General features: G+C 68.8%; 49 protein-coding genes. 23 read left to right on the top strand and 26 right to left on the bottom strand.

Annotated elements, in window-relative coordinates; all coding sequences use genetic code 11:
- Window positions 1–43 precede the first annotated feature (43 nt).
- A complete protein-coding gene (locus ACEZHJ_RS05560; protein ID WP_163139535.1) occupies window positions 44–805 on the top strand; it encodes an SDR family oxidoreductase in 762 nt (253 codons plus the stop codon).
- Window positions 806–820: 15 nt separating this feature from the next.
- On the opposite strand, the gene urtE is transcribed toward ACEZHJ_RS05560, so the two are convergent.
- The 16 genes from urtE to ACEZHJ_RS05480 form a co-directional block, all read right to left on the bottom strand.
- Window positions 821–1,510 carry an urea ABC transporter ATP-binding subunit UrtE gene (gene urtE / locus ACEZHJ_RS05555; RefSeq protein ID WP_018718038.1) on the bottom strand — a complete coding sequence of 230 codons (690 nt, stop codon included), beginning with the start codon at window positions 1,508–1,510 and terminating at the stop codon, window positions 821–823.
- A 207-nt stretch (window positions 1,511–1,717) separates the two neighbouring features.
- The gene (gene urtD, locus ACEZHJ_RS05550) at window positions 1,718–2,545 is read right to left on the bottom strand and encodes an urea ABC transporter ATP-binding protein UrtD (RefSeq protein WP_163140236.1); all 828 of its coding nucleotides are present in this window, start codon (window positions 2,543–2,545) and stop codon (window positions 1,718–1,720) included.
- A complete protein-coding gene (gene urtC, locus ACEZHJ_RS05545; RefSeq protein ID WP_018718036.1) occupies window positions 2,542–3,669 on the bottom strand; it encodes an urea ABC transporter permease subunit UrtC in 1,128 nt (375 codons plus the stop codon). The genes urtD and urtC overlap by 4 nt, the downstream gene beginning before the upstream one ends.
- Before the next feature lie 6 nt (window positions 3,670–3,675).
- The gene (gene urtB / locus ACEZHJ_RS05540; protein ID WP_240466247.1) at window positions 3,676–5,262 is read right to left on the bottom strand and encodes an urea ABC transporter permease subunit UrtB; all 1,587 of its coding nucleotides are present in this window, start codon (window positions 5,260–5,262) and stop codon (window positions 3,676–3,678) included.
- A 55-nt stretch (window positions 5,263–5,317) separates the two neighbouring features.
- Window positions 5,318–6,610: an urea ABC transporter substrate-binding protein gene (urtA, locus tag ACEZHJ_RS05535; RefSeq protein WP_026321056.1), complete on the bottom strand. Its 1,293-nt coding sequence runs from the start codon at window positions 6,608–6,610 to the stop codon at window positions 5,318–5,320.
- Window positions 6,611–6,891: 281 nt separating this feature from the next.
- Window positions 6,892–7,629, bottom strand: coding sequence for a cytochrome c biogenesis CcdA family protein (locus ACEZHJ_RS05530; protein WP_018718033.1), 738 nt, complete (start codon window positions 7,627–7,629; stop codon window positions 6,892–6,894).
- A 103-nt stretch (window positions 7,630–7,732) separates the two neighbouring features.
- Entirely contained in the window at window positions 7,733–8,260 is a 528-nt protein-coding gene (locus ACEZHJ_RS05525) for a DsbE family thiol:disulfide interchange protein (protein ID WP_018718032.1), read from the bottom strand.
- Complete coding sequence (locus ACEZHJ_RS05520; RefSeq protein WP_026321055.1) at window positions 8,257–9,294, bottom strand: YncE family protein; 1,038 nt, start codon at window positions 9,292–9,294, stop codon at window positions 8,257–8,259. Before ACEZHJ_RS05520 ends, ACEZHJ_RS05525 begins: the two co-directional genes overlap by 4 nt.
- Window positions 9,284–9,559 (bottom strand): DUF2933 domain-containing protein, encoded by a 276-nt coding sequence (locus tag ACEZHJ_RS05515; RefSeq protein ID WP_018718030.1) that lies wholly within the window; start codon window positions 9,557–9,559, stop codon window positions 9,284–9,286. Before ACEZHJ_RS05515 ends, ACEZHJ_RS05520 begins: the two co-directional genes overlap by 11 nt.
- An 88-nt stretch (window positions 9,560–9,647) precedes the next feature.
- Window positions 9,648–9,986, bottom strand: a complete 339-nt coding sequence (locus tag ACEZHJ_RS05510) for a hypothetical protein (RefSeq protein WP_018718029.1) — start codon at window positions 9,984–9,986, stop codon at window positions 9,648–9,650.
- 94 nt (window positions 9,987–10,080) lie between these two features.
- Complete coding sequence (locus tag ACEZHJ_RS05505) at window positions 10,081–10,344, bottom strand: SHOCT domain-containing protein (protein ID WP_205599814.1); 264 nt, start codon at window positions 10,342–10,344, stop codon at window positions 10,081–10,083.
- A 21-nt stretch (window positions 10,345–10,365) separates the two neighbouring features.
- A complete protein-coding gene (locus tag ACEZHJ_RS05500) occupies window positions 10,366–11,304 on the bottom strand; it encodes a DMT family transporter (protein ID WP_018718027.1) in 939 nt (312 codons plus the stop codon).
- Complete coding sequence (locus ACEZHJ_RS05495; protein WP_026321054.1) at window positions 11,301–12,236, bottom strand: cation diffusion facilitator family transporter; 936 nt, start codon at window positions 12,234–12,236, stop codon at window positions 11,301–11,303. Before ACEZHJ_RS05495 ends, ACEZHJ_RS05500 begins: the two co-directional genes overlap by 4 nt.
- 54 nt (window positions 12,237–12,290) lie before the next feature.
- Complete coding sequence (locus ACEZHJ_RS05490) at window positions 12,291–14,390, bottom strand: copper-translocating P-type ATPase (RefSeq protein WP_018718025.1); 2,100 nt, start codon at window positions 14,388–14,390, stop codon at window positions 12,291–12,293.
- 246 nt (window positions 14,391–14,636) lie between these two features.
- Window positions 14,637–15,101, bottom strand: a complete 465-nt coding sequence (locus ACEZHJ_RS05485; protein ID WP_259202347.1) for a plastocyanin/azurin family copper-binding protein — start codon at window positions 15,099–15,101, stop codon at window positions 14,637–14,639.
- A gap of 880 nt (window positions 15,102–15,981) precedes the next feature.
- On the bottom strand, window positions 15,982–16,653 hold the full coding sequence (locus tag ACEZHJ_RS05480) for an alpha/beta hydrolase (RefSeq protein WP_375036317.1): 672 nt from the start codon (window positions 16,651–16,653) through the stop codon (window positions 15,982–15,984).
- Window positions 16,654–16,784: 131 nt separating this feature from the next.
- Here ACEZHJ_RS05480 and ACEZHJ_RS05475 point away from each other — a divergent pair, with 131 nt between their 5' ends.
- The 6 genes from ACEZHJ_RS05475 (at window position 16,785) to xerC (ending at window position 20,951) form a co-directional block, all read left to right on the top strand.
- Entirely contained in the window at window positions 16,785–16,928 is a 144-nt protein-coding gene (locus ACEZHJ_RS05475; protein ID WP_018718015.1) for a lipoprotein, read from the top strand.
- 9 nt (window positions 16,929–16,937) lie between these two features.
- Window positions 16,938–18,188 (top strand): diaminopimelate decarboxylase, encoded by a 1,251-nt coding sequence (gene lysA / locus ACEZHJ_RS05470; RefSeq protein ID WP_018718014.1) that lies wholly within the window; start codon window positions 16,938–16,940, stop codon window positions 18,186–18,188.
- 103 nt (window positions 18,189–18,291) lie between these two features.
- Window positions 18,292–18,474 carry a hypothetical protein gene (locus ACEZHJ_RS05465; protein WP_018718013.1) on the top strand — a complete coding sequence of 61 codons (183 nt, stop codon included), beginning with the start codon at window positions 18,292–18,294 and terminating at the stop codon, window positions 18,472–18,474.
- Window positions 18,475–18,485: 11 nt separating this feature from the next.
- Window positions 18,486–19,343 (top strand): diaminopimelate epimerase, encoded by an 858-nt coding sequence (dapF, locus tag ACEZHJ_RS05460; RefSeq protein WP_163141086.1) that lies wholly within the window; start codon window positions 18,486–18,488, stop codon window positions 19,341–19,343.
- On the top strand, window positions 19,340–20,044 hold the full coding sequence (locus ACEZHJ_RS05455; RefSeq protein ID WP_018718011.1) for a DUF484 family protein: 705 nt from the start codon (window positions 19,340–19,342) through the stop codon (window positions 20,042–20,044). Before dapF ends, ACEZHJ_RS05455 begins: the two co-directional genes overlap by 4 nt.
- The gene (xerC, locus tag ACEZHJ_RS05450; RefSeq protein ID WP_018718010.1) at window positions 20,037–20,951 is read left to right on the top strand and encodes a tyrosine recombinase XerC; all 915 of its coding nucleotides are present in this window, start codon (window positions 20,037–20,039) and stop codon (window positions 20,949–20,951) included. The genes ACEZHJ_RS05455 and xerC overlap by 8 nt, the downstream gene beginning before the upstream one ends.
- Window positions 20,952–20,966: 15 nt before the next feature.
- Here xerC and ACEZHJ_RS05445 read toward each other — a convergent pair whose 3' ends face one another.
- The 4 genes from ACEZHJ_RS05445 to ACEZHJ_RS05430 all read right to left on the bottom strand — a co-directional run bounded on the left by ACEZHJ_RS05445 (window position 20,967) and on the right by ACEZHJ_RS05430 (window position 27,976).
- Window positions 20,967–22,205, bottom strand: a complete 1,239-nt coding sequence (locus ACEZHJ_RS05445; RefSeq protein WP_163141089.1) for a DUF3322 domain-containing protein — start codon at window positions 22,203–22,205, stop codon at window positions 20,967–20,969.
- Window positions 22,202–25,597 carry an ATP-binding protein gene (locus ACEZHJ_RS05440; protein ID WP_375036316.1) on the bottom strand — a complete coding sequence of 1,132 codons (3,396 nt, stop codon included), beginning with the start codon at window positions 25,595–25,597 and terminating at the stop codon, window positions 22,202–22,204. Before ACEZHJ_RS05440 ends, ACEZHJ_RS05445 begins: the two co-directional genes overlap by 4 nt.
- Window positions 25,597–26,241: a DUF4194 domain-containing protein gene (locus ACEZHJ_RS05435; RefSeq protein WP_375036315.1), complete on the bottom strand. Its 645-nt coding sequence runs from the start codon at window positions 26,239–26,241 to the stop codon at window positions 25,597–25,599. The genes ACEZHJ_RS05440 and ACEZHJ_RS05435 overlap by 1 nt, the downstream gene beginning before the upstream one ends.
- A 289-nt stretch (window positions 26,242–26,530) precedes the next feature.
- Window positions 26,531–27,976: a DUF3375 domain-containing protein gene (locus tag ACEZHJ_RS05430; protein WP_375036314.1), complete on the bottom strand. Its 1,446-nt coding sequence runs from the start codon at window positions 27,974–27,976 to the stop codon at window positions 26,531–26,533.
- A 670-nt stretch (window positions 27,977–28,646) separates the two neighbouring features.
- On the opposite strand from ACEZHJ_RS05430, the gene ACEZHJ_RS05425 reads away from it, so the two are divergent.
- From ACEZHJ_RS05425 to ubiB, 10 genes are all read left to right on the top strand, one after another.
- Complete coding sequence (locus ACEZHJ_RS05425; RefSeq protein WP_163142210.1) at window positions 28,647–30,818, top strand: class I SAM-dependent DNA methyltransferase; 2,172 nt, start codon at window positions 28,647–28,649, stop codon at window positions 30,816–30,818.
- Window positions 30,815–31,828: a virulence RhuM family protein gene (locus ACEZHJ_RS05420; protein ID WP_375036313.1), complete on the top strand. Its 1,014-nt coding sequence runs from the start codon at window positions 30,815–30,817 to the stop codon at window positions 31,826–31,828. Before ACEZHJ_RS05425 ends, ACEZHJ_RS05420 begins: the two co-directional genes overlap by 4 nt.
- A complete protein-coding gene (locus ACEZHJ_RS05415) occupies window positions 31,825–33,132 on the top strand; it encodes a restriction endonuclease subunit S (RefSeq protein WP_163143136.1) in 1,308 nt (435 codons plus the stop codon). Before ACEZHJ_RS05420 ends, ACEZHJ_RS05415 begins: the two co-directional genes overlap by 4 nt.
- A 13-nt stretch (window positions 33,133–33,145) precedes the next feature.
- Window positions 33,146–36,178, top strand: a complete 3,033-nt coding sequence (locus ACEZHJ_RS05410) for a type I restriction endonuclease subunit R (protein WP_375036312.1) — start codon at window positions 33,146–33,148, stop codon at window positions 36,176–36,178.
- A 325-nt stretch (window positions 36,179–36,503) separates the two neighbouring features.
- A complete protein-coding gene (hslV, locus tag ACEZHJ_RS05405) occupies window positions 36,504–37,046 on the top strand; it encodes an ATP-dependent protease subunit HslV (protein ID WP_163140442.1) in 543 nt (180 codons plus the stop codon).
- A gap of 16 nt (window positions 37,047–37,062) precedes the next feature.
- Window positions 37,063–38,385, top strand: coding sequence for an ATP-dependent protease ATPase subunit HslU (hslU, locus tag ACEZHJ_RS05400; RefSeq protein WP_259202365.1), 1,323 nt, complete (start codon window positions 37,063–37,065; stop codon window positions 38,383–38,385).
- Window positions 38,386–38,599: 214 nt separating this feature from the next.
- On the top strand, window positions 38,600–38,995 hold the full coding sequence (locus ACEZHJ_RS05395; protein ID WP_163140440.1) for a gamma-butyrobetaine hydroxylase-like domain-containing protein: 396 nt from the start codon (window positions 38,600–38,602) through the stop codon (window positions 38,993–38,995).
- A 3-nt stretch (window positions 38,996–38,998) separates the two neighbouring features.
- Window positions 38,999–39,766, top strand: a complete 768-nt coding sequence (ubiE, locus tag ACEZHJ_RS05390; RefSeq protein WP_163140438.1) for a bifunctional demethylmenaquinone methyltransferase/2-methoxy-6-polyprenyl-1,4-benzoquinol methylase UbiE — start codon at window positions 38,999–39,001, stop codon at window positions 39,764–39,766.
- A gap of 9 nt (window positions 39,767–39,775) precedes the next feature.
- Window positions 39,776–40,411, top strand: a complete 636-nt coding sequence (locus ACEZHJ_RS05385) for an SCP2 domain-containing protein (protein WP_163140436.1) — start codon at window positions 39,776–39,778, stop codon at window positions 40,409–40,411.
- Window positions 40,408–42,078 carry a ubiquinone biosynthesis regulatory protein kinase UbiB gene (gene ubiB, locus ACEZHJ_RS05380; RefSeq protein WP_018717994.1) on the top strand — a complete coding sequence of 557 codons (1,671 nt, stop codon included), beginning with the start codon at window positions 40,408–40,410 and terminating at the stop codon, window positions 42,076–42,078. Before ACEZHJ_RS05385 ends, ubiB begins: the two co-directional genes overlap by 4 nt.
- A gap of 33 nt (window positions 42,079–42,111) precedes the next feature.
- On the opposite strand, the gene ACEZHJ_RS05375 is transcribed toward ubiB, so the two are convergent.
- Window positions 42,112–42,666, bottom strand: coding sequence for a cyclodeaminase/cyclohydrolase family protein (locus ACEZHJ_RS05375; RefSeq protein WP_163140434.1), 555 nt, complete (start codon window positions 42,664–42,666; stop codon window positions 42,112–42,114).
- A complete protein-coding gene (locus ACEZHJ_RS05370; protein ID WP_018717992.1) occupies window positions 42,666–44,399 on the bottom strand; it encodes a formate--tetrahydrofolate ligase in 1,734 nt (577 codons plus the stop codon). Before ACEZHJ_RS05370 ends, ACEZHJ_RS05375 begins: the two co-directional genes overlap by 1 nt.
- Before the next feature lie 308 nt (window positions 44,400–44,707).
- Here ACEZHJ_RS05370 and ACEZHJ_RS05365 point away from each other — a divergent pair, with 308 nt between their 5' ends.
- Window positions 44,708–45,757: a GlxA family transcriptional regulator gene (locus ACEZHJ_RS05365; protein ID WP_018717991.1), complete on the top strand. Its 1,050-nt coding sequence runs from the start codon at window positions 44,708–44,710 to the stop codon at window positions 45,755–45,757.
- 337 nt (window positions 45,758–46,094) lie between these two features.
- On the opposite strand, the gene ACEZHJ_RS05360 is transcribed toward ACEZHJ_RS05365, so the two are convergent.
- A complete protein-coding gene (locus ACEZHJ_RS05360) occupies window positions 46,095–48,662 on the bottom strand; it encodes an FAD-dependent oxidoreductase (protein WP_375036311.1) in 2,568 nt (855 codons plus the stop codon).
- 313 nt (window positions 48,663–48,975) lie between these two features.
- Between ACEZHJ_RS05360 and ACEZHJ_RS05355 the strand changes: the two genes are divergently transcribed.
- Together ACEZHJ_RS05355 and ACEZHJ_RS05350 are read left to right on the top strand one after the other, a co-directional pair.
- Window positions 48,976–50,172, top strand: a complete 1,197-nt coding sequence (locus tag ACEZHJ_RS05355; RefSeq protein ID WP_163140728.1) for a glycine cleavage T C-terminal barrel domain-containing protein — start codon at window positions 48,976–48,978, stop codon at window positions 50,170–50,172.
- Between the two features lie 4 nt (window positions 50,173–50,176).
- Window positions 50,177–51,112, top strand: a complete 936-nt coding sequence (locus ACEZHJ_RS05350) for a methylenetetrahydrofolate reductase (RefSeq protein WP_163140730.1) — start codon at window positions 50,177–50,179, stop codon at window positions 51,110–51,112.
- Window positions 51,113–51,137: 25 nt separating this feature from the next.
- Here ACEZHJ_RS05350 and ACEZHJ_RS05345 read toward each other — a convergent pair whose 3' ends face one another.
- From ACEZHJ_RS05345 to ACEZHJ_RS05335, 3 genes are all read right to left on the bottom strand, one after another.
- On the bottom strand, window positions 51,138–51,905 hold the full coding sequence (locus ACEZHJ_RS05345; RefSeq protein WP_018719746.1) for a divergent polysaccharide deacetylase family protein: 768 nt from the start codon (window positions 51,903–51,905) through the stop codon (window positions 51,138–51,140).
- 152 nt (window positions 51,906–52,057) lie between these two features.
- Window positions 52,058–53,383 (bottom strand): S41 family peptidase, encoded by a 1,326-nt coding sequence (locus ACEZHJ_RS05340; RefSeq protein ID WP_018719745.1) that lies wholly within the window; start codon window positions 53,381–53,383, stop codon window positions 52,058–52,060.
- Between the two features lie 59 nt (window positions 53,384–53,442).
- Window positions 53,443–54,630: a murein hydrolase activator EnvC gene (locus ACEZHJ_RS05335; protein ID WP_205599844.1), complete on the bottom strand. Its 1,188-nt coding sequence runs from the start codon at window positions 54,628–54,630 to the stop codon at window positions 53,443–53,445.
- Between the two features lie 339 nt (window positions 54,631–54,969).
- Here ACEZHJ_RS05335 and ACEZHJ_RS05330 point away from each other — a divergent pair, with 339 nt between their 5' ends.
- Genes ACEZHJ_RS05330 through ACEZHJ_RS05320 form a run of 3 tightly spaced genes read left to right on the top strand, consistent with a single transcriptional unit; the run spans window position 54,970 to window position 56,933 of the window.
- Window positions 54,970–55,395 (top strand): rhodanese-like domain-containing protein, encoded by a 426-nt coding sequence (locus ACEZHJ_RS05330; RefSeq protein WP_018719743.1) that lies wholly within the window; start codon window positions 54,970–54,972, stop codon window positions 55,393–55,395.
- A 40-nt stretch (window positions 55,396–55,435) separates the two neighbouring features.
- A complete protein-coding gene (secB, locus tag ACEZHJ_RS05325) occupies window positions 55,436–55,912 on the top strand; it encodes a protein-export chaperone SecB (protein WP_018719742.1) in 477 nt (158 codons plus the stop codon).
- Between the two features lie 13 nt (window positions 55,913–55,925).
- Window positions 55,926–56,933, top strand: coding sequence for an NAD(P)H-dependent glycerol-3-phosphate dehydrogenase (locus ACEZHJ_RS05320; RefSeq protein ID WP_018719741.1), 1,008 nt, complete (start codon window positions 55,926–55,928; stop codon window positions 56,931–56,933).
- Window positions 56,934–57,311: the final 378 nt, after the last annotated feature.

The following is a 57,311-nucleotide window of genomic DNA, read 5'->3' as shown; positions in this document are numbered from 1 at the left end:
GGCGTGCGGCCTTTCACCAACGGAGCCACAGGAGTACTCACCCATGGAGATCAAAGGCAGGACGGTGGTGATCACCGGCGCGGGCCGCGGCCTGGGCCGGACGACGGCACAGACGCTGGCGGACCGCGGCGCCCGCCTGGCGCTGGCAGACGTCAACGACGAGGGCCTGGCCGAGACCGCGCGGCTGTGCGAGGCGGCCGGCGCGGAGACCCGGGTCTATCACCTCGACGTCTCCGACGAGGCCGCGGTCGAGGAGACCTTCGCCGCCATCGCCCGTGACTTCGGCGCGCTGGATGCGCTGATCAACAACGCTGGCATCACCCGCGACGGCCTGCTGCTGAAGGCCCGCGAAGGCCAGGTCGAGAAGAAGATGAGCCTGGAGGACTGGAACACGGTGATCAACGTGGACCTTCGCGGCGTCTTCCTCTGCACCCGCGAGGCGGCGGAGCAGATGATCGGCCTCGGCAACGGCGGCGTGATCGCCAGCATCTCGAGCATCTCCCGGGCCGGCAACTTCGGGCAGACGAACTACTCCGCGGCCAAGGCCGGGATCGCCTCGATGACCGTCACCTGGGCCAAAGAGCTGGCGCGCCACGGCATCCGCGCCGCGGCCATCGCCCCGGGCTTCACGGAGACGCCGATGGTCGCCCAGATGCCCGAGAAGGCCCTGGACCGCATTCGCGCCCAGGTCCCCCTGGGCCGCCTCGCCCGGCCCGAGGAGATCGCCCACTCGGTGGTCTACGTGCTGGAGAACGACTACTTCAACGGCCGGGTGCTGGAGGTCGACGGCGGCCTGCGGCTGTAGCCGCCGGTCCGGGCGCTAGACGGTCAGGTACTCGCGCACGAGATCGTCGTCGAGCTCGTCCATGGCCCCGGCGGCGACACGCTCGCCGCGGTCGAGGATCACGAAGTGGTCCGCGACGCGGCGGGCGAAGGGCAGCTTCTGCTCGACCAGCAGCACGGTGAGCCCGCCCTCGCGGTTGAGGTGGCGGATGACGTCGCCGATCTCGCGCACCACGTTGGGCTGGATGCCCTCGGTGGGCTCGTCGAGGATCAGCAGCCGCGGCTCCAGGCACAGCGCCCGGCCGATGGCGAGCTGCTGCTGCTGGCCGCCGGAGAGGTCGCCACCGCGGCGGTGGCGCATCTCGTGGAGCACCGGGAAGAGCTCGTGCACCCGCTCGGGGATGTCCCGCCGCCCCACGGCGGCGCGCGCGATGCGCAGGTTCTCCTCCACCGACAGCCGCGGGAAGATCTCCCGGCCCTGGGGCACGTAGCCGATACCCGCGCGGGCGCGGGCCTCGGTGGAGCGGCGCTCGATGGACTCGCCCTCCAGGGTGATCGTGCCCGAGGCGGCGGGCACCAGGCCCATGAGGGTCTTCAGCACGGTGGTCTTGCCGACGCCGTTGCGCCCCATCAGGCAGGTGCAGCCGCAGGCCGGGACCTCCAGGTCGATGTCGCGGAGGATGTGGCTCTGGCCGTAGTACTGGTTGAGGCCGATCACCGAGAGCATAGGGCTGTCCGCTCCTCCCCTGTCTGATTGATAAGGCGCGGCCGGTGCCACCGCGGGGGGCCGGATCGCTCGGGCAGACCGGTCGCAGACCGTCTACAGCCATGGAGGGCCGCGGCCGAGCGTCCCCGGAAGGATTCATGGCGCGTCCGGGATCGGCCTCCCCGGCCGGGCCCATCCCGCCACGATCCGCGACTGATACGCGTCCGACTATTCACCGAGATACACCTCGACCACCCGCGGGTCGTTCTGGACCTCGTCCATGGTGCCCTCGGCGAGCACGCTGCCCTGGTGGAGCACCGTCACCTGCCGGGCGATGGAGCGTACGAAGGCCATGTCGTGCTCGACCACGATCACCGAATGCCGGCCCGCGAGGCGCTGAAGCAGCTCACCGGTCTGCTCCATCTCCTGATGGGTCATGCCCGCCACGGGCTCGTCGACGAGCAGCACCCGCGGGTTCTGCATCAGCAGCATGCCGATCTCCAGCCACTGCTTCTGGCCGTGGGAGAGCGCACCGGCGGGCCGGCGCTCCAGTGAGGCCAGGCCGATGAGCGCGAGCACCTCGGCGAGCCGGTCGCGGTCGGCACTGTCCATGTGCGCGAACAGCGTCGGCCACACGCGCTTGTCCGCGGCCATCGCCAGCTCCAGGTTCTCCATCACGCTGTGGTGCTCGAACACCGTCGGGGTCTGGAACTTGCGGCCTATACCGCCGCGGGCGATGGCCGTCTCCGAGGCCCGACGCAGGTCGATACGGCTGCCGAACCACACGCTGCCGCTGTCCGGGCGCGTGCGCCCGGTGAGCACGTCCATCATGGTGGTCTTGCCGGCGCCGTTCGGCCCGATGATGCAGCGCAGCTCGCCGTCGTCGACGTACAGGCTGAGCCGGTCGAGGGCGCGGAAGCCATCGAAGGCCACGGTCACGTCCTCGACGTAAAGGATCGGGCCGTGGCGGGTGTCCAGCCCGCCGGCGAAGTCCGGCTCGGGCAGGACGAAGTCGAACACCCGGTCCCGACGCAGGACCTCCGCGAGTACCGTCATGCCGCCTCCTCGCCGCGCCGGCGGCGCAGCAGCCCCACGATGCCCCGGGGCAGGAACACCGTGACCACCACGAACAGCGCCCCGAGGGCGAACAGCCAGCCCTCCGGCCAGACCCCGGTGAACACCGTCTTGCCGTAGTTCACCGCCAGCGCACCGACCACGGCACCGATGAGGGTGCCGCGCCCGCCAACCGCCACCCAGACCACGATCTCGATGGAGTTCAGCGGCGAGAACTCGCCCGGATTGATGATCCCCACCTGGGGCACGTACAGCGCCCCGGCGACGCCCGCGAGCATCGCCGAGACCGTGAACAGCCAGACCTTGTAGTGGTCCACCCGGTAACCGACGGTGCGCACCCGTGCCTCGGCGTCGCGCACCGCGGTCACCACCCGCCCGAGCTTGCTCGAGACGATGAACCGGCATATCGCGTAGCCGCCGGCGAGCGCCAGTGCGGAGGCGGCGAACAGTGCCGCCCGGGTGGTGTCCGCCTGGATATCGAAACCGAGGATGTCCTTGAAGTCGGTAAGGCCGTTGTTGCCGCCGAAGCCCATCTCGTTGCGGAAGAACGCGAGCATCAGCGCATAGGTCAGCGCCTGGCTCATGATCGAGAGATAGACGCCGGTGACCCGGGAGCGGAACGCCAGCCAGCCGAACACGAAGGCCACCACCGCCGGCACCAGCACGATGGCCACCAGCGCCACCGGGAACTGGTCGAAGCCGTACCAGTACCAGGGCAGCCGGTCCCAGTTGAGGAAGACCATGAAGTCCGGCAGCACCGGATCGCCGTAGACGCCGCGGGTACCGATCTGGCGCATCAGGTACATGCCCATGGCGTAGCCGCCCAGGGCGAAAAACGCCCCGTGGCCGAGACTGAGGATGCCGCAGTAGCCCCAGATCAAGTCCACCGAGAGCGCCAGCAGGGCGTAGCACAGGTACTTGCCGAGCAGCGTCACCGTGTAGCTCGACAGGTGCAGCAGCGAGCCCTCGGGGGCCAGAAGGTTGGCGGCGGGCACCGCCACGGCCGCCGCCAGGAGTAGCGCGATGAGCACCCGCCCGGCGATGTCGCCGGTGAGCAGCCCGCCACGGTAGCCGAGCCGGGGCAGGGACTTGGCGTCAGCGGTCATAGGGGGTCAGGCCTCCGCCGCGCGGCCGCGCTGGGGGAAGAGTCCCTTCGGCCGCTTCTGGATGAACAGGATGATGAACACCAGCACCAGGATCTTGGCGAGCACCGCACCCGTCGCCGGCTCCAGGAACTTGTTGAGCACGCCCAGCGTCATCGCCCCGACCAGCGTGCCCAGCAGGTTGCCTGCGCCGCCGAAGACCACCACCAGGAACGAGTCGATGATGTAGGACTGGCCCATGTTCGGACCGACGTTGGTGAGCTGGGACAGCGCCACGCCGGCGATCCCCGCCACCCCGGCACCGAGGCCGAAGGTTGCCGCATCGACCCAGTCGCTGCGCACGCCGACGGCCCGGGCCATGGCACGATTCTGCGAAACCGCCCGTACCTTCAGGCCCAGGGAGGTGCGGTTGAGCACGAGCACCAGCAGGGTGAACACGGCCAGGGCGAAGGCGATGATCACCAGGCGGTTGACGGTGAGCGAGAGCACCGGGTTGAGCACGACCGAGCCGCTCAGCCACTCCGGCGCGCTCACCGAGCGGTTGAGGGGCGAGAACACCGTGCGCACGAGCTGCTGGAGAATGAGGCTGATGCCGAAGGTAGCGAGCAGGGTCTCCAGCGGCCGGCCGTAGAGGTGCCGGATCACCCCGCGCTCGATGACCACGCCGAAGGCCCCGGCGACCAGGAAGGCCGCGGGCACCGACAGCACCAGGGCCAGGCCGATATGGCCGGGCATGAGCTGCTGGAGCACGAAGGTGGTGTAGGCGCCGAGCATGATCAGCTCGCCGTGGGCCATGTTGATCACGCCCATCACGCCGAAGGTGATGGCGAGTCCCACCGCGGCGAGCAGCAGCACCGAGCCCAGGGACAGGCCGAAGAAGATCTGCTCGACGCGGTCGTAGAAGCTCACCCAGGTCTGGGTGCGCGCCAGTGCCGAGGCGGCCACCTCGCGCACCGGCCCGGGCAGCGCCCCGTCCGCCGCCGCCTGGCGCAGGGCATTGCGCGCCTCCGGCGCGAGATTGCCGCCGAGCTCATCGATGGCGGCCATGCGCTCGCCGCGGCTGCCCTCGCGCAGGTCGTAGAGCGCGAGACCGACGGCGAGCGCCGCGGCCACCCGCGGGTCGTCCTCGGCGTCGCGGCGCTCGCGCAGCAGCGCCACGGTGTTCTCGTCGAGGTCGCCGAAGAGCCCACGCACGGCCTTCAGGCGCATCTGCGGCGCAGGCGCGTTGAGGCGCAGCCGCGACAGGGCGCCCTCGATGCGGCGGCGCATGAGGATGTTCGCGATCACCCGGTCGAGTCCGCCGTGGGAGGCCACGGGCTCGCCGGTCGCCGCGTCGGTCACCGGTCCGTCGTCATGCCGGATGACCACGCGGCCGCTGGCGTCGTCGACGTAGAGATCCCCCGCCGACAGGGCGGTGAGCACGGCCGCCGCCCGGGGATGGCCGGAGCCGGCGATCTGTTCGGTCACCGTCATCTTCTCGCGGAAGTTACGGGTGTCCAGGCCCTGGAGCAGGGTGGCGAAGTCCGCGGCCACCGCCGCGGCACTCAGCGCCAGCGACAGCCCGATCACGAGCGCGGTGCGCAGCATTGGGCTCATCGTCCGTCCTCCGTGGGGTGGGGGCGGTGCCGGCGGCACCGCCCCGCAGCGACGATCAGTACTCCTGGCCGGAGCACTCGCCGGTGGTGACGTCGTAGTTGCCGCAGGCGAGCGGCTCGCGCCAGTCGGAGATGATCTTGCTGCTCTCCGGCAGGAAATCCGACCAGGCATCACCCGCGACCATGCCCGGGGTCTGCCAGACGGCAGCGAACTGGCCGTTGTCCTGGATCTCGCCGATGAACACCGGCTTGGTGATGTGGTGGTTGGGCATCATCGCCGCCACGCCGCCGGTGAGGTTCGGCGCGGTGACGCCGATCATCGCGTCGACCACGGCCTCCGGGTCGGCGGTACCGGCCTTCTCCACGGCCTTCACCCACATGTTGAAGCCGATGTAGTGGGCCTCCATGGGATCGTTGGTCACGCGGGAGTCGTCACCGATGTACTCGTGCCAGCGCTCGATGAAGGCCTCGTTGGCCGGGGTATCGATGCTCTGGAAGTAGTTCCAGGCGGACATATGCCCGACCAGCGGCGCGGTGTCGATGCCCGAGAGCTCCTGCTCGCCCACCGAGAAGGCGATGACCGGGATGTCCGCGGCGGACACGCCCTGGTTGGCCAGCTCCTTGTAGAAGGGCACGTTGGCATCACCGTTGATGGTGGACACCACGGCCGTGGGCTTGCCCTGGGAACCGAACTCCTTGATCCGCGCGACCTCGCTCTGCCAGTCGGAGAAGCCGAACGGCGTGTAGTTGACCAGGATGTCCTCCTCGGCCACGCCGCGGTCCATCAGGTAGCGCTTGAGGATCTTGTTGGTCGTGCGCGGATAGACGTAGTCGGTGCCCTCGAGCACGAAGCGCTCGATGCCGAGCATGTTGCGCAGGTAGTTGACCGCCGGGATCGCCTGCTGGTTCGGCGCCGCACCGGTGTAGAACACGTACTTCGAGGACTCCTCGCCCTCATACTGCACCGGATAGAACAGCGGCACCTTGAGCTCCTCGACCACCGGTAGCACGGACTTCCGCGACACCGACGTCCAGGCGCCGAAGATCACGTCCACGCCCTCCTGGGTGATGAGCTGGCGGGCCTTCTCGGCGAACAGCGGCCAGTCGGAGGCGGGGTCGACCACCACCGGCTCCAGCTTGCGGCCGAGTACGCCGCCCTTGGCGTTCTGCTCCTCGATGAGCATGAGCATGGTGTCCTTCAGCGTGCTCTCGCTGATGGCCATGGTGCCGGACAGCGAGTGGAGGACACCGACCTTGATGGGCTCCTCGGCGGCGTGGGCGCCGCCCACCGAACCGGCGAGCGCCAGGCCCGCGACGACTCCGGCCAGACGTTTACGAATTGTTCTCATGGCTGCCCCTTCCTCGATCGTTGCTTGATTTGGCACCGCCGCCCGGCGGCATCGGAAAGGGGCATTACAGGGATCGTGCCAATAGGCCCAAGACACTGTCTTAAAAGGTTATTCACGGAATACCGGCAAACCCGGAAACGTAACCGGTGGTCGACACGCACCCCGGCGTGGTGCACTGCACCGGCGCCAATGCATCATGGCGGTGCAGCGCTTCCGGCGGGGTGGCGAGGTGGCCCACGGGCCTCGTACCCACCGTCACGGACGCCTGCCGACCGGGGGCACTAACCGATACGGCCGAGCCAGGGGAAAACGTCGAGGAGCCAGTAGCTGAACCGCGCGAGCTGTCCGGTCACCATCGCCACGCCGACCACGATCATGACCACGCCACCGATGATGTGCAGCGGCCGCCCCCAGGCACGCAGGCGGGCACGGTTGTCGAGAAAGCGGTTGATGAACAGCGCGGTTGCGAGGAAGGGCACACCGAGCCCGAGCGAGTAGACGCCGAGCAAGGCGACACCGCTCCCCGCCCCGGAGGCACTCACGGTCAGGATGCTGCCGAGAACGGGGCCGATGCACGGGGTCCACCCGAACGCGAAGGCCACGCCGAGGAGATAGCTCAGCCAGGGGGTTCCCCCCTGTTCGAGGCGGTGGATCCACCGCGTGTCGCCATGGAGCCACCGCAGCCGTAGCGCTCCGCTCATGAAAAGGCCGAAGACGATCACGAACGTGCCGCCGACGATGTTGGCCGTCTCCTTGTAGGCCAGCATCACACGGCCTATGGCGGTGGCACTCGCGCCCAGGAGCATGAAGACCGTGGCGAACCCGAGCACGAACGACAGACTCATGCCGACGACCGCCAGGCGCTCGCGGTAGCCCGACAGCGTCTGCAGCTCCTCCACGGAGCGCCCGGCGACGAAGGAGACGTACCCGGGCACCAGCGGCAGCACACAGGGCGAGAGGAAGGAGATGATGCCCGCGGCGAACGCGGTCAGCAGACCGATACCGGCGATTTCAGGCACGCCTACCTCCCCTTCGATCGATAACGAACCCGAATGGCGCGTTCGTGGCAGCGACAGGGGCCGGGCATTGTCCGCACCGGCACAATGGCGTGCGCTACGGCCATCATGCCGATTCCCCGAGCAGCCGCGAGACCAGCGGCAGGATTTCCTCGTTCAGGCCGCGGGCATCTATCGCACCGATGTGCTTGTGCCGGATGACGCCGTCGGCGTCTAGGATATAGGTCTCCGGCACCCCGTACACACCCCACTCCAGTCCGACCCGCCCCTTCGGATCGAAGGCCACCGCGCGATAGGCGTTACCGTAGCGGGCGAGCCACGCGCGGGCGTCGCCGCGCGTGTCCTTGTAGTTCAGCCCATACACCGGGATCCGCTCCGCCAGTGCGGCAACGAAGGGGTGCTCCTCCCGGCAGGCGGTACACCAGCTCGCGAACACGTTGACGGCGACGACCTGCCCCTGCAGATCGCCCTCCGTGACCGTCTCCGCCGGCCGGAACAGACGCGGTGCCGAGAAGGCGGGGGCCGCCTTCCCCAGAAGGGGAGACGGCACCCGGGAGGGATCCAGCCAAAGGCCGACGCCGAGCAGCACCGCGGCGGCGAGAAATATGGCCAGTGGGAGGATCGTCCGCCTCACTGCCCCGCCTCCGCGGACATCGCCATCTGGTGGACGACCGCGGACGTCTGGATCGACGCCGATACACCCAGATCGCGGCCGTCCACCACCCAGACGCGGGATTCGCCGCGGCTGGAGACGTAGAGCCGGCCGTTACCGGGAACCCTCGCGAGGTGGTAGGGCATCGGCGCCAGCACGCGGCTGGTGCGGGAACCGTCGCGCAGATCGATGGCCAGGAGCCGGTCCTCGCCGGTCAGGGCCACGAACAGCCGGCGCCCGGAGCGACCGAGCGCGATGCCGTGGGGATCACGCCCCGTCTCGAGGCTACGCACAACCCGGCCCTCCGGGAGGGCCACCACCGTAACGGCCCCGGCACCTGCGGCGTTCACGTACAGCCGTTCCCCGTCCCCGGACAGCACCATGTGCTCGGGGCCGGCGTCGACGGTCACGCTGTCGCGAACGCGGCCCGTGACCACGTCGACGACGCTCACCGTCGCGCTGCCCGAATTGCTCACGTACACGGTCCGGCTGTCCGCGGCCGGCACGGCATAGTTAGGCGCGACCCCGGTGGGAACCACCCTGGCGAGGCGTCGTTCACGCAGGTCGATGACCGCGACGCCACCGTCACGCATCAGCGTCGCCACGGCATAACGCCCGTCCGGCGTGATTGCCACGTGATGGCTCGGCCCGGGGATCGCGATCCGCGCCACCACCGCCCCGGTAGCGGCCCGGATCAGGGTGACGACACCACCGCCGCCGGATTCACGCGCAGCGGCCTTTCCGCCGTGATGGGCCGCGTGCTCCGGTTCCCCGGCCTCCATGGTGGCCCCGGCGGCCAGGCTCGCCGCCACCAGCAGCCCACCGTCCGGACTCAGGGCCAGGCCGTGCCCGGAGGGTACCCCCGGCAGATGGCCGACCACGGCATCGCGCTGTGTATCGACCACCGCGATACCCCGCGCCTGTCCCATTGGGAGATAGGCCTGTCCCGCCGAGACCTCGGCGGAGGCGGCAGCGACGAACCCGGCGAATAGCAGCGAAAACAGCCTAGCCCTCATTCTCGCCCCCTCCCTTGTGGTCCCCGGATGCGCCCGAGTGGCGCCCCCGATGCATGAACAGGTGCATGAGCGGACAGGCGAGCAGCACCAGGTAGAAGAGCATCCCCAGGGACGCTCCCGTCTGCGAGACGCCGAATACCGCGACAACGGTTCCCAGCGCCAGTAACGGCAGCATGTATTTGGACCGCGCCCCGGAGACGCTACGTGTGGCTTCGCCCGGACGGCGATGCGGCCGTGCGGGCACGGATCGGTCGTCGATCGACATGGACGTTCTCCTTGAAGTCCGGATTCTCACCCCCGGGCCCGGGATACACCGTGGCGCGGGGGAACAAGGCAATCAGGGATGAAGAACGTCAGGTCCGGGGCGGGCGGAAAGGCGGCACCGCATAGCCCGGCGCCGCGCCTTTCGCCGTCACGACGGCGACGGACGGCGCACAGGGATCGAGTGAAACGAGGCTGGCGCGCACCATACCGTGGGTCTGGGCACAGTGCAGATCGGCATCGGTGAGTTCGATGCCGGACGAGCCGAGTCCCGGCGCAGGAAGCCGCGCTTCGGCCGTCACGGCATAGACCCGCACCTCGTCATCACCCACTCGCAACGTGACGCCGGCGCCACGATCGGCGAGGACGGGCAGGGCAATGCCGCAGATGATCAGCATCAGCAGCAGCCGTCGCCAGACTGCGGGATTCATGCGCGATCCCCCGTCACACATGCGTGGCCGTGGCCCCGTTCACGATGTAGCGTCAGGCTCGTCATGATATGGCGGTAGAATGACCTGTCTGCCGTTAATGGATGGATCGTTTCAGATGCGATAGCCGCCGCTGATACTCCTCCTCGTCGATCTCGCCCTTGGCGTAACGTTCGGCGAGGATCGTGTGCGCGACCGGGCTGCCGCGCCGCCTGCCCGCTGTCACGTCGGAGAGCGCCTTCACCAACAGCACCGCTGCCGCGATGAGAACCCCCCAGAAAAGCACCATATGAATCGCGCCGGGAAGAAACCATTCCCAGCCCGAGGCGTTCATGTGCCACCCCATGCCGTCCCACATCATCTTGGCCTCCTTGTGCTGCCATCAACCGCTAACGGACGGGGCAGTGCACTGGCAGGGATGCACCGCCCTGTTACCCGAATCCCGGGACATCTCCCGGGTCAACCAGAAACCCGCGCCCAGCAGCAGGGCGCCGCCGTAGACCATCCCCTCGCCCGGCACCTCGGAAAAAACCAGGAACCCCAGAAACGAAGCGACCACCGGTGAGACAATGATGTCCACCAGCGCATAGACATTCGCACTGATCGACTTGAGCACGATCGCTATCCCGAAGTAGGGAACACCCGTCGAGACAACGCCCAGCCCGGCAGCCCAGAGCAATACGGGGACCTCCAGACCACCTGAGCCGAATGTCGTTGACGCGGTCACCTCGCCGGGGCCGGCGACAAACAGCGACGGTGAAAGCACCAGTGCGGCCACGAGCATGGACCACGCGATGTCACTGCCGGTTTCGGTTTTCCCCTCGTGGCGCAGGTAGGTGACCATCGCCGCGTAGATCGCGCCGGTCGACAGCGCCACGGCATTGCCAAGCGCATACCCGCCGCTGAAGGGCCTCGCCATCACCACGCCAGCAAGCGCGACGGCGAATATGAGGATGTAGCTACGCCGTGCCGGCTCACGGAGAAACAGGGCGGAAAAGATGAAGACGAAAAACGGCGCGATGCTCCAGAAGATCACCGCATTGGCGATGGGCACGAGCGACATGGCGAAATTGAATGCAGCACCCTGGGCGGCGATCAGGACACCGATAACCGCCGTATCCCGGACATTGCCGCGGGGAAACCGCGGCCAGCGCCGCTCCACTGCCGCCCGGGCCAGGACCAGGAACACGGCCGCGAACCCCATCGCGTAGAACGTCAGCGTCTGTACCGGTATCGCGCCACCGGTGAGCTTGACGAACACGCCGATCGTGGCCTCGCCAAGCGTGATCAGCGTCAGCAGCCCGATGGCTCGCGGATTCATGCGCCAGGCTCCGGGGTGCGGGTCACGTCGATCGTCTCCGCACCGGACTCATCCAGGCAGCCCCGCTCGACCTGAAGCGTTACGAAGAAGAACCCGTAATCGTGGCGGAGCATATGGTGGGCCCGCCTCAGGACCGACTGGGTATCGACGCCTTCAGCGACGCGCAGATGCCCTGAGAACACGCGGCGCCCACTGGTCAATTCCCACGCATGGACGTGATGCACGTCCTCGACCCCATCCACCCCGTTCAGTGCCCGGCTCACGTCATCGAGGGCAACCTCTGGGGGCGTCCCCTCCATCAGCACGTGCGCGGAGTCGCGGAGGATTCCCCAGCTCGCCCATAGCAGTACGAAGCCGAACGCCATACCGAGCAGCGGATCGATGAGCAGGAAACCGGTGAAGCGGATCACCACCGCGGTGACGATGATCAGCAGGCTCCCGACGAAGGTCTGGACGATATGCCACAGCGCCCCCCGGACATTGAGATCACTGCGGCTGTGACGCCACATCATGCCCAGCGAGATGAGCTCCGTGGCCAGGCCACCGGCCGCCGCCAGGAGCATCGGGCCGGTGGGCAACTCGATCGGATCCAGCATTCGCATGGCCGCCATCACGATCACCACCAGTGCCATGCCCACGAGAAACCCCCCGTTGACGAGCGCACCGATGATCTCCGCGCGATACCAGCCGAAACTGCGATCGGCATCGGCAGGACGGCGGGCAATCCTGGCCGCCACTATCGCGACGAGGACGCCCCCGACCGCCGAAAAGGTGTGGAAGGCGTCGGAAATCACCGCGATTGAGCCGGTCCACAGGCCGATGCCCATCTCGATGAAGAAGTAGATCCCGGTCAGCCAGGCCGACACCACCATGGCCGGCCCACTGGAAGGCATATGCCCGGCGTGTCCGTGGCCGCCGTGTCCGTCAGTCATCGTTACCATCCTCCCTGCGAAACGCCCCGGAGAAACCGCACCGCCGTCGAGCGATCATTCGATGGACAGCCGCCTCAGGCGCAGCGAGTTCCCCACCACCGATACCGAGCTGAGCGACATGGCCGCCGCGGCGATGATGGGCGAGAGCAGCACGCCGAATACCGGGTACAGCACACCGGCGGCAACGGGCACACCGAGGCTGTTGTAGACGAACGCGAAGAACAGGTTCTGCTTGATATTGCGCATGGTCGCCCGGCTGAGCCGGCGGGCACGCACGATACCGCGCAGGTCGCCCTTCACGAGGGTCACGCCGGCGCTCTCCATGGCCACGTCGGTGCCGGTACCCATGGCGATACCGACCTGGGCGCGGGCCAGGGCCGGGGCATCGTTGATGCCGTCACCGGCCATGGCGACGAAACGCCCCTGCGACTGCAGCGCCTGGACCTGTTCCGCCTTCTGCTCCGGCAGCACCTCCGCGATCACCTCGTCGATACCGAGCTCCCGGGCCACCGCCTCCGCGGTCGTCCGGCTGTCGCCGGTAAGCATGGTGATACTCACGCCCTCGTCGTGGAGCGCGCGAACCGCCTCCGGCGTCCCTGCCTTGACCGGGTCCGCGACGGCGATGAGTCCGGCGACCCGGTCGTCGACAGCAACGAACATGGCCGTCCGGCCCTCGGCCCGCAGGGACTCCGCACGCTCAGTCAGTGCCTGCGCATCGATGCCCAGAGCGTCCATCAGCGCCCGGTTCCCCAGGGCGACCCGGCGTCCGTCTATGGCACCGCGCACCCCCTTGCCGGTAATGGACTCGAAGTCGCTGTAGCGCTTGAGCTCGACGCCCCGCTCGCCGGCACCGTCCACGATGGCAGCGGCCAGCGGATGCTCGCTGCCCCGCTCCAGGGTGGCCGCGAGACACAGCACGTCGTCCTCGCCGAACCCGTCCGCAACGGATACCTCCTGGAGCCGCGGGCGCCCCTCCGTCAGCGTCCCCGTCTTGTCGACGACGAGGGTATCCACCCGGCGCAGCGTCTGGATCGCCTCGGCGTCCCGGAACAGCACGCCGGCGGTGGCCCCCTTGCCACTCGCCACCATGATGGACATCGGAGTCGCAAGGCCCAGGGCACACGGGCAGGCGATGATCAGCACCGCCACCGCGTTGATCAGCGCATAGGCCATGGCGGGCTCGGGCCCGACCAGCGCCCAGATGGCGAAGGTGATCACGGCAGCGGCCACGACGGCGGGGACGAAATAGGCTGCCACCACGTCCACGAGGTTCTGGATCGGCGCCCGGCTGCGGCTCGCCTCGGCCACCATCTCCACGATCCGGGAGAGCAGCGTGTCACTGCCGACGCGCTCGGCCTCGATGATCAGCGACCCCCGGCCGTTGACCGTGGCGCCTATCACGCGGTCCCCCGACGCCTTCGCCACCGGCATGGGCTCGCCGGTGATCATCGACTCGTCCACGGAGCTGCCGCCTTCAATCACCGAGCCATCTACGGGAACCTTCTCCCCGGGACGAACCCGCAGGCGGTCACCGATCTGCACCGATTCGAGAGGGACGTCCGCCTCGCTGCCATCGTCGTCGATCCGGCGTGCGGTCTTGGGCGCGAGCCCGAGCAGCGACTGGATCGCGGCGTTGGTCTGGCTGCGGGCACGCAGCTCCATCACCTGGCCGATCAGCACCAGCGTGACGATCATGGCAGCCGCCTCGAAATAGACGTCGACGCGCCCGCCGACGCCCCGGAACGATGCCGGAAAGAGCCCCGGTGCAATGGCGGCGACGACACTGTAGACGTAGGCTACCCCCACCCCCAGGGCGATGAGGGTGAACATGTTCAGGCTGCGATTCACGATGGAACGCCAGCCCCGGACGAAGAACGGCCAGCCGCCCCACAACACCACCGGCGTCGCCAGGGCGAACTCCAGCCAGTTGCGCACGGCGTGGGGTACCAGCGCCTGCATATCCACCCCGGGCACCATGCCGCCCATCGCGAGTGCCAGCACCGGCAGCGCCAGCACCAGGCTCACCCAGAAACGCCGGGTCATGTCCTTCAGCTCCGGGTTCTCTGCAGGCGCCGCGCTGACCTGCTGGGGCTCCAGCGCCATGCCGCACTTCGGGCACTCACCCGGGGCATCCGAGACGACCTCGGGGTGCATGGGGCAGGTGTAACGGACGCCTCCCGATGCCCCGGCCTCCTGGCCGGAATCCCGGGTCCCTGCCGTGCCCGGATTCACGCTATCTCGACTCCCGTGCATGGCTCCCTCCAGACCCATACGTAATCCCACCCCGGGTGGGGTGGGATATGCTTAGAATACGCCGGCAGGAAACGGCTCCGCAACTTTCGCTCGTCTCAGGCGCGCCGGGACGCCCCGACGCGCGCGGAAGCCGCCTGCTCCCCTATCTCAGGCGCCCGCGGACGGCACGGGCCGGATGTCGATCTCACCCTGCATACCGGCCTCGAAGTGGCCCGGGACGTTGCACGCGAACAGAAACCGCTCCGTTCTCTCGAACGTCCATATGACGGACGCGGTCTCTCCGGGGTCGATCATCACGGCATTCGGGTCGGCGTGACCCTCAGCCCCGCCATCGCTCATGCGCCTGGCCATCTCGGCCCGATGGGCTTTCTGGACCTTCGGCGTCCCCAGGGTGAAATCGTGTTCAAGCTCTCCCTTATTGGTCACGACGAAGCGAACCGTCTCACCCGCCCTGATCTCGATACTCTGGCGATCGAAATACGTATCCCCGGCGGTGATCCGGACCGTGCGGTCAACCTCCGCGGGGTCGCCGGGCCGGCCGCCGGCGAAGCCGGAGCCGTGCTGATCGCCATGCCCCGGACCGGCGATGGCGACATTGACTGCCAGCGCCACGGCAAACGCCGCCGCGACGGAAATGATCGTTGACGTACGCGTCATTCTCGGTCTCCTCATGCCTGGTATTCGCCTGCTCGGCGACGAGGCCGTTCCCGGCCGCGGACGGACACGCCCACATCAGGGGCTGCCCTTCCACGACGGCGGCCTTCAAGTGCAGCGAACAGGAATGCAGCCGGTGGATCACCGGCCTGTAAGCCCCCGGGCATCCCGGCTGGCCGGGACGGAATCCGGAACCCGCGCCGATGCGGCGCCGGTACACACCTGGAAACCGGCCGGCTACCGGCCGGAGAAACCGGGTGCGCTCATGCCCGGAACGCCCTGCCGGCGCTCACCGGGGAACCGGAAATGCATCCGGCTCCTACAGGGGGCTATCCCGAGGCAGTCAGAGTCTGATTCGGCGGGTAGTCAGATAGAGGCCGGGGGAGTGGAGTCGAGGCGCAGCGGGACGATGCGCCGGACCCGCTATCGTCCAGGAACCGGTGACGGGCCGAGGGCCCGCGGCCGCCGGCAACACATCCGGGTCCCGGTCGGAGGCCGTGAGGACCCCGGTGACATCCATCGCCCCGGGCGCGCACGTGGCGTGGTGATCGCCATGATCGCCGATAAGGCCGCTATGGACCTGACCGCCACTACCGGGACGCGCATTGCCATGCAGCGGCGCGCACAGGGCGGCCGCCTGTACTGCCATGACCAGCACCACGACCACGGCAGCTCGCAGCCCCGTCCGGAGAGAGGGGCTCCTTATCGGGCCGCCCGTTGTGGACCTTGCGTCCTGCCGACTGATCATCGCGATACCGGTAGGCATGTCAGAAGTATCCATTCTGCCATACCCGAACCGGCCCGCAATGGGCCGGCGCTATCCCGGAGAGGGCGACGGTCAAAGACCCAACACCCGCCGCAGCCAGGCGCCGATGGCGTGGATTTCCTCCATGCACACGGCGTGCTGCATGGGATAGTCGTGCCACTCCACGGTGTAGCCCGCCTGTTCCAGGCGCTCGGCGGAGCGCCGCCCGAACTCGAAGGGCAGGACCGGGTCCTGACGGCCGTGGGCCATGAACACCGGGGTGTCCGCGTTGGCCGCCGGCGCCTCCGCGAGGCGCTCGCGCAGGGGCAGGTAGGTGGACAGGCCCATGATGCCGGCAAGCCGCTGCGGATGGTTGAGCGCGGTGTGCAGGGCCACGGCGCCGCCCTGGGAGAAGCCCGCGAGCACCAGCCGCTCCGCGGGGACACCGCGCCCGGACTCCCGCTCGATCAGCGCGGTGACCGCCGCGCGGCTGCGCTCCAGGCCATCGGCGTCCTCGTGCATGGACTCGTCGAGGCCGTAGAGGTCGTACCAGGCACGCATGGACATGCCGGCATTCAGCGTGACCGGGCGCACCGGTGCGTGGGGGAAGACGAACCGCACCCGTGCGTCACGGGGCAGCCCCAGCTCCGGGACGACGGGCTCGAAGTCATGGCCATCGGCCCCCAGCCCGTGCAGCCAGATCACGGCGGCATCCGCGTCCTCGCGGGCACCGGTCTCGACCGTCTCCAGCAGTTCCTCGCTCATCTCGATCCTCCGCATACGTTTGCCGCGGGCATTCTACTAGGAACACCGCGTTCTCACGTGCGGCGACGGGTGGCGCCCGTCAACAGCGCCGGGCATCATCGCTATAATGCCGTGTTTTCCCAGGAGGTCCCATGACGCTTCGAGCCGCCGCCATTGCCGTCGCCCTCGCCGCCCTCACGGCCCTGGCCGGATGCGGGCGCAAGGGGGATCTCTACCTGCCGCCGCCGGCGGACACCCCCGCGGACGGCCAGCCAGCCAACACCGCAAACGACTGAGGAGCATCCATGGGCTTCGAGCTTCGCGACGGCCAGTGGTGGGCCGAGGACGTCCCCCTGCAGGCCATCGCCGACGAGCACGGCACCCCCGCGTACGTCTACTCCCGCGCCGCCATCGAGTCGGCATGGCGCGCCTTCGACGCGGCCTTCGCCGGCCATGACCACCTGGTCTGCTACGCGGTCAAGGCGAACGGCAACCTCGCCGTGCTCAACCTCCTCGCCCGTCTCGGCTCCGGCTTCGACATCGTCTCCGGCGGCGAGCTGGAGCGCGTGCTCGCCGCCGGCGGCGATCCGGCGAAGGTGGTGTTCTCCGGCGTGGGCAAGAGCGAGGCGGAGATGCGCCGCGCCCTTGAGGCGGGCATCCTGGCGTTCAACGTGGAGTCCGCGGCCGAGCTCCAACGCCTGGACCGCGTCGCCCGGGCAGCGGACCGGCAGGCACCAGTCTCCATCCGCGTGAACCCGGACGTCGACCCGCAGACACACCCGTACATCTCCACCGGGCTCAAGGAGAACAAGTTCGGCGTGGGCATCGACGAGGCCGCCGCGCTCTACCGCGAGGCCGCGACCATGCCCGGCATCCGGATCACCGGCGCCGACTGCCACATCGGCTCACAGCTCACCTCCGTGACCCCCGTCGCGGACGCCCTCGACCGCCTGCTGGTGCTGGTGGACAGCCTCGCCGCCGACGGCATCGAGCTGGAGCACCTGGACCTCGGCGGCGGCGTCGGCATCCGCTACCGCGACGAGGCGCCGCCGGCGCCGGACGACTACGCCGCCGCACTGCTCGAGCGCCTGGCAGACCGCACCCAGCGCCTGCTCATCGAGCCGGGGCGGGCCATCGTCGGCAACGCCGGCGTCATGCTCACCCGGGTGGAATATCTCAAGCACAACGGCGGGCGCGACTTCGCGGTGGTGGACGCCGGCATGAACGACCTGCTGCGCCCGGCGCTCTACCAAGCCTGGCAGGCCATCGAGGCGGTGCAACCGCGCAGCGACCGCCCGGCCGCCGCCTACGACATCGTCGGCCCGGTGTGCGAGAGCGCGGATACTCTCGGCGGCGAGCGCGAGCTGGCGCTCGCCGCCGGCGACGTCCTCGCGGTGCACTCCGCGGGGGCCTACGGCTTCGTCATGGCCTCCAACTACAACGCCCGGCCCCGGCCGCCGGAGCTGCTGGTCGACGGTGGCCGGGTCACAGTCGTGCGCGAGCGCGAGCGCTACGCCGATCTCTGGCACGGCGAGCATCTCCCCGGACCGGACTGAACCACCGCCCGGCGTGTGCGCTTGTCACCTCGCGCGCCGGGCCATATCCTCGGCCCGAGGGGATGATCAAGCCCCCGCGCGAGACAAGAGGATCACCACGACGGTGTCTGGCGACAACCTGCCGGTGGCGCTGGTAGCGCTGATACCCGTACTCGTCTTCTTCCTCTGGCAGTTCTGGCAGAGCCTGAACCGGTTCGCCGGGCGGCCGTACGGCCGGCAGGTCACGCCGCGCGCGCTCGTCGCGGGGCTCGGCCTGATCGCCCTGATACTGTTTTTCATGCTGTGACGGACATCCTCATGCAGGCACTGCACTTCGCCAAGATGGAGGGCCTCGGCAACGATTTCGTCGTCATCGACGCCACCGCCGAGCCCGTCGAGCTCACCGCCCCGCAGGTCCGGGCGATCGCCCACCGGCGCCTGGGCGTGGGCTGCGACCAGGTGCTGCTCGCCGAACCCCCGACCCGCGACGACGCGGACTTCCGCTACCGCATCTTCAACGCCGACGGCGGCGAGGTGGAGCACTGCGGCAACGGCATCCGCTGCCTCGCCCGGTTTCTCCAGCAACGCGGCCTCGCCGGCACCGGGACCCTGCGCATCGAAACCGCGGGCCGGCTGATCACGGTCACCCTGCGCGATGACGACGTCTCCGTGGACATGGGCCCGCCGGAGCTCGAGCCCGACGCCATCCCGTTCCGCACCGAGGAACGCGCGGTGGCGTATCCGCTGCTCGTCGACGGCGCCGAGCTCGAGATCAGCGCGGTATCCATGGGCAACCCCCATGCCGTGCTGCTCGTCGAGGACGTCGACCGCGCACCGGTCACCGAGCTCGGCCCCACCATCGAGCGCCATTCCGACTTCCCCAACCGGGTCAACGCCGGTTTCCTCCAGGTCGTCGACGGTGGCCACGCCCGCGTGCGCGTCTACGAACGCGGCGCCGGCGAGACCCTGGCCTGCGGCACCGGCGCCTGCGCCGCGGTGGTGGCGGGCCGGCTCCGCGGCCTGCTCGACGCGCACGTCGAGGTGGCACTGCGCGGCGGTACACTGGTGATAGACTGGGCGGGCGGTGACGCACCGGTGATCATGACCGGACCGGCGCGTCACGTCTTCGACGGCGTCATGCCCGCGCCCCCGGCAACGGAAGACCCGGCACCATGAACGAGTACGCCGAAAACGAGCCGGCCGTGGACGAGGCGGAGGAGGCCCGGATCGCGGGCTACCTGGCCGACCACCCCGGCTTCTTCACCCGTCACAAGGGCCTGCTCGTCACCCTGCACATCCCCCATGACGTGGCCCCCGCGATCTCGCTGCTGGAGTACCAGGTCCGTGTGCTCCGCGACGACGAACGCCGCCTGCGCCGGCGCCTGGACCAGCTCCTGCGCATCGCCCGGGACAACGACCGCCTCTCCGGGCAGCTCCACCGCCTGACCCTGGAGCTGCTCGACGCCGGCAGCGGCGAGGCGGCGGTCAACGCCCTGCAGGGCGTGCTGCAGAGCGACTTCCGCGCCGACCGCGTCGAGGTCACGCTGATCGGCAACGCCCTCGGCCACGTCCACGCCCGCCACACAGGCCGCGAGGACAGCCTGGCACGGCGGTTGCGCGAGCTCTTCCTCGGCCACCAGCCGGTGGTCGGCCGCCTGAGCGGCGACCAGATGCAGGCGGCCTTCGGCGAGGGGGCCGAGGGGCTGCGCTCCGCGGCGGTAATCCCGCTGGACGACGGCCCGGTGCAGGGGATCGTGGCCATCGGCAGCCGCGACCCGGAGCGCTATCACGGAGAGCTCGGCACCGTCTTCCTGCAGCGCCTCGGCGAGGTCGTGGCCCGCCAGCTCCGCCGCGACGCCACGGACCACGATGGCTGACGTCGACGACCTCGACGCCGGCGTCGCCGCCTTCGGCGCCCATCTCCGCGACGAGCGCGGCCTCTCCGCTGCCACCTGTCACCACTACCGCCGCGACCTCGAGGCCTTTGCCCACTACTGCCGCGACGCCGGCACCACGCACTGGTCGCGGGTCACCAGCGCCGAGGTGCGCGCCTTCGTCGCCGCCGGCCACCGCCGCGGGCTCGGCGGACGGTCCCTGGCACGGGCGCTTTCGGCCCTGCGCACCTTCTTCGCCTACCTCATGCGCGAGGGCATCGCGACGGCCAACCCCGCCGCCGACGTGACCGCACCGAAGAGCGGGCGCCGCCTGCCGGAGACCCTGGCGGTGGACGAGGCCGCCCGGCTGCTCGACGGCCCCGCCGACGATGACACCCTGGCGCTGCGCGACCGTGCCCTGTTCGAGCTGGTCTACTCCAGCGGCCTGCGCCTCGCCGAGGTCGCGGCACTGGACGCCGCCGACGTCACCCACGACCCGGAGACCCTCCGCGTCGTCGGCAAGGGCGCGCGCACCCGCATCGTCCCGGTCGGACGCACCGCCCGCGCGGCCCTGCAGGCGTGGCTCACCGTACGCGAGGGCCTGGCCCCGGCCACCGAGCCGGCACTGTTCGTCAGTCGCCGCGGCCGGCGGCTCGCCCACCGCTCCATCCAGCAGCGCCTGCGCGCCCTCGCCGACGAGCGCGGCCTCGGCCGCCCGGTGCACCCGCACATGCTCCGGCACGCCTTCGCCACCCACCTGCTGGAGTCCAGCGGCGACCTCCGCGCCGTCCAGGAGCTGCTCGGCCACGCCAGCCTCGCGACCACCCAGGTCTACACCCACCTGGACTTCCAGCACCTCGCCGAGGTCTACGACCGCACCCACCCGCGGGCCCGGCGCAAGCGAGACTGACCGCTGCGGCGACGGTCATCGCCGGGGCGCAGCCATTGAGGGAAGCTCGCACAGGTATCGCTCCAGCCAGCCGAACCCGATTCGTTCCTGTTCCAGACGCAGGTTCGCTCCCAGGGCATTGTCACGGAGGTCGCGGAACAGGGCCTGCTCGGCCCCGGTGAGCCTGTGGAGCTCGCCGGTGAAGCGCTGCTCGGCGGCCTCGCTGACCCACAGGGCCTGGTGGGCATCAAGGGTCTCCCGGTCCATGAGCAGGGAGCGGGTATGGGGCAGGTGGCTGCGCAGGCGCTCGAGGATGGCGAAGCCGTGGGTATCGATATCGCCCCAGTAATGGACGGCCACCCGGTGCAGCCAGGGGATGGCGCCGAGCTGATCCAGCGCGTAGCCCAGGCCGAAGATGACCAGGCCGGCGGCGTGGTCGGGGAAGGCCAGGCCGTTGATCTCGTTCTCGGTGATGAACACCGTGCGCACCGGCGGCTCGGCCTGGTCCGGATCCAGGGCGGCGAGCTCCGCCACCGGCACGGCCAGGTCGGTGAGGCCGCGGATGGCCAGGGCCGGGTCCAGCACACGGAAGCGCAGCCGCAGCGGGCGCTGGCGCAGGCCGTAACGCGCCTCGAAACCGCGGGCCCCGGTGTGCCGAGTGTCCACGGCGGATTCGGGCAACGCCAGATCCAGCAGCTCGGCCAGCAGGCGGCGGCGGTTGCCGATGAACTTGGTGTCCACGCCGGGGATGTCCAGCTGGCGCAGGTACAGCCCCGGGCGGGGATGGGCCTGGAGGTAGTCCACCACCGCCAGCAACCGGGGCCATTCCTCGGCGTGCTCCAGGGCGGTGAGCGGCCGGCGGGCCAGCCATTCCAGCAACGCCGGCTGGCGCGCCCGGGTGGTTTCCACCAGCGCGTCGAAGCGCCGGGCGTCCTGCTTGCGGCCCAGCAGGGCCAGGGCATCGTCGGCGTCGGCCACCCAGGCGGCGGTGGGCAGCCGGTTGGTGCCGTGGACGCGGTTGCGCACCGGCTGCCAGTCCAGCCGGTAGCCGTGGCCGCGGACCTCGCGGCTGTGCTCACGTAGGTTTCGGGCCCAGTCGCGGACGGCCTCGAAGTGCTCGGCCACCTCGCCGCCGGTGGGGGTGCGAAGACGCAGGCGCAAGGGGAAGGGGGATTCGCGGTGGACCCGGGCGGCCAGCAGCTCGCCGCGCCGCCAGCGTTTTTCCAGCTGACGGCGCAGGTCCTCGGGGTCGGTCCAGGCGGTCTTTGGGCTCACAGCGACTGGGCGGCGTCGGCCTGGCCCGTGCCGGTGCGGGCGGCCTTTTCGGCGTGGTATTCCTCGATGGTGAGGTTGCGCACCATCGAGCGGGCGCCGTCCGGCGAATGGACGAAGCCCACGCTGGCCACGAAGGGCTCGATGATGTGGATCTTCTGCAGCGGCGTGACGATGAGCAGCTGCAGGTTAAGCCGCCGGAACAGCTCCAGGCCGAAGCGGGCGGACTCGTCCGAGCCGCGGCCGAAGGCCTCGTCGATGACCACGAAACGGAATGTCCGCGAGCGCCGGGCGCCGGCCTCCAGGCCGAACTGGTAGGCCAGGCTGGCGGCCAGCACCGTATAGGCCAGCTTCTCCTTCTGGCCGCCGGACTTGCCGCCGGAGTCGGTGTAGTGCTCGTAGGCACTGTCGTCCTCGCGCCATTTCTCCTCGGCGGAGAAAGTAAACCAGTTGCGCACATCGGTGACCTTGCGCCGCCAGCGCCGGTCCGCCTCGGCGGTGCCCTCCCGGCCGCGCAGCCGCTCGATGATCCCGCGCACCTGCAGGAACTTGGCCTCGGAGTAAGCAGCGTCGTCATCGGCGCCGATGGTGCCCTCGGTACAGCTGCGCAGGTCACGCTGGAAGTCCCGGATCTCCACGTCGACGGCGGGCTCGGCCAGCAGCTCGATGTAGCGTCCCTGGTTGAAGTCGATGCCGTGCAGGGAGCGGTTGATGATGTCGATGCGCTCGCGGATGCCCTGGCGCTGGCGGTTGAGATGGGCCTGGAAGCTGGCCACCTCTCGAATGGTGTTCTCGTTGAGCAGCGCCTTGAAGCGCTGCTCGAAGCGCGGCAGGTCATCGTCCCTGAGGGTCGCCAGCATGGCCGCATACTCGCCGGCGGCGGCCAGGTTCGCGTCCATCTCCCGGGTCTCCAGGGGCCAGCTGTGGCAGAAATCGCTCATGGCGTTGACCACCCGTTCGGCCAGGCGCTTGAGCTGTTTCTCCTCCCGGTCAATCCGCTCCTGCAGCCAGCGGCGCATGTCGGACTGGCGATTGTCGCAGGACTCCACGGTGAGCTGCTGCTCGCCGAGGGCCTCCGGGCGCAGGTCCCGTAGGGCCGGGAAGGCCTGCTCGCGCTGCGCGTCGGTAGCGGCCTGGTGCACCGCCCAGGCAGCCCCCAGGGCCTCGGTAGCCCACTCCCGGCGCTCCTCCAGCTTGGCGCGCTCGTCCCGGGCCTTCTCCCGCTCGGCGTCGGTCTCCGCACGGGCCTGCTCCAGCGCTTCCAGCTGGCCCTGCAGGGCGCGGAGCTGGTCCGAGGCCTGTTCGATATGGCGTTTCTCCTCCTCCAGCCGGGCGATCTCGCTGGTGACGGCGCGCCAGTCCAGCTCGCGAAAGTCGGCGAACATCTCCAGCTGGCCCAGGGCCGTGGCCCGCTGCTGGAGCTCGCCGGCGTGCTTCTGCAGGGTGGCGATCTCATCGCCGGACTCGGCCATGCGCTGCTGCAGGTCGGCGGCCTGCTTTTCCAGGGCGGCGATCTTGGCCTCGTTGGACCAGCCCAGGATGAAACGGGAGCGGTCGTCGATGCGGTGGCGGTCGTCCTTCTCGTGGCGCTCGCCGCCGGTCTTGATCTGTCCGGCGCGAGTGACGGCCTTGGGCTCGCGGCGGAAGCGGGCCAGGTCGGCGCAGCAGGCGTAGTCGAAGCGCCGGGCCAGCTCCTTCTCCAGCCAGGGATAGAACGCCGAATCCGGGCGGATGGCCAGCTTGCGCACCAGGGAGTCCGGGTGCAGGTCCGCCGACCGGGTCTCGCGGGGCTGGCGCACCCGATAGTAAACCAGCCGGCCACGCAGGTGGGTGCGCTCCACCCACTCGGCCACCACCGGGTAGTACGTGTCCGGCACCAGCAGGGACAACCCGAAGTTGTGCAGCAGCCGCTCGGCGGCGCCCTCCCAGTCGCGCTCGTCGTCGCGGACCTGGATCAGCTCGCCGGCGAAGGGCAGGGCCTCAGGCTCAAGGTCCAGCTCCTCGCACAGACGCTGGCGCAGGGCCAGGCTGGCCGCCGGCAGGTTGGAGCGGCGTTGACGTAGGGAGGTGAGCTCGGTGTCGATGGCCTCGTGCTGCTCGCGCAACTCGCGGAAGGCCACCTCGGCCTCGGTGCGCTGGTTCTGCAGCTCGCCGGCACGCGCCTCGGTGCGCGCGCGCTCGGCGGCCAGGCGCCGCTGGTTGTCCAGGAAGGTGTCTGCGTCGGCCGCCTCGGGCAACTCCAGGGATCGAGCCAGCCGGTTATACTGCTCCGCCCGCCCGCGCCGGGCCTGCTCCTCGCGGCGGCGCTCCTCGATCTCCCGGGCCAGGCGCTCCAGGCGGTCGCCACCCTGCTCGGCGATGGCCTGACGCAGCTCGTCGCGCTCCTCCCCCTGACCCCGACGGCGCTCGTCCAGTCGCTCAATGCGGCTGCCGGTCCGGGCCAGATCGGCGCCCAGCCGCTCAAGGCGCTGCTCCAGCAGGTCCGCCTTGAGCCCGGCAAACCAGGGCTCCAGGGCCTCGCGGCAGGCCCGCCAACGCTCCACCTGGCTGTTCAGCTCGGCGTGGCGGTCAGCATCGGCCACCAGCGGTTCCAGGGCCTCGATCTGGCGGCGGGCGTTGACCACCGCATCGTGGGCCCGATTGAGGTCGTCGAAGTGGCCGATCAACGCCTCGATCTTCTCCTCGACCGGGGCGGCTTCCAGCATGTGGCTGCGCACGAACTCGGTGAGATTACCCACCGACTTCATGGACACGGTCTGACTGAACAGCTCCAGGGCCTGCTCGCCGTTAATGCCGAAGCGCCGACGGAAGGCCGCGCCGTAGGGCGGAAAGGTGTCGTGGACCTCCACCCGCGGCGCGTCGCGCAGGCGTTTCTTCAGGGCGTTGATGTCGGCGCCGAAGTCGGCGAAATCGCCGGCGACGGACAGCGCCGCGTCGGCCACAACGTAGAAGCGCTGGGGCTGGCCCTGGTCCTTGACCCAGAACACCTGGGCCAGGGTGACGTCGTGGTCGAAGCCTTCGTTGCGAAAGCGGGCCAGGATCACCGAGTAGCTGTTGTGATCGCGCAGGGCTACGGGCTTGGCCGCCGCGCCGGCCTCGTCGCGCTCGGACTTGTAATAGCCCAGCACGTACGAGCGCAACGAGCGCTCCCGGGCCTCGGCACCGGCGGCCTTGTTGTAAGTGATGCGCTGGGCCGGCACCAGCAGCGTGGTGACGGCGTCCACCAGGGTGGATTTGCCGGAGCCGATATCGCCGGTGAGCAGGGCGTTGTCGCCGCCGGGCTCGATGCGCCAGACGCGGTCGTGGAAGGTGCCCCAGTTGTAGACCTCCGTGGCCTGCAGGCGAAATCCGGCGCGGGCCTCGGAGGCGGTGAAATCCAGCGGCTGCAGCTCCATCATCCCTCCGCGGCGGCGTCGCTGCCAGTGCCCCCGATGTAGGCCCGGTAGGCGCGCAGCCGTTCGTCCAGCTCGCCAAGCCACTGGGCGTCGACGAAGGCTTTGAGGATACGGCGGACCTCGAAGCGCTCCTCCTGGCCGCGCATGCGCCGCAGCATACCCAGCTCCACGGCCTTTTTGATGTGACTGTCCATGCGATCCAGCAGCCTGGCCTCGTTGGCGGTCTCCGGGAGGAACACCCGTATCTGCTCGACGATCTGCTCGCGGGAGAGCACCAACCGAGTGTCGCCGCCGGTGGCGTCGTGCTCGGCCAGCTTCTTGCGCAGCAGGGCCAGCAGCAGGCTCACCGGGTAGCTGAGCTGGCGCCGCGCCACCAGCCGCGGCAGCTCGTCGCCGGCGTCCGGGTCCCGGGGGCGCTGGCGCAGAAAGGCGTAGCCCTCGGCCTCGTCCAGGATCAGCTCCAGGCCCAGCACGGCGACATAGTCCCGCACACGGGCCTGCAGGTTCAGCAGCCCCTGCCAGAGCTGCGGCGCGCTGTCTCGATGGAGCACGCCGCGGAACAGGGCCACCAGCACCTGGGACAGGCGGTCGCCGGCGTCGCCGTCGAGGGCGGTGGGCGCGGTCTCGTAATCGTTGTCCGTCATGCGTCTATGGTAAGCGTTGTTGGCGCTTGGATCATGCCCGTAGCCCGTAGGTCGGGCACGCTTGGTGCCCGACATCCCGGGCCCGCCGGCCGTCATGGATATCGGCGTCCTCTCCGGCCAATGCCGGCCTACGTGGCGCCGTGCCCCGGCGTGTTGCTGTTGGGCACGTGTCGGCTCCCGCAGGAGATCTGTCCTGGAACAACACGCAAGCCCAGCTTCGCCGAGGGAATCGCCCCGCGACGACCGCACCCCCTCGCGCGGCCGCGCCGGGCTGCCAAAGCGCGGCGGCTCAGGCGCCGCGGCTGAACAGCACCCGGGGTACGGCGGCGCGACGGATAACGTCGTCGGCGTCGATCCATTCCACGTGATCGGTCTGACTGTCCTCGATAACCGAGTCCGGGTCCTCGCTGGCCAGGGCCAGGTAGGTGACCAGCTCAGCAAGGCCCTGTTCCAGCGGATGCTCGCGGATCACCGCCGCCAGGCTTACCGGGGAGTGGCGGTTCAGGGCCCGACGGATGTGCCCGCGCAGGCGCTCGCGGTCCACGTAGACCTGCTCGAACAACGCCTCCGGGTCGATGTCCTCGTCACCCTCCACCAATACCTGGTCGCGGATGTCGGGCTTGACCGGCGGGGTGAACAGGGGCCGTTCCATGGGCAACTCCACGGTGGGCGAAGGCTCGTCCAGCGCCATCACGTCGCCGCTGGGCGGGCTTTCCCGCAGGGCCACGGCGTGCTGCTCGATGTCGCGGATCAGGTCCATGATCCGCCGGTTCTCCAGCCAGGCCTGGTCGTCCAGGTAACGGCGCAGCTGCTGGGAGAGCCGGGCCACCGTGCGCTGGGTGGTCTCGCCGGCCTCCAGCCAGTCGTAGTGGATGCGGCGCACGCGCGGGTCCGGCTCCAGCTCGGCGACAGGCTCCAGCGACAGCGCCCGTTCCAGCAGCACGGTGAGCTCCTCCTGGCGTGCCGGCGACATGAGGAAATCCCAGAACGCGCGGAAGCTCCTGCCCTGATCGGACTCGGCGATGACGTCCTGCTCGCCGAAAACCTCATCCAGGAGCTCGCCGCGACCGCCGGACCAGGTAGCGATGCGCTCGCGCACGGCCCGGTCGAGTTCGCGAAAATTCTGCTCCACCTGGCGGAAATCCGCGAGCAACGCCCGCGCGGTCCCCGTGGCCTGTAGGAAACGCTCGCGCAGCCGGGTGGGGTCCATGAGCTCGAGCTCGCCGGCCTCGAGCCGCTCGATCTGCGCGTCGAGCTCCGCGCGCTGGCGCTGAAGCTCCGCGATGCGGGCCCGGGGATCCGTCTCCGCGCCCTGGACCAGCTCGCGGAGCAGGTCGAAGACCGTGCGTAGGCGCGACTCGGCACCGACGAACTGGACCCGCTCCTCCAGTCCCACGACCCACTGGATGGCCTTCTCCGTGGCGGGCATGAGGTCATAGTGAGGCTCGTCGCTGTCCGTGGGGTAGTAGCGACGCAGCCAGCCCCGGTCGTCTCCGACCCAGTCGTTGAGATAATCCAGCGCCGCCCGCGGGAAGGCATCCTCGCCCTCGCTCTCGCGCAGATGGAAAAGGTAGTCCTCCAGCTGCGCAGCCAGCTCCTGCTCGCCCAGGGCCCGGACGTTGGGGCGGATAAAGGCGTGGTGGAGAAAGCCGACGATCAGGGGCGCGCTGTCGGCGGTGAGCAGCCGCCACGCCGGATGATTGCGGCGCAGGTAACGGGCGTGATCGTAGTCCATGTGGACAGTTTCCGTGCCGTGATCGCCCGCGTCTACGATGCAAACCATCACCCGGCAATTCCGATTGTGACAATGCATGGTGGCTCAACGACACTCCAGGGCCAACGTTACCCTGTTCACCGCAGTGGCGATGTCGCACACGGCCGACGTCCGGCTGCACACGCGGGTAGGTCGTGCGCCGCAGGCGTGCGACGTCTCGGCCGTTTCATGCGTGCCTGCGACCGGTTCAGCCGGACGGCGCGCCAGAAGAATTTGCTGACCCTCGCCCTGTTGGGACAGACAACGAAAGACACGGGACACCAGTGGCCCGGGTCGATATCTGCATGGCCATTCCAATGGCCTGCCTTGCCGGACCAGCAATGCACGCCCGACAATGACTGACGCCACGAGTCGTGGCGCATAGCATCGAGGCGAGCAAGCCGGGTCCCAGGATTACCAGCCGAGCCGAGGGTAAACCGCCGGGCAACACGTCGGACGTGCCGTATCCGGAACAAATACCGGCAAGGTTCGCGTGCGATTTGGCGGTGTCCGCCGTCCTGGCCGTTCCGTTGCACCTGCTAACAGGGAATAGGGCGCCGACGCCGGCCGCTATCAAAGGACCACTCTTCCCGCCCCGCTCCGGGCCCGAACCAACGAAGCGGGCCCCAGTAAAAGTGGACAAAGGGCGCAAATGTCGACCAGTACTGCCAACCTCATCAATTTCGTCTTCGAAATCGCGAACAAGCTCCGAGGCCCCTATCGCCCGCCCCAGTACCGCAAGGTAATGCTGCCGATGACGGTGCTGCGCCGGCTGGACTGCGTGCTCGCGCCAACCAAGGAGCAAGTGCTCGCGGAGTACAAAAAACTGCAGGCGCAGGGCCTGGAGGGCGAGGCGCTTCATCGGGTACTGGCAGGAAAGGCAAGCAAGGGCCGCAATTACCCCCTTTACAACATTAGCCCCTATACCTTTGAGAAGCTCCTTGCCGACCCGGAGAACATCGCCACGAACCTGACCAGCTACATCAACGGCTTCTCCGAGTCGGCGCGGGTCGTGTTCGAGGCCTTCGACTTTGAGTCGGAGATCGAGAAACTGGACAAGGCCAACCGCCTGTATCTCATCGTCAAGGCGTTCACCGACCCGAAGATCGACCTGCATCCGGATCGGATCAGCAACCACGACATGGGCTACGTGTTCGAGGAGCTGGTCCGCCGTTTCAATGAGCAGGCGAACGAGGAGGCGGGCGACCACTTCACCCCGCGCGAGGTGATCCGCCTGATGGCGCACCTGCTCTATACCCAGGACGAGGAGATCTATACTCCCGGCATCGCGCGCACGATCTATGATCCCACCGCGGGTACCGGCGGGATGCTCTCCGTTTCCGAGGAATACATCACCGAGCAGAATCCCCAGGCGCATCTTGAGCTGTTCGGCCAGGAGTACAACGAGGAATCGTGGGCCATCTGCCGTTCAGACCTGCTGATCAAGGACGAGCCCGTGGATAACATCGCCTTTGGCGACACCCTGGGGGATAGCGAAACGGGCGACGGCCACCCGGACAAGACCTTCCACTACATGCTCGCCAACCCACCCTTCGGCGTGGAGTGGAAGCCGGAGGAGGATTACGTCAAGAAGGAGCACCAGGCGCTGGGTTTCAACGGGCGTTTCGGCCCCGGCCTGCCGCGCATCAACGATGGCGCCACCCTGTTCCTGCTGCACATGATCAGCAAGATGAAGGCTGCGCCGGAACAGCGGGGAGAGGGCTCCAAGATCGCGGTCGTCTTCAACGGCTCCCCCCTGTTCAACGGTGAGCCCGGACCCAGCGAAAGTAACATCCGCCGCTGGATCATCGAAAACGACTGGCTGGACGCCATCATCGCCCTGCCGGACCAACTCTTCTACAACACCGGCATCTACACCTACATCTGGCTGGTCACCAACCGCAAGCCGGACCACCGCAAGGGCAAGGTGCAACTCGTCGACGGCACCCGCCACTACCGTAAGATGAAGAAGAGCCTGGGGGAGAAGCGCAACGAACTGGGCGACGAGCACATCGAGGCGCTGACCCGCCTCTACGGCGACTTCACGGACGGCGCCACTTGCACGGTTGGCCAGAATGGAGAGCGGGAAGAGCGCGTTTGCTCCAAGGTCTTCGACAACCGGGACTTCGGTTACCTGAAGCTCACCGTCGAACGCCCCCTGCGGCTCAATTTCCAGGCCAGCGCCGAGCGCATCGAGCGGCTCTGGCAGGAAACCGCCTTCATCAACCTGGCCAAGAGCAAGAAGCGCAAGGACCAGGCCGAGCACGACGCCGAGGTCCAGGCCGGCGAGGCCACCCAGCAGCGCATCATCGAGATCCTACAGGGCATGGATGACACCCTCTACACCGACCGGGCCGAGTTCGAAACCGTCCTGAAGGCGGCCTTCAAGGACGCTAATGAGAAGCTTCTCAAGCCGCTCAGGGAAGCCATTCTGAAGGCCCTGTCCGTGCGCGACCCGGAAGCGGCCATCTGCCGCGATAAGGACGGCAACCCCGAGCCGGATACCGAGCTGCGCGATACCGAGATCGTCCCCCTGCCCGCGGATATCCCGCTGCCGCTGCCCATCGGCTATGACAAGGACGCCGACAACAGCACGCTGCTGGAACTGGTACGCGAGCACTGCGAGGACTACCTCGCCCGCGAGGTGCTGCCCTTCGTCGACGACGCCTGGATCGACCACGGCAAAACCAGGGTGGGCTACGAAATCCCCATCACCCGGCACTTCTACGTCTACGAGCCGCCCCGACCGCTGGAGGAGATCGAAAGCGATATCCAGGGGCTGGAAAAGGAGATCCTGGAGATGCTGAACAGGGTGACCGAATGAGCGCCGGGGAGCTCATCCTCTATAGAACGGAGGACGGTCGGGCGGAAATCCACCTCCGCCTAGAAGGGGATACCGCCTGGCTGACCCAGGCGGAGATGGCGGAGCTGTTCGACACCACGCCCCAAGCCATCACCCAGCACATCCGCGCGATCTATGAGGAAGGCGAGCTGGGCCCCGAGGCAACTTGTAAGGATTCCTTACAAGTTCGCCAGGAGGGCGAGCGCCGGGTCCGGCGGCGCCTCAAGGCCTACAGCCTGCCCATGATCCTCGCCGTGGGCTACCGGGTGCGCTCGCCGCGCGGCACCCAGTTCCGCCAGTGGGCCACCGCCCACCTGGAGGAGTACCTGGTCAAGGGCTTCGCCATGAACGACGAGCGCCTGAAGGAGCCCGGCGGGTGGGACTACTTCGACGAGCTGCTGGCCCGCATCCGCGACATCCGCGCGTCGGAGAAGCGCTTCTACCAGAAAGTGCGCGACCTCTTCGCCCTCTCCAGCGACTACCGCTCCGACGACCAAGAAGCCAACCGATTCTTTGCTGAGGTTCAGAACAAACTCCTCTACGCCGTCACCGGCCACACCGCCGCCGAGATCGTGGTCAACCGCGCCGACCCCGGCGAGCCCAACATGGCCCTAACCAACTGGCAGGGCGCCCGGGTGCGCAAGCAGGATGTCACCGTTGCCAAGAACTACCTGAGCGCTGACGAGGTGGACACGCTGAACCGTCTGGTGGTGATCTTCCTGGAACAGGCCGAACTGCGCGCCCGGGAGCGCCAGGACCTGACCCTGGATTACTGGCGCCACAACGTAGACCGGCTGCTGGAATTCAACGAACGGCCGATTCTCGACGGGGCCGGCAGCATCAGCCGCGACCGCATGGAACATATCGCCCACAAGCGCTACGAGCAGTTCGATGCCCGGCGGCGACGGGATGAGGCGCTGGAGGCCGATGCCGAGGAGTTGCGGGAGCTGGAGGCGCTGGAGGAGCGGATCAAGAAGGAGGGTGACAAATGAGCGTTGCCGCTTTTCCTCAGGAAGCATTGAATTGGCTTGGCCGATTACCTGCGGGATGGCAGGTGAAGCCGTTGAAACATGTGGTGAGAGTGAACCCCGAGGCGCTATCCGATTCGACCGACCCTGATTGGCGGATGACTTACGCCGATATTTCCAGTGTCTCCCTTGGGCAGGGAATAGTGGATACTGAGGAATTTTCCTTCGAGGATGCCCCGTCCCGAGCTCGCCGTTTAGTCAGGCCTGGTGACACGCTGGTTTCTACAGTACGCACCTATCTGCGGGCCATTACGGTAGTTCGCGAACCGCCCGAAAATCTGGTTGCTTCCACCGGGTTTGCCGTGCTGCGTCCCAGCTCAACTATCGATGCCAACTTCCTTGGCTATTTCGCAACTTCGGATGCCTTCGTGAATGCTGTTGTGGCGCAATCCGTCGGGGTAAGTTATCCGGCAACCAATGCATCCGATATTGTGCGCCTGCCGATCGCCTTCCCTCGTATCGAACAACAACAAAAAATCGCCACCTTCCTCGACCGCAAGACCGCCGAGATCGACACCCTGATCGCCAGGAAGCGCCGCCTGCGCGACCGGCTGGCCGAAAAGCGCACCGCCCTGATCACCCGCGCCGTCACCAAGGGGCTTGATCCCGATGCCCCCATGAAAGACAGCGGCATCGAGTGGCTGGGGGAGATTCCGGCGCATTGGCGTGCCTCGCGCGTTAAGTTCTTCGCAGCAGTTGGGAATGGCTCCACGCCGAGTCGGGAAAATGCGGATTATTGGGTTGGCGGTGACTATCCTTGGTTGAATAGCGGGGTTGTGAATAAAGGGTCAGCAACCGAAGCAGATCAATTCGTTACAGAATTGGCATTGCGTGAATGCCATCTGCCGATAATTGATCCACCCGCAATTCTGCTAGGAATTACTGGTCAGGGAAAGACGCGAGGGATGACCACAAAGCTAGAGATTCAAGCAACAATAAATCAGCATTTAGTATTCGTGAAACCTGATGAGCGAGTTATTGATATTGATTACCTCTATGCCATTTTTGAAAGAGCTTACCTTTACCTAAGAAGTGAGAGTGACGGGGGAGGCAGCACAAAAGGAGCAATAACTTGTAGTCAAGTCGAAAACCTATGCGTTCCGCTTCCTCCAGTAACCGAGCAGCGAGAGATCGCGCTGGCACTCCAGGAAAGCCAAGCGAAACTGCATGGGGTGTCAAGAAAAATAGGCAAGGCAATTGAGCGCCTGGAAGAGTATCGCTCCGCCCTGATCACCAACGCCGTCACCGGCCAGATCAAGGTGGCCTGAACCGGAGAAGCCCATGCACCAGGAAATCTACTTCGAACAGGCCATGGAGCAGTCGCTGACCGAGCACGGCGGCTATGAGCAGGGCGCCCCCCAAGGCTTCGACCCGGCGCGCGCGCTCTTCCCCGACGAGGTGATCGCCTTTATCCAGGCCAGCCAGCCGCAGCGCTGGCAGTCCCTGGTCAAGCTCCACGGCGACCAGGCCGGCGAGGTGCTGCTGAGTGCGCTGTTCAAGGAGTTGGCCTCCAAGAACGCCCTGCATGTGCTGCGCCACGGCTTTAAGTGCTTCGGCAAGACCTTCCGGCTGGCCTACTTCGCCCCCAATACCGGCATGAACCCGGAGGCCGCCGCGGCCTATGGCCACAACCGCCTCCGTGTGACACGGCAGGTGCATTTCAGCGAGACGCACCCCAAACAATCCCTGGACGTGGTGCTGTCGGTGAACGGCCTGCCGGTGGCCACCCTGGAGCTGAAGAACCCCATGACCGGGCAGACGGTGGATGACGCTATCCGCCAGTACAAAAATGACCGCGATCCGACCGAGCCGATCTTCCGGTTCAAGGAGCGCGCGTTGGTGCATTTCGCCGTGGACCCGGACCAGGCCTTCATGGCCACGCGGCTAAGCGGTAGCAAGACGGCCTTTCTGCCGTTCAATCGCGGCCACAACTTCGGGGCGGGCAATCCGCCCGCCGAAGAGGGCGGCTACCGCACCAGCTACCTGTGGGAGCAGGTGCTCGCCCGCGACAGCCTGATGGACATCCTCGCTCGGTTCCTGCACCTGGAAGTGACCGAAAACAAGGTCACGACGAAGAAGGGGGTGAAACGCCACCGCAAGGAAGCGTTGATCTTCCCCCGATACCACCAGTTGGACGCGGTGCGGCAACTGGTGGCCAGCGCCCGGGCGCAGGGACCGGGCCACAACTACCTGGTGCAGCACTCCGCGGGCTCGGGCAAATCCAATTCCATCGCCTGGCTGGCCCATCGCCTCTCCAGCCTGCACGACGCCGACGACAACAAGGTGTTCGATACCGTGGTGGTGATCACCGACCGCCGGGTGCTGGACCAGCAGTTGCAGAACACCATCTACCAGTTCGAGCACAAGCAGGGAGTGGTGCAGAAGATCGACGAGAACACCCAGCAGCTCGCCCAGGCGCTTTCCTCCAGCGTACCCATCATCATCTCGACCATCCAGAAGTTCCCCTTCATCACCCAGGCCATGGACACCCTGGCCAAGAAGGGCGAGGAAGTGGAGCTGAGCACGGAGGGCAAGCGCTTCGCGGTGATCGTGGACGAGGCGCACAGCTCTCAGTCCGGCGAGACGGCCATGGAGCTGCGCAAGGTGCTCAACCGCGACGGCATCGAGTCGGCCATCGCGGAGGAGTTCCTGGATGTGGAGGAGGAGGATCTTTCCGAGGAGGCGCGCAAGAAGCTGTTCGAGGAGATGCTCAAACGCCCCCGCCAGCCCAATATCAGCTTCTTCGCCTTCACCGCCACGCCCAAGTTCAAGACCCAGGCGGTGTTCAACGAGCCCGGCCCGGACGGCCAGCCGCCCTTTCACCTGTACTCCATGCGTCAGGCCATCGAGGAAGGCTTCATCATGGACGTGCTGGAAAACTACACCACCTACAAGACCTATTACGGGCTGATCAAATCCATCGACGATGATCCGGAAGTACCCAAGCGCAAGGCGGCCAGGGCCTTGGCGCGCTTCATGTCCCTGCACCCCCACAATATCGCCCAGAAAGTGGAGGTGATCGTCGAGCACTTCCGCCACAACACCCGCCACCGCATCGGCGGCCGGGCCAAGGCCATGGTGGTCACCGCCTCGCGCCTGCACGCCGTGCGCTACAAGCAGGCGTTCGACAAGTACATCCAGGACCACCGCATTACCGGCATCCGCTCCCTGGTGGCCTTCTCCGGCAGCGTCACCGACCCGGATTTTCCCGGGCAGTCGTACACGGAAGTGGGCATGAACGACGGTATCAAGGAAACCGAGCTGCCGGACCGGTTCGCCTCGGAGCACTATCAGGTGCTGCTGGTGGCGGAGAAATACCAGACCGGGTTCGACCAGCCACTGCTGCATACCATGTATGTGGACAGGCGCCTATCGGGAATCCAGGCCGTGCAGACCCTGTCCCGGCTGAACCGAACGGCGCCGGGTAAGGAGGACACCTTCGTGCTGGATTTCGCCAACGAGCCCGGTGAGATCTACGAGGCGTTCAAGCCCTATTACGAGGTTACGCCGCAGGGGAAACCCACCGATCCCCATCAGCTCTACGACTTGCAGCACCGGTTAGAGGAAGCCCAGGTGTTCGCCCCGGATGAGGTCAGCGCCTTCGCGGAGATCTGGTACAAGAACCGCAGCGAGCCCACGGCGGCCGACCACCAGAAGATCAATGCCATCCTCGACCAGGCGGTGACGCGCTACCAGGCCCTGGACGAAGACCACCAGGAGCAGTTCAAGGGCCAGCTCACCAGTTTCCGCAACCTGTATGCCTTCCTGGCACAGATCATCCCTTATCAGGACAGCAGCCTGGAGAAGCTCTACAGCTATGGCCGCTTCCTGCTGTCCAAGCTGCCACGCCGCGCTGACGACGCCGTTTTCGAGCTGGACGACGAGGTTTCCCTTCAGTATTACCGGCTACAGAAGATCAGCGAGGGGGCAATCGATCTGGGCGTAGGGGAACCGGAGCCCCTGTACGGCCCAAAGGAAGTGGGCACAGGCCGCGCCGAGGACGAAAACGTGGAGCTGTCCACGCTTATCGGGAGGCTGAACGAGCGCTTCGGCACGGAGTTCACGCCGGCCGATCAGCTGTTCTTCGACCAGATCGCAGAAAGTGCGGTCGAAAACGACACCCTGCGCGAAGCGGCGCAGGCGAACTCAATGGAAAATTTCGCATACGTGTTCAACAGGATGCTGGAAAGCCTGTTCATCGAGCGCATGGACGGCAACGAGGAAATTTTCGGGCGTTTGATGAATGACGACGACTTCCGGCAAGTCGCCCGAGAACATTTGTTACGCGAGGTGTACAGCAGGCTTCGCGAATAATATGGGCGCGAGGCCACCGCTCCCCTCCCCATGCCCCGGCACAGATCGCAGGCGCACATGAAACGGCTGGCGAGACGTCGCACGCCTTCGGCGCACGACCTACCCGGTCCGGCAGGCCGTGTGCGACATCGCCGCCGCGCTTGAGAACAGGGCAACGTTAGCCCGGGCCGTCATCGAGCCGGCACGCATTGCCACAATGAGAGTTGGTGCCACACCACCGTCGCCCTTGAAAGGCGTCGCGGTGCGCCCCACCGTTGTACAATCGCCGCGCCGGCGGCCCGGCGGGGCCGTCGCGCATCCATTCGAGGCAGTCCGGAGCACCAACGTGAGGCAATTTGACGGCACCACCATCCTCGCCGCCCGTCGGCAGGGCCGGGTCGCGCTCGGCGGCGACGGCCAGGTCACCCTCGGCGATACCGTGATGAAGGGCAACGCGCGCAAGGTGCGCCGGCTGTTCCACGAGCGTGTGATCGCGGGCTTCGCCGGCGGCACCGCGGACGCGTTCACACTGTTCGAGCGCTTCGAGGGCCAGCTCGAGAAGCACCGCGGCAACCTCACCCGCTCCGCCGTGGAGATGGCCAAGGACTGGCGCTCCGACCGCGCCCTGCGCCGGCTGGAGGCGCTGCTGCTGGTCGCCGACCGGGACACCACGCTGATGATCTCCGGCAACGGCGACGTGGTCGAGCCCGAGCGCGACCTCATCGCGATCGGCTCCGGCAGTGGCTTCGCGCAGTCCGCGGCCACCGCGCTGATGGACAACACCGAGCTCGGCGCCCGCGACATCGTCGAGCGCTCGCTGCACATCGCCGCCGACATCTGCATCTACACCAATCACCACCTCACCATCGAAGAGCTGGGCGAGGAGTGACCGGAGCGGAACCGACATGTCCGACATGACCCCCAGAGAGATCGTCCAGGAGCTAGACAAGCACATCATCGGCCAGGCCGAGGCCAAGCGCGCCGTGGCCGTGGCGCTGCGCAACCGCTGGCGCCGCATGCAGGTGGACGAGGAGCTGCGCGCGGAGATCACCCCCAAGAACATCCTCATGATCGGCCCCACCGGCGTGGGCAAGACAGAGATCGCCCGGCGCCTCGCCCGCCTGGCACGGGCGCCTTTCATTAAGGTAGAGGCGACCAAGTTCACCGAGGTGGGCTACGTCGGCCGTGATGTGGAGTCCATCATCCGCGATCTGGTGGACAACGCCATCAAGATGACCCGCCAGGAGGCCATGGAGGGCGTGCGCGTCAAGGCCGCCGACGCCGCCGAGGACCGCATCCTCGACGCGCTGCTCCCCCGCGCCCGCGGCTGGGAGGACGACGAGGCCGGCAGCGGCACCCGGCAGAAGATGCGCAAGAAGCTGCGCGAGGGCGAGCTCGACGAGCGCGAGATCGAGATCGAGCTGCGCACCCAGGGCGGCGGCGTGGACATCATGGCGCCGCCGGGCATGGAGGAGATGACCAACCAGCTCCAGAGCATGTTCCAGAACATGGGCGGCGAGCGCACCCGCACCCGCAAGCTCCCGATCCGCGAGGCACGGCCGCTGCTCGAGGAGGAGGAGGCCGCACGGCTGGTCAACGAGGAGGAGGTCAAGCAGCAGGCCCTGGAACGGGTCGAGCAGAACGGCATCGTCTTCCTCGACGAGATCGACAAGGTGGCCAAGCGCGCCGAGAGCGGCAGCGGCGGCGACGTCTCCCGCGAGGGCGTGCAGCGCGACCTGCTGCCCCTGGTGGAGGGCTCCACGGTCTCCACCAAGCACGGCATGGTGAACACCAACCACATCCTGTTCATCGCCTCCGGTGCGTTCCACGTCTCCAAGCCCTCCGACCTCATCCCCGAGCTTCAGGGCCGGCTGCCCATCCGCGTGGAGCTCGAGGCCCTGGCGGTGGAGGACTTCGTGAGCATCCTCACCGAGCCGGACGCCTCGCTGGTGCGCCAGTACGAGGCCCTGATGAGCACCGAGGGCGTGACCGTGCGCTTCGCCGAGGAGGGCGTCGCCCGCATCGCCGAGGTCGCCTGGGAGGTCAACGAACGCACCGAGAACATCGGCGCCCGGCGGCTGCACACGGTCATGGAGCGGCTGCTGGAGGCGATCTCCTACGAGGCCCCGGACCGCAGCGGCGAGACGGTGACCGTCGACGCCGCCTACGTGGACGAGCACCTGGGCAGCCTCGCCCGGGACGAGGACCTCAGCCGCTACATCCTCTGAGTGCGGCATCGGCCCGGCCCCTGGCGCCGGGCCCGCGCCGCCGCGTTAGAATCCGGTACACGGACACCGGACGGCCAGGACGGCGGCCATCGAGCGTTCCGCCGTCCGCCGAGGCGATGGGTCCCATGCGCCATGCCCGGGCGCAAGCCCGGGCGCGTCCACGGCGGCACGTCACGACCCTGTCGCCAGGCCCTGATGGAACCGTGAGGTCCCCATGCAGCACCCGCCACGTACCGACACCGGCCGCACGCCCACCGACATCCGCCTGCACCGGCGCTCGGCGGTGCTGGAGATCGCCTTCGACGACGGCTCACGCTTCGAGCTGCCGGCGGAGTATCTCCGTGTGTACTCGCCGTCCGCGGAGGTGCGCGGACACGGCCCGGGCCAGGCAGTACTGGTCACCGGCAAGGAGGAGGTCGGCCTGACCGACGTCCAGCCGGTGGGAAACTATGCCCTGCGCCTGGTCTTCGATGACGGCCACGACTCTGGGTTATACTCGTTCGACCTGCTCTACGAGCTGGGCACCGACCAGTCGCGCTACTGGCAGGACTATCTCGACGCGCTCGCCCATGCCGGGCACGCGCGCCGCACCAACCCGAACAAGGAGTAGGCCGTGGCGAGCGGCGACGAGCAGCAGGACAGCGGCACCACCCACTTCGGCTACCAGCAGGTCCCGCTGGATGAGAAACGCCAGCGCGTCGGTGCCGTGTTCCAGTCCGTCGCGGAGCGCTACGACCTCATGAACGACCTCATGTCGTTCGGCCTGCACCGCATCTGGAAGCATCAGGCCATGGCCGCCACCCGCGCCCGCCGCGGCCATCACGTCCTCGACCTCGCCGCCGGCACCGGCGATCTCAGCCTCGCGTTGTCCCGGCGGGTCGGCCACGAGGGCCGGGTGGTGAGCTCCGACATCAACCCGGCGATGCTCGCCCGCGGCCGCGACCGGCTGATCGACGAGGGCGCGGTGGACAACATCGACTACGTCATCGCCGACGCCGAGCAGCTGCCCTTCCCGGACGCGAGCTTCGACCGTGTGACCATGGCCTTCGGGCTGCGCAACGTCACCCGCAAGGAGCGCGCCCTCGCGGCGATCCGGCGGGTCCTGCGCCCGGGCGGGCACCTCATGGTGCTGGAATTCTCGCGGCTCTACATCACCGCGCTGCGTCCGCTCTACGACGCGTATTCCTTCGGCGTACTGCCCGCCATGGGCCGGCTCGTCGCCCACGACGCGGAGAGCTACCGCTACCTCGCCGAGTCCATCCGCATGCACCCCGACCAGCAGACGCTTGCGGGGATGATGGAACAGGCGGGCTTCGAGGACTGCGAGTACACCAACCTCTCCGGCGGCGTCGTGGCCATTCACCGCGGCCACGTCTACTAGCACGGCCCTATGACGGAAACCCCCGGCATGCTCGGCACCGGTGTGATGCGCGTCGTCGAGGGCGCGCTCAACCGGGTGCTCGCCCTTGACCCGGAGACGCCGCACCGGCTCGTGCCGCTCACCGGGCGCAGCCTCGCGGTACGCCTGAGCGAGCCGACGGTGGCCGCACGCGTGCACTTCCTCGCCGACGGCCTGCGCCTGGCACAGCCGGGCGAGGCGGAGACCGCCGACGCCGAGGTGGAGGCCACCCTGGCCGGGCTGGCGACGCTCGCGACCTCCCGCGGCCGGCGCAGCCGGGACGTGGTCTTCCGTGGCGACGTCGGCGTGATCCAGGAGGTCCGCGCCCTGTTCACCGAGCTCGACGTGGACTGGGAGGAACAGCTCTCGCGGATCACCGGTGACGTCATCGCTCACCAGGTCGGCCGCGGCGTGCGCGGTGGCCGCCGCTGGGGCGAGCGCACGGCGGCGGCGTTCGTCCAGGACGTGGGCGCCTACCTCACCGAGGAGCGCCGGCTGCTGCCCCCGGCGGCGGAGGCGGACGCCTTCATCCGCGACGTCGACCGCCTGCGCGCCGACACGGACCGCCTGGAGGCGCGCATCCGGCGGCTGGAGCGCCGCCGCGGCGGCGCGGGAGGCGAGCGGTGATCCTGCGTCCCGCGCTGCTGCTGCGCCTGATCTACATCAACCTCATCCTCATCAAGCACGGCCTGGACGAGGTCATCCTCGCCACCCACCTATTCCGGCCGCTGCGTTTCCTCGGGCTGTTCATGCCCTGGCGCTGGTTCCGGCGCTACCGCCAGTCCCGCGGCGAGCGCATCCGCTGCGCCCTGGAGGACCTCGGCCCGATCTTCGTGAAGTTCGGCCAGATCCTCTCGACCCGGCGCGACCTCGTTCCCCCGGATATCGCCACCGAGCTCGCCCGGCTGCAGGACCGGGTGCCGCCGTTCCCCGGCGAGCGCGCCCGGGCCCTGGTCGAGGCGGAACTCGGCCAGCCGCTGGAAGCGATGTTCGCGCGCTTCGAGGAGCAGCCACTGGCCTCCGCCTCCATCGCCCAGGTGCATGGCGCGGTGCTTCACGACGGGCGCGAGGTGGTGGTCAAGGTGGTGCGCCCGGGCATCCAGCGCACCATCGACGGCGACCTGCAGCTGCTCTACACCATCGCCCGGCTGGCCCACCGCTACTGGCGCGAGGCCTTCCGGCTGCGCCCGGTGGAGGTGGTGCGCGAGTTCGACAAGACCATCCACGACGAGCTCGACCTGATGCGCGAAGCGGCCAACGCCTCGCAGCTGCGGCGCAACTTCGAGGGCTCGGATCTCCTCTACGTGCCCGAGGTCTACTGGCCCGGCACCCGCACCCGGGTGATGGTCATGGAGCGCATCCACGGCATCCCCATCAGCCACGTGGAGACCCTGCGCGAACGCGGCGTGAATATGCAGGCGCTGGCAGAGCGCGGCGTGGAGATCTTCTTCACCCAGGTCTTCCGCGACAGCTTCTTCCACGCCGACATGCACCCGGGCAACATCTTCGTCGACCCGGACGAGCCGGATACGCCGCGCTACATCGCCGTGGACTTCGGCATCATCGGCACCCTCGGCCCGCGGGACCACCGCTACCTCGCGGAAAACTTCCTCGCCTTCTTCAACCGCGACTACCGCCGTGTCGCCGAGCTGCACGTGGAGTCGGGATGGGTGCCGGCGGACACTCGGGTGGACGAGTTCGAGGCCGCCATGCGCGTGGTCTGCGAGCCGATCTTCGAGCGCCCGCTGGGCGAGATCTCCTTCGGCGCGCTGCTGCTGCGGCTGTTCCAGACCGGGCGACGGTTCAACATGGAGGTCCAGCCCCAGCTGGTGCTGCTGCAGAAGACGCTGCTCGCCATCGAGGGGCTGGGACGCGACCTCTACCCCGACCTGGACCTCTGGCGCACCGCCAAGCCCTACATGGAGCAGTGGATGCGCGAGCAGCTCGGCGCCCGTGCGCTCATCCGCAACCTGCGCACCGAGCTGCCCAAGTGGGGCGAGTACCTGCCGCGTCTGCCCGGTCGGCTCGACGCCGCCCTCTCCGAGGCCGAGCAGCTGCGCGAGCGCGTCGCCGAACAGGAGCGCACCCTGGAGGGCCTGCGCGAAGACGTGCGCCGCAACGGCCGGCGCAACTTCGCCGCGGTGATCGGCGCGAGCCTCGTGCTCTCGGCGTTCATCATCGCCGGGCTGGACGGCTACACGCCGGTAATGGTCGCTGCGGGCACGCCGCTCGCCAGCCTGGTGCTCGGCGCCCTGGGCGGGCTGTTCTGGCTGAGCGCCTGGCCGCGACGCTAGCCCGGCGGGCTCAGGCAGACCTCCCGTGGCCGCTCACGGCGGCAGTGCCGCGACCAGCGCCTCGGTGCGCGCGGCAAGGCCGTCGTCCCGGTCACCGTCCAGGTTCTCGTCGATGAGCGCCGCCGCGGCCCGCCCGGCCCCGGCGGCCAGCGCCACCGCCGCGCGGGCGTCGCCCACCAGCCGCGGATTGCCCTCACGGACCAGCCGGTCGCCCATGCGGCACAGGCGCAACGCCGTCTCCAGTACCTCCAGCGGCACCTCGCAGGCCGCCTCCAGGGCGTCCTCCAGCGCCCCGGCATCGCCCCAGCGGCTGGCCTTCAGCACCGGGGCGAAGGACTCCGCATCGGCGTCCATAAGCACCAGCGCGCGCTCGCGGATCGCGTCCGCCTCCCCCGCCAGTGCCGCGGCGTCGGCCATGCGCGTGTCCGCAAAGCGTGCGGCCATCGCCGCCAGCGCCGCCGCGGTGGCCAGCGACAGGCCCGCACCCGCGCCGCCCGACGGGGCGGAGCGGCGCGCGGCGAGCGCCTCCAGGAAGCCCGCGATGCCGGCCTGCGGGGCGCCGTCCAGCGCATCCACCCGGGCGGCCATCAGAACAGCCCCGTGATTTCGCCGTTCTCGTCCACATCGATGTGGGCGGCGGCGGGGTCGGCACCGAGGCCGGGCATGGTCCGGATGTCGCCGCACAGCGCGTAGACGAACCCGGCACCCGCGGACAGCCGGACCTCGCGCACGGGAAGCGTCCAGCCCGTGGGCGCGCCCCGAAGACTGGCGTCCGCGGACAGCGAGAGGTGGGTCTTGGCGACGCACACCGGCAGCTCGCCGTAGCCCTGGCGCTGATAGGTGTCGATCTGGCGCCGGGCATCGGCGCTGAACGACACGTCGTCGGCCCCGTAGATGCGCGTGGCGATCCGCTCGATCTTGGCGTCCAGGGCCATGTCGTCCGGGTATAGGAACTCGAAGTCACCGCCCGCCTCGGCGGCCTCAGCCACCGCCTCCGCGAGCTCGGCGGCGCCGGCGCCGCCGTCGCGCACGTGGGTGCACACCGCCGCCCGTGCCCCGGCCGCCTCGGCGATCTCGCGGATGGCCTGATGCTCGCTGTCATAGTCCGAGGGGAACGCGTTGATCGCCACCACCGGCGTCACCCCGTGGGCGCGGATGTTGTCGATCTGCTTGGTGAGGTTGGCGGCGCCAGCGTGCACGTCCTCCGGGCTCTCCGCCTTCATGCCCTCGGGCAGCGGCCGGCCCGGGACCACGCGATAGCGTCCGGAATGAAACTTCAGCCCGCGCACGGTGGCGACGAGCACCGCGGCGTCCGGGGTCAACCCGGAGGCGCGGCACTTGATGTTGAAGAACCGCTCCGCCCCCATGTCGGCACCGAAGCCGGCCTCGGTGACCAGGAAGTCGCCGCCGTGGATGCCGATGTTGTCGGCGACGATGGAGGAGTTACCGTGGGCGATGTTGCCGAAAGGCCCGGTGTGGATCAGCGCCGGGGTGTGCTCCAGGGTCTGCAGCAGGTTCGGCTTGATCGCCTCCTTGAGCAGGGCGGTCATCGCCCCGGCGGCACCGATGTCCTCGGCGGTGACCGGCTCGCCGTCGCGGTTCTCGCCGACCACCATGCGCCCAAGACGCCGGCGCAGGTCGGTAACCGAGTCGGCGAGGGCGAGCACCGCCATGACCTCCGAGGCCGCGGTGATCTCGAAGCCCGCCTGGCGGGGCACCCCGTCGGCCCGCGGACCGAGGCCGATGACGGTGCTGCGCAGGGCGCGGTCGTTGATGTCCACCACCCGCTGCCAGCGCACGCGCTGCGGGTCGAGGTCCACCCCGCGGCCGTGGTGGAGGTGGTTGTCGATCATCGCCGCGAGCAGGTTGTGGGCGGCGGTGACCGCATGGATGTCGCCGGTGAGGTGGAGGTTGATCCGCTCCATCGGCACCACCTGGCTGTAGCCGCCGCCGGCGGCCCCGCCCTTGATCCCGAGGGTCGGCCCCATGGAGGGCTGGCGGATCGCAACGGTGGCGGTACGCCCGACGTGGTGCAGCCCCTGGGCGAGGCCGATGGAGGTGGTGGTCTTACCCTCGCCGAGGGGCGTGGGCGTGATCGCCGAGACCACCACGTAACGCCCCCGGGGCCGGTCCGCCACCGCGCGGACGGCGTCGAGATCCAGCTTGGCGATGCCCCGGCCGTAGGGCTCGACACTGGCGCCCGGCACGCCCATGCGCCCGGCGATCTCCTCGATCGGCCAGAGCCGGGCCTCCCGGGCGATCTCGAGGTTACCCGCCACCGGCCGGGACGCCCCGGTTATTTCCTGCGCGTTGCTCGCCATGGCCGCTCCTCCGTCGTTCATCGGTTTCGAGGACGTTGACGGTGTGATTATCGGCGGCACGGGGCCCGCGGGTTTGCTCACCGGCGCCGGTCACCATGGTCCTAGCGACACCGCCCCGATTGGGCTAAGTTTCTGTCAGGAGGCGGTTTTATGAGGGGGCGGCAACGCCTTTCCCGGAGGCGTCACCGGTAAACGCCGCCGCCGGGTAAATGGGCGGCGCAGACACGCAAGCCGGGAGGGGAGCGCGGCGCGTTTACTTATTGTCCACCGAATAACATGATCCATCAGGCCTTAGGAGGAGGGGTCTCATGGCAGCGCTATCCGGCTCACCGCGAGAGCACCTGGATGTCGGCTTCGTGCTCGTGCCGGGCTACTCCCAGCTCGCCTTTTCCTCGGCCCTGGAGCCGTTCCGCATGGCCAACCAGCTCGCGGACCGGCGCCTCTACACCTGGCACCTCATGAGCGTGGACGGTGCACCGGTGAGCGCCAGCAGCGGCCTGGAGACCCGCGTTGAGTGCGCCCTCGAGGAGCCTCTGCCCCTCGACATGGTGGTTGTCTGCGCCGGCGTGGACGTGCAGAGCCACTGCGACCGCGAGACCCTGACGTGGCTGCGCCGTATGGCCGGCCGCCAGGTTCCGCTGGCCGCGGTGTGCACCGGTGGCTACGTGCTCGCCCGCGCCGGGGTGCTCAACGGCTACCGCTGCACCCTGCACTGGGAACACATCTCCAGCATCCACGAGGCGCTGATGTTCCCGGAGGTGACTTTCACCTCCCAGCTGTTCGTCATCGACCGTGACCGCTACACCTGCTCCGGCGGTGTCGCCCCGCTGGACATGATGCTCACCCTGGTCGGACGCCAGCAGGGCCCGGAGCTCGCCGAGGCCATCGCCGAGGAATTCCTCCACGAGCGCATCCGCGACGTGGACGACCGCCAGCGCGCGCCGCTGCGGGTGCGCCTCGGTCACAGCCAGCCCAAGCTCGAGGAGGTCGTCACGCTCATGGAGGCGAACCTCCACGAACCGCTGTCGCTGGACGAGCTCGCCGGCCACGCACGGCTGTCCCGGCGCCAGCTCGAACGGCTGTTCCAGCGCTACGTGGGCTGCCCGCCGGCGCGCTACTACATGGACCTGCGCCTGACCCGGGCACGGCAGCTACTGCAGCAGACCCACATGCCCATCACCGACGTCGCCCTGGCCTGCGGCTTCGTCTCGCCGCCCCACTTCACCAAGTGCTACCACGACCACTTCGGCCATTCGCCGAGCCACGAACGCCAGCGCCGCTACGAGCGCCTCGCAGGCAGCCCCGGTAACAGCAGCCGGCCCAATCCGCCGCTCGATGCCGCGGCGAGCGGCGGGTAGCCGGCGGCGGAGTCCGGAAAACCGGAGACGTCGGCTGCCTCGAGCAGCCGACCTACGGCCATTATCAATGGGTATCGGCTTTGCCACCGGCCAATCCCTTACGGAATGCCTGTAGGGTAGACCGGTGTTGTAGGTTGGCTGCTCCTGGCAGCCAACATCCCGCGTTGCCGCGCCGGGGACGTCGGCTGCCAGGAGCAGCCGACCTACATCACTGAGGAGCCGGGTACGCGAGGCGACGGCCACGCCGACGGATTCCGACATCCGACGGGGCAATCGCAGACCGGGGGCGCCATCCCCGGCCCCGGGTCCGCGCGGAGGCGGACCCGGGGATGGCCGTTCAGCTCCGCGGCCGTTCGTTGTCCGGGTCGTACAGGGCCCGGTAACCCACCGCCTCGATGCGCAGGGGGTAGTGCTCGCCGAAGTACTCCATGGTCACGGTGTCGCCCTCGCGGGCGTAGGCGGCGGGCAGGTAGCCGAGGGCGATGATCTCGCCGACCGAGGGGCCGTAGACGACGCTGCTGGTGTAGGAGCGCCGGCCCGTGCTGTCGACGAGGACGTCCCCGGTCTCCGGGTCGAGGATCGGCCACTGGCCCACGGGGTAGCGGGCGACGCCGGCGGCGTCGACGTTCTCGCGCAGGGTCATGGTGCAGAGGTACGCCGGCTGGCCGTCGCGCTCACGCTGCTCGAGGTAGGCGGCCTTGCCGTGGAAGTCCGCGGCCTTGACCTTGGGGCGGGCAAGCCCGGCCTCGTAGAGGTTGTACTCCGTGAGCAGGTCGACGTTCTGCAGGCGCAGGCTCTTCTCCAGACGGCGGCTGTTGGCGTAGGTCTCGATGCCCACCGGGGTGACACCCTGCTCGTAGAGCGCGTCCCACAGGCCGAGGCCGTAGCTGAAGGGCACGTAGAGCTCCCAGCCCTGCTCGCCCACGTAGGAGATGCGGAAGGCCCACACCGGCAGGCCGTGCACGCGGATCTCCCGCGCCGTGGCGAAGGGGAAGCGTTCGTCGCTCAGCTCCTCCGGGTCGTCCGCCAGGGCCTGAAGCGTCTGCCGCGCCTCCGGGCCCCACAGCCCGAGGGTAGCGAGCTGGTCGGTGCGGTCCTCGAAGTGCACGCGCCCCAGGCCGCGGGCCTCGGCCATGCGCGTCATCCACACATAATCGCGGTGGCCGGTGTCACCGCCACAGATCACGCGGTAGCTCTCCGTGCCCAGGCGCACGACGGTCAGGTCGGAGTGCACGCCGCCGGTCTCGTCGAGGAAGTGGGTGTAGACGCCCTTGCCCACGGGCTGGTTGCCGCCCACGCGGGCGACCGAGAGGTACTCCAGTAGCGCCTCGGCGTCCGGGCCGGAGACGTCGAAGATGGCGAAGTGGGAGAGGTTGATCATGCCCACGTGCTCGCTCATCCGCAGGTGCTCGGCGTTGGAGACACGCCAGAAGTGCCGGGCGTCCCACTCGTTGGCGCGCTCGGGCACACGCTCGCCGTAGCGCTCGAGCAGGTGTTCGTTGGCGGCGTAGCCATGGGCGCGCTCCCAGCCGCCGGCCTCCATGAAGTAGCCGCCGAGCGCCTGCTCCCGGGGCCAGAACGGGCTGCGGCGCAGGTTGCGACCGCTCTCGTAGGGCTCGCGGGGATGCACCGGCGGGTCGTAGATCTTGCGCGCGGTCTCCAGGCAGCGGTCGTAGACGTGGCCCCGGGTCTTCTGCACCGGGTAGAAGCGCGCGATGTCGATGCCGTGGGGATCGAGCTCGGGGCGCCCGAGGCTGATCCAGTCGGCGAAGACCTTGCCCATCCCGGGACCGTCCTTCACCCACACGGCCTCGCAGAACCACAGCCCCCGGGTCTCCGGCGATTCGCCCACCAGCGAACCGCCGTCCGGGGTCACAGACAGCAGCCCGTTGAACGAGCTCTTCTCGTCCCAGCCGAGATCGCCGAGCACCGGGGTGATCTCCAGGGCCCGCTCGTAGGCGCTCATCACCTGGTCGGCGTCGAGGTCGCGCATGGACGGCGACAGCCGCGCCTCCTCCTTGCTGGCGATGTCCTGCGGGTACACCAACCGCGGCTCGGTGGGCTCGTAGTAGCCCCACTCGATCTGCCCACCCTCCGAGGTGCTGGGGTCGCCGGTATCGCGCAGGTACGCGGAGTTGCCCTGGTCGCGGAACAGGGGATAGCCGATCTCCCGACCGGTGCCCGCGAAGGCGTCGTAGGGCCCGAAGAACAGCAGCGGGTGCTCGACGGGCATCAGCGGCAGGTGCGCCCCCCCCATGCCGGCGACTAGCGGGCCCCAGATGCCACAGGTCACGATGACCACCGGCGTGGCGATATAGCCCTTGTGGGTCTCCACCCCCTGGACGCGGCCGTCGTGGACGTCGATGGCGAGCGCCGGGGTGTTGGCAAAGGCCTGCAGGCGGCCGCTGGCCACCGCCTCGTCGACCAGCTCGCCGGCGACGCGCTGGGAGCGCGGCACCACCAGGCCGGCGTCCGGGTCCCACATGGCCCCCTGGATCAGGCCCTCCTCGAGCAGCGGGAAGCGCTCCTTGGCCTCGGACGGCCCGATGAGGTGGGCGTTGGTGCCGAACGCCTTGCCGGAGCCGACCTTGCGCTTGAGCTCCTCCATGCGGGCATCGTCGTCGACCCGCGCCACCTCCATGCCGCCGATGCGGTTGTAATGCCCGCGCGCCTCGTAGAAGCGCTGGCTGTAGGTGGTGGTGTAGCAGCTCATCTTGTCGTGGGAGGTCATGTAGCAGAAGTCGGAGGCGTGGGAGGTCGAGCCGACATCCGACGGGATCGCCGACGCCTCCAGGCCCACGAGTCCGTCCCAGCCGTGGCCGATCATGTGGTGGGCCACCGAGGCGCCCACGATGCCGCCCTGGCCGATGATCACCGCGTTCGCCTGCTTGGGTAGTGTCGCCATGGCCGCTCTCCTGTCCCGTTTTCCGTCGCGGGCCGCCCCGCCGGGGTGACTTTGACACCACATTAGAGAATGCCGGCCGCACTCCGCTGTCCCCGGACGACACCGTTTTTCCGTTCGGCGACAGGCCTTTACGACGCCGTTTTTGGTGTTTCCGACACCCGGAGCGGCGATGACGCCCACGCGAAAGTCGCCGTCGTCCGCGGGGGCGTGGGCGCTTCACGCTGGCGCTAGCGTCTGGGCCACGGACGGTCACCCGGTGTCGGTCCCGTAATCGCCTCAAAAGCAGTTCCGCAATCGTTTGGGAGGAGCGGCCATGTCCCAGGTCATCGAGCAGATCGAGCAGTCGGCGCAGGCACCGGAGATCCTGCTCTATCCGCGCATCCGCAAGTCGCCGTTTTTCTACGCCTCGCGGCGCCACGGGGTACGCAAGTACAGCGTCTACAACCACCACTACCACCCGCGCGTCTACACCGATCCGGTGGACGAGTACTGGGCCCTGGTCCAGGGGGTGACCCTCTGGGACGTGGGCGTGGAGCGCCAGATCGAGATCGCCGGCCCGGACGCCTTCGAGTTCACCCAGCGTCTGGTGCCGCGCAACATGGAGAAGTGCAAGGTCGGCCAGTGCAAGTACGTGTTCGTCACCGCGCCGGACGGCGGGATCATCAACGATCCGGTGCTGCTGCGCGTCGAGGAGAACCGCTTCTGGCTGTCGCTCGCCGACAGCGACGTCCTGCTGTGGTGCCAGGGCCTCGCCCACAATTCGGGGCTCGACGTCATCATCCGCGAGGTGGACGTGGCCCCGGTGCAGGTCCAGGGACCGAAGGCCAAGCAGGTGATGGTCGATCTGTTCGGCGAGAGCGTGCTGGAGATCCCCTACTACTACCTGATGGAGGCGGAGATCGACGGCATGTCCGTAGTCATCTCGCGCACCGGCTACTCCGGCGAGATCGGCTACGAGATCTACCTGCGCGATGCCAGCCTGTACGGCGAACAGCTCTGGCAGCGGGTCTTCGAGGCCGGCCGGCCCCACGGCATGCAGGTGATCGGGCCCTGCCACATCCGCCGCATCGAGGGGGCGATCCTCGCCTTCGGCTGTGACATCTGGTACGACACCAACCCCTTCGAGGTGGGGATGGGCTACAACTGGATGGTCGACCTGCGCGGCGACGACGACTTCATCGGCCGGGCCGCGCTGGAGCGCATCAAGGCCGAGGGGGTGAGCCGCAAGCTCGTGGGCGTGGAGATCGACGGGCCCAACATCGGCTACTTCACCGACGGCTCCATGATCGACGTCTTCCCGGTCTACGGCAACGGCGGCGAGCGCATCGGCAAGGTGACCTCGGCGACCCACTCGCCCCGGCTGGAGAAGAACATCGGCTACGCCATGGTCCCCACCGCCTACACCGAGCTCGGCACGGCCCTGCGCATCGAGGCGAACACCGGGATGCAGGACGCGGTGGTAGTGCCGAAGCCCTTCCACGACCCCAACAAGGAAACCCCGAAGGGGTGACGCCATGAACGAGGCGGCGACGACCACGACAACGGCGGCGGACGCGGCGCGGGCCTGCACGGCCCTCGCCGCCCCCCGCTTCGAACTGCTCCCGATCAAGGGCGTTCACGAGCGCGCCTCCGCCCTGCCCGCCGGGGCGACGGTGACGGTGACCTGCTCACCGCGCCACGGCATCGAACGCACCCTGGATACCGCGGAAGGGCTCGCCGCCGCGGGCTTCCGGGTGGTCCCCCACGTCGCCGCCCGGCTGATACGCGACCGTCATCACCTCCAGGCCGTGCTGGAGCGGATGGCGGCCGCGGGGATCGACGACTGCTTCGTGGTCGGCGGGGACGCGGAACGACCGGCGGGGCCGTTCCCGGGGGGTGTCGAGCTGCTCGACACCCTCGCCGGGGCGAGCCCACGGCCGGCGCGCATCGGGGTGCCGGCCTACCCGGAGGGCCACCACCGCATGGACACCCGTACCCTGGATGCCGCCCTGTCCGCCAAGGCGGCGAACGCGGACTACGTTGTCACCCAGCTGTGCTTCGAATCCGCGCCGGTGCTCGAGTGGCTGCGTCGTCAGCGCGAACGGGGCCTGACCCTGCCGGTACTCGCCGGCATCCCCGGGGTCATGGACCGGCGCCGGCTGCTCTCGGTGGCCGTGCGTATCGGCATCGGCGACTCCACCCGGGCCCTCGGGCGTCAGCGCGGGCTGGTGGGACGGCTGATACACAGCGGCGAGTACCGTGGCGATGACCTGGTCTGGGGGCTGGTGGACGGCCTCGGCGATCCCGTCCAGGGGCTGGCCGGTGTGCACGTCTACACCTTCAACGAGGTCGCGGCCACACGGGACTGGCTCACGACCCTGCACGACGGCCTCTGCCAGTGGCACGGGCTGTCGGCGGAGGCGGAGGTGGCGGCGGGGACCGCCGGCGTGCACGCGGAGCAGCCCGGCTGAACGCCGGCCCCGCGGCCGCGGGACGCTACCGGGACGCCGCGGCGTGCAGCGGCCCGGTGGCCTCACCCGGCGGACCGGGGCGGGTCAGCGCACTCGCGGGCACCAGCTCCACGCCGGCGTCCGCGAGCGCCGGCAGCGCCTCGCGCAGCACCTCGATGGTCTCCGGATAGGGATGGCCGATGGCGACGGCGTGGCCCTGGCGCCGGGCAAGGGCGACGAGCTCGTCCAGGCGGGCACGGATGGCGTCGCGCTCGCGCACGTTGTCCAGGAAGACGTCGCGCCGGGTCACCGGCACGCCCTGCTCCCGCGCCATGCGCTCGGCCACGGTGGCCGCCGTGGTCCGGCTGTCGATGAAGTACAGCCCGCCATGGGCGTGCAGCTCGTCGAGTACCCAGGTCATGTGCCCGGGGTGGCGGGTGATCAGGCTGCCCTGATGGTTGTTCACCCCGCTGACGTAGGGCACGGCCGCCAGGTTGTGCTCCAGCAACGAGCGCACCCGGCCCTCCAGCATGTCCAGGGTGATCGCCCCGGGCACCGGACGGGTCGCACCCATGGCCTCCATCGGCTGGTGGAGCAGCACCTCCTTGCCGGCCTCGTGGGCCGCCCGCGCTACCCGCTGCGAATAGGGCCGCTCGGGCAGCACCGAGCAGGACACCGCCCCGGGCAGCGCCGCGACCGCCACGTCCCCGGGGCGCTGGCCCAGGTCGTCGATGATGATGGCCACCCGCGGGGTGGCCCACGCCGGTGCCGCGAACAGCACCAGGCAGGCCAGCACCGCACGCACTGGCACCATTACTGGCCGTTCAGGAGGACGTATCGCCATGCCTCAGCGCCGCGGTGGACAGCGTTGCTCGTCAGTCATGCAGACCTTGCCACACCTGCTTCCTCGCACCCTGCCACAGCGGCGCCCACGGCCACTGCGACAGGGCAATACGTCCCGAACGGTCAGTGACGCCCGCCGCGGCTGTCCAGGATCGTCAGCCCGCGGAGCAGGTTCAGGGCCTGGGCGAGGACATAGTCCCGGCTGATCAGGTCGGCCTCGGCCTGCTCGGCGTCGCCTTCAGCACCCCCCTTGGGCTTGCCGTCGCCGCTGAGGTGGCGGTTGAGGTCCGCCTCCGAGAGCGGGCGCACCCCGTTATTGCCGGCGGCGGTCACCTCCACCTGCGGGATGTCGACATCCGGCTGGATGCCGTCCGCCTGGATGGAGCGACCGCTGGGCGTGTAGTAACGGGCGGTGGTGAGCTTGATCGCCGCACCGTCCTGCAGCGGCATGATCGTCTGCACCGAGCCCTTGCCGAAGCTGCGGCGGCCCATGATCACCGCTCGGCCCTGGTCCTGGAGGGCGCCGGCGACGATCTCCGAGGCGGATGCCGAGCCGGAGTTGATCAGCACCACCAGCGGCGCGCCGCCGAGCAGGTCGTTGGGCGTCGCGGTGAAGCGCATCTCCGCGCTGTCGAGCCGCCCGCGGGTGCTCACGATCACGCCGTCGGTGAGGAAGGCGTCGGCCACGTCCACCGCCGCGTTGAGCACGCCGCCGGGGTTGTTGCGCAGGTCCAGGACCACGCCCTGGAGATCGCCGTCCGCATCGGACTTCAGCGCCTTGATCGCCTCGATCACGTCGCTGCCGGTGCCGCTCTGGAACTGGCTGATGCGCAGGTAGCCGTAGCCGGGGGAGAGCAGGCGCGACTTCACGCTCTCGACCTGGATCACCGCCCGGGTGAGGGTGACCTCCAGCGGCTGCTCGTGGCCCTCGCGCATCAGCGTCAGGGTGATGTCGGTACCCGGCTCGCCGCGCATGAGGTGAACCGCCTCGTTGAGGCTGATGTCTTTAACGGGCTGGCCGTCGATGCGGATGATGAGGTCCCCCGCCTGGATGCCTGCCTTCTCCGCGGGCGTACCGTCGATGGGGGCGATGACCTTCACGAAGCCGTTCTCGTCGCCGACCTCGATGCCGAGACCGCCGAACTCGCCGCTGGTACCCGCCTGCAGATCCTTGTAGGCCTGCGGGTCGAGATAGGCGGAGTGGGGGTCCAGCCCGGAGAGCATCCCGCGGATGGCGTTCTCCATGAGGTCGCGGTCGCTGACCGACTCCACGTAGCCGCGCTGGATGCGGCCGAACACCTCGGTGAAGGTGCGAAGCTCCTCCACCGGGACCTTCGCCGCCGCGGCATCGGTATCCCCCCTTTCGGCCCAGACCTGGTGGGCGGTGGCGAGGATGAAGCCGATCAGCACCCCGGTGGCCAGGGTGTAGAGGGTTCTCGGAAAACGCATGCTCTTTTCCCTATTAAGTTCCTGTGCGGGCCACGCCGTCGCGGCCGCTGGATGACGCCTCAGCCCCGGTTTCCGCGCCGCTTGAGCCAGGCGAGCGGATCGACGGGGTCGCCGTCCACCCGCACCTCGAAGTACAGCGCCTCGCGGCGTTGTCCGCCGCTCGCGCCCACCGCGGCGATCACCTCGCCGGCACTCACACGGTCGCCGGCCTCGCGGTAGAGCGCGCGATTATGCCCGTACAGGCTCATCCGCCCGTCCCCGTGGTCAATAATGATCAGCAGACCGACACCACGCAACCAGTCGGAGAAGACCACGCGGCCACCGGCGACGGCATGCACCGCGGTACCGGCGGGCGCACCGATGAGCACCCCGGACCAGCGCAGGTCCCCGGAGCGGGAGCTGCCGTAGCTCGCCAGTAGCTTGCCGGCCACCGGCCAGCCGTTGCGATCGCCGCCCGACTCCGGCGGCTCGGGCGCCGGAACCGCCTCGCGGCGGTCCTCGGCGGCCTCGCGCCGGCGCTGCTGCTCCAGGCGCTCGCGCAGATCTTTGACCAGCCCGGTCAGGCGCTGCTCGTCGTCGCGCAGTCGGTCCAGGCGCTGGTCGTCACTGTCGATACCCGCGCGCAACTTCTCCAGCACGGCCTTGCGGGATTCGCGTTTCTCCGCCAGGGCTTGGCGCTGCCCGGCACGCCGGTCCTCGAGCTCACGCAGCCGGGCGAGCTCCCCGTCGATGGACTGCTGCAGCGACTCCAGGCGTTCGAGCGCGGCGATGGTCTCGTCGATGCGCTCGGCCCGGGCATTGGCAAAGTAACGGTAGTACACCGCGAGACGGTCGAGGCGATCCGGGCGCTCCTGGCTGAGCATCACCCGCAGGAACGAATGCCCGCCGGAGGCCCAGGCGGCGCGGATCTGGTCGGCCAGGCGCCCGCGCTCGCCGGCCAGGGCCTCGCTGCGGCGCTGATGTTCGGCCTTGAGCTCCGCCAGGCGCTTGCGGTGGGCGTCGAGCTTCTGGCGGGTCTCGCGCAGGGCGCGGTCCGCTTCGGCAAGGGACTTGTCCAGGCGCTGGAGCTCGGCGTCCAGCCCGTCGACGCGCTGGTGACGCTCGAGCAGCGACTGCTCCAGGGACTTCATACGCTCGCGCACGTCGCTGAGCCGCTCGCGCGTGTCGCCGAGCGAGCGCTCCTGCGCCGTGGCGGCGCCGGCCGCCAGGACGGCAACCAGTACCAATATGCTCAGACGTAGTGTCATGCGTCAGCCGGACCGTGTGCCGATGAGATAGGGCGCAAGTTGCGCGGTGGCGCAGGACACCATGAACCGCGAGCGACGCAGCCCGATCGGCACACGGCCCGGCCCGAAGGGCGCGCTACAGCGGCACGGCGGCGGCGTTGCGCTCGCCTGGCGTGAGCCCTGCCGCGCCGGCGCCCTGAGACACGACAACAGGCCTGAGAAGATTGGTAACGCCATCGGATTGCGCGCATGGATTCAGCAGCGTTCCATCATGCAAGGTGGTGCGTATAATGCCCAGTCTACCAAGGTGCCGGGCCCCCGCGGCCGGCCACATCCACGACGACTTCGAATGGGCCCGCGATGGACAAGCTTGTCGAGTTCGCCGCCGATCAATGGCTGCTGGTGCTCGCCACCGTCGGCGTGATCATCGCCATCATCGCCAACGAGATCTACCTGCGCCTGCAGGGCCGCGACGCGGTGGACCCGGAGACCGCCACCCGGCTGTACAACCGGGAGGACGCCGTGTTCGTCGACGTCCGCGACGAGAACGCCTTTGTCAGCCGCCACCTCCCGGGCGCCGTGAACGCGCCGCGCAGCCACATCGAGCAGCACGGCGACCGTCTCGAGCGCCTGCGCGGCCGGCCGGTGATCGTCTACGGCGCCGGCGGCGGGCTGGCTGCGGCCGCCAGGCAGCTTCGCGAGATGGGCCACGAGCCGGTCTACCAGCTGCGCGGCGGCTACCCGGCGTGGGAAGACAAGGGCCTGCCCACCGAGGGCCGGGGCTGAACGCACCCGTCACACCGTCATCAGCTTGCGAGGAAGCACCATGGCCGACAACGAGCAGACCGCCGCCCAGGAGGGCCAGCAGCAGTTCTCCATCCAGAAGGTCTACCTCAAGGACTGTTCGCTGGAGACACCCAACTCGCCGGATGTGTTCCGCTCCGAGTGGCGCCCCGAGGCGAACGTCGAGCTCGATACCAGCAACCGTGAGATCGGCGACGGCACCTACGAGATCGCCATCCGCATCACGGTGACCGCCAAGCTCGGCGACCAGACCGCCTATCTCTGCGAGGTGGAGCAGGCCGGGGTGTTCGCCGTGGCAGGCTTCGACGGGCAGACCCTGCGCGGGCTGCTCGGCAGCTTCTGCCCGAGCATCCTCTTCCCCTACGCCCGCGAGGCGATCTCCGACCTCACCGGCAAGGCCGGCTTCCCGCCGATGGTGCTGGCACCGGTGAACTTCGACGCGCTCTACGCCCAGCAGCAGGCGCAGAGCGACGGCGAGAACCAGCAGGCCCGGCACTGACCGGACGCCGGCGATGACGTCCACGCCCTCGGCCATCGCCGTCCTCGGTGCCGGCTCCTGGGGCACCGCGCTGGCCCTCGTGCTGGCGCGTAACGGCCATGCGGTCACGCTGTGGGGCCACGACGACACGCACGTGGCCGCCCTCGAGCGGCAGCGCAGCAACGAGCGCTACCTGCCGGGCATCGGTTTCCCCGACGGGATCTCGGTGACCGACGACCTCGACGCCGCCGTCTCCGGCGTCGACTGGGTACTCGTGGCCGTACCGAGCCACGCCTTCGCCGCCACCCTCGCCCGCCTCGCCGACTGCCTGCCCGCGGGCTGTCCGGTGCTGTGGGCCACCAAGGGGCTGGACGCCGACTCCGGCGGGCTGCTCCACCACGTCGCCGCCCGGCTGCTGCCCGACAATCCGCCGGCTGCCCTGTCCGGGCCGAGCTTCGCCGGCGAGGTCGCCCGCGGCCTGCCCACGGCGGTGACCGTGGCCGCCGCCGACCTGGCGGTCGCCGAGCACCTGGCGGGGGCGTTCCACGACGAGCGCTTCCGGGTGTACACGAGCACCGACCTGGTCGGTGTCGGACTCGGCGGCGCAGTGAAGAACGTACTGGCGATCGCCACGGGCATCGCGGACGGGCTGGGCTTCGGCGCCAACGCCCGTGCCGGGCTGATCACCCGCGGCCTCGCCGAGGTCCGGCGCCTCGGTCAGGCGATGGGCGCCGCCGACCGCACCTTCATGGGCCTGGCCGGGGTGGGCGACCTCATCCTCACCTGCACCGACGACCAATCGCGCAACCGCCGCATGGGCCTCGCCCTCGGCCGCGGCGAGGACGTCGACGCCGCGGAACGCGCCATCGGCCAGACCGTGGAAGGCCTGCGCACGGCGCGGGAGCTGCACGCCCTCGCCCGTACCCAGGGGGTGGAGATGCCGATCTGCGAGCAGGTCCATGCCCTGCTCGACGGCGGGGTGAGCCCCGAGGAGGCCACCCGCAACCTCATGCTCCGCACCCGCAAGGCGGAGCTGGACTAGTCCTGATCCAGGAATCGTTGCCTCTCCAGGACGCGCGACCGCATTGCCGGGCATTTCCTCGACCGGCGCGGTGATGTACTCGTGAGTCCCTGCCGGGTTCTTCCGTGCGGAAGACCAAACGGCAGACCGAAAACGGCGCCAGGTAGCCCGGCCAGGGAAACCATCCCCGGATACCCGCAGTCAGGCCGAACGAATGTGCCCGCTGTCACACAATGACGTTCGACCGGCCCCCGCATATCGGCATCCGCGCCGCGTTGCGGTAGGCTTTTGATATCCGGGCCGGGGCCTGCCCCCGGGCCCATGCCGACCGCCAGGAGGGCGGAAGGCGATGACGCGCCGCACCGGCGCGATCCGGCGATCGACCAGGGACGGTGACAC

The organism is Arhodomonas sp. KWT2 (assembly GCF_041949875.1).
Lineage (GTDB): Bacteria > Pseudomonadota > Gammaproteobacteria > Nitrococcales > Nitrococcaceae > Arhodomonas > Arhodomonas aquaeolei.
The sequence above is the reverse complement of the archived record's forward strand: the minus strand, read 5'-3'. Positions and strand labels throughout refer to the sequence as shown.

Coding starts and splice junctions, on each gene's coding strand:
- ACEZHJ_RS05560 (WP_163139535.1), top strand. CDS start 44: ATGGAGATCAAAGGCAGGACGGTGGTGATCACCGGCGCGGGCCGCGGC.
- urtE (WP_018718038.1), bottom strand. CDS start 1,510: ATGCTCTCGGTGATCGGCCTCAACCAGTACTACGGCCAGAGCCACATC.
- urtD (WP_163140236.1), bottom strand. CDS start 2,545: ATGACGGTACTCGCGGAGGTCCTGCGTCGGGACCGGGTGTTCGACTTC.
- urtC (WP_018718036.1), bottom strand. CDS start 3,669: ATGACCGCTGACGCCAAGTCCCTGCCCCGGCTCGGCTACCGTGGCGGG.
- urtB (WP_240466247.1), bottom strand. CDS start 5,262: ATGAGCCCAATGCTGCGCACCGCGCTCGTGATCGGGCTGTCGCTGGCG.
- urtA (WP_026321056.1), bottom strand. CDS start 6,610: ATGAGAACAATTCGTAAACGTCTGGCCGGAGTCGTCGCGGGCCTGGCG.
- ACEZHJ_RS05520 (WP_026321055.1), bottom strand. CDS start 9,294: ATGAGGGCTAGGCTGTTTTCGCTGCTATTCGCCGGGTTCGTCGCTGCC.
- ACEZHJ_RS05515 (WP_018718030.1), bottom strand. CDS start 9,559: ATGTCGATCGACGACCGATCCGTGCCCGCACGGCCGCATCGCCGTCCG.
- ACEZHJ_RS05510 (WP_018718029.1), bottom strand. CDS start 9,986: ATGAATCCCGCAGTCTGGCGACGGCTGCTGCTGATGCTGATCATCTGC.
- ACEZHJ_RS05505 (WP_205599814.1), bottom strand. CDS start 10,344: ATGATGTGGGACGGCATGGGGTGGCACATGAACGCCTCGGGCTGGGAA.
- ACEZHJ_RS05500 (WP_018718027.1), bottom strand. CDS start 11,304: ATGAATCCGCGAGCCATCGGGCTGCTGACGCTGATCACGCTTGGCGAG.
- ACEZHJ_RS05495 (WP_026321054.1), bottom strand. CDS start 12,236: ATGACTGACGGACACGGCGGCCACGGACACGCCGGGCATATGCCTTCC.
- ACEZHJ_RS05490 (WP_018718025.1), bottom strand. CDS start 14,390: ATGCACCCCGAGGTCGTCTCGGATGCCCCGGGTGAGTGCCCGAAGTGC.
- ACEZHJ_RS05480 (WP_375036317.1), bottom strand. CDS start 16,653: ATGAGCGAGGAACTGCTGGAGACGGTCGAGACCGGTGCCCGCGAGGAC.
- ACEZHJ_RS05475 (WP_018718015.1), top strand. CDS start 16,785: ATGACGCTTCGAGCCGCCGCCATTGCCGTCGCCCTCGCCGCCCTCACG.
- lysA (WP_018718014.1), top strand. CDS start 16,938: ATGGGCTTCGAGCTTCGCGACGGCCAGTGGTGGGCCGAGGACGTCCCC.
- dapF (WP_163141086.1), top strand. CDS start 18,486: ATGCAGGCACTGCACTTCGCCAAGATGGAGGGCCTCGGCAACGATTTC.
- ACEZHJ_RS05455 (WP_018718011.1), top strand. CDS start 19,340: ATGAACGAGTACGCCGAAAACGAGCCGGCCGTGGACGAGGCGGAGGAG.
- xerC (WP_018718010.1), top strand. CDS start 20,037: ATGGCTGACGTCGACGACCTCGACGCCGGCGTCGCCGCCTTCGGCGCC.
- ACEZHJ_RS05440 (WP_375036316.1), bottom strand. CDS start 25,597: ATGGAGCTGCAGCCGCTGGATTTCACCGCCTCCGAGGCCCGCGCCGGA.
- ACEZHJ_RS05435 (WP_375036315.1), bottom strand. CDS start 26,241: ATGACGGACAACGATTACGAGACCGCGCCCACCGCCCTCGACGGCGAC.
- ACEZHJ_RS05430 (WP_375036314.1), bottom strand. CDS start 27,976: ATGGACTACGATCACGCCCGTTACCTGCGCCGCAATCATCCGGCGTGG.
- ACEZHJ_RS05425 (WP_163142210.1), top strand. CDS start 28,647: ATGTCGACCAGTACTGCCAACCTCATCAATTTCGTCTTCGAAATCGCG.
- ACEZHJ_RS05420 (WP_375036313.1), top strand. CDS start 30,815: ATGAGCGCCGGGGAGCTCATCCTCTATAGAACGGAGGACGGTCGGGCG.
- ACEZHJ_RS05415 (WP_163143136.1), top strand. CDS start 31,825: ATGAGCGTTGCCGCTTTTCCTCAGGAAGCATTGAATTGGCTTGGCCGA.
- ACEZHJ_RS05410 (WP_375036312.1), top strand. CDS start 33,146: ATGCACCAGGAAATCTACTTCGAACAGGCCATGGAGCAGTCGCTGACC.
- hslU (WP_259202365.1), top strand. CDS start 37,063: ATGTCCGACATGACCCCCAGAGAGATCGTCCAGGAGCTAGACAAGCAC.
- ACEZHJ_RS05395 (WP_163140440.1), top strand. CDS start 38,600: ATGCAGCACCCGCCACGTACCGACACCGGCCGCACGCCCACCGACATC.
- ACEZHJ_RS05385 (WP_163140436.1), top strand. CDS start 39,776: ATGACGGAAACCCCCGGCATGCTCGGCACCGGTGTGATGCGCGTCGTC.
- ACEZHJ_RS05375 (WP_163140434.1), bottom strand. CDS start 42,666: ATGGCCGCCCGGGTGGATGCGCTGGACGGCGCCCCGCAGGCCGGCATC.
- ACEZHJ_RS05370 (WP_018717992.1), bottom strand. CDS start 44,399: ATGGCGAGCAACGCGCAGGAAATAACCGGGGCGTCCCGGCCGGTGGCG.
- ACEZHJ_RS05365 (WP_018717991.1), top strand. CDS start 44,708: ATGGCAGCGCTATCCGGCTCACCGCGAGAGCACCTGGATGTCGGCTTC.
- ACEZHJ_RS05360 (WP_375036311.1), bottom strand. CDS start 48,662: ATGGCGACACTACCCAAGCAGGCGAACGCGGTGATCATCGGCCAGGGC.
- ACEZHJ_RS05355 (WP_163140728.1), top strand. CDS start 48,976: ATGTCCCAGGTCATCGAGCAGATCGAGCAGTCGGCGCAGGCACCGGAG.
- ACEZHJ_RS05350 (WP_163140730.1), top strand. CDS start 50,177: ATGAACGAGGCGGCGACGACCACGACAACGGCGGCGGACGCGGCGCGG.
- ACEZHJ_RS05345 (WP_018719746.1), bottom strand. CDS start 51,905: ATGGTGCCAGTGCGTGCGGTGCTGGCCTGCCTGGTGCTGTTCGCGGCA.
- ACEZHJ_RS05340 (WP_018719745.1), bottom strand. CDS start 53,383: ATGCGTTTTCCGAGAACCCTCTACACCCTGGCCACCGGGGTGCTGATC.
- ACEZHJ_RS05335 (WP_205599844.1), bottom strand. CDS start 54,630: ATGACACTACGTCTGAGCATATTGGTACTGGTTGCCGTCCTGGCGGCC.
- ACEZHJ_RS05330 (WP_018719743.1), top strand. CDS start 54,970: ATGGACAAGCTTGTCGAGTTCGCCGCCGATCAATGGCTGCTGGTGCTC.
- secB (WP_018719742.1), top strand. CDS start 55,436: ATGGCCGACAACGAGCAGACCGCCGCCCAGGAGGGCCAGCAGCAGTTC.
- ACEZHJ_RS05320 (WP_018719741.1), top strand. CDS start 55,926: ATGACGTCCACGCCCTCGGCCATCGCCGTCCTCGGTGCCGGCTCCTGG.